Origin of the sequence: Variovorax sp. J22R115, assembly GCF_030317005.1 — a bacterium.
Taxonomy (GTDB): Bacteria; Pseudomonadota; Gammaproteobacteria; order Burkholderiales; family Burkholderiaceae_C; genus Variovorax.
This window is the reverse complement of sequence record NZ_JASZYM010000003.1, coordinates 453,715-497,142: the sequence shown is the minus strand read 5'-3', so window position 1 is coordinate 497,142 and position 43,428 is coordinate 453,715. Positions and strand designations below refer to the sequence as shown.

The window sequence follows — 43,428 nt, the reverse complement described above, 5'->3', positions numbered from 1 at the left end:
GCCCAACTCCGACAACCACTCTGACATCACGTTCCCATGTTGCTGTACATGGGAACGTAGCTTCATGGTCCATGGCGGCCGCCGCAAGGACGTGGTTTATTGAGCGCTTACATTCTGTGGACATCTGCGACCGTGAATGTCTCTTTGCCTGCCTGCAGGGCGCGCCACTGCACCACGTAGAACAGCTTGAGGATGAAGTCCGGGATGCCGAAGGTGTAGTAGTGGAAGACGTTGCGGAACGCCACGCTGTACTCAGGCGGCTGTCGCAGCAACATGTAGCGCCAAAGTGCGTTCATGTACAGGTCGTAGTCTGAAGGTTGGCCATCGACGACGAGAACATCCAGCGGGTCCCAGTGCGGAAGGCCATTGCCGAATTGCCTTCGCAATGTGGCCAGGCGCCGCCCGAGGGCGACCTCGATGTCGGAGGTCGCCACGAGCAACAGCGGCACGCTCATGTCGGTGGAGGCCTCGAAGAGGATGCCTGCAGCCCACTTCTCAGTACCTTTGCTGGGTTTGCTGACCCCGATCTGCCCGCCGTCATAGTCTTCGATGGGCGGAGCGCCGGACTTTTGCGCCTCATCGACAATGAGAATGCCGACTCTGTGGCACTCTAGGAGGCGCTTGGCCACGCCGACCAGCGCCAGCTCGGAGTAGCCTCCCTCCAAATAGAGCTTTACGTAGTCTCCCGGGGGATACAGGCGCGCTATGGCCGCAATGATGGCTCGCGCCAGGTTCTCGCCGGTGTTGTTCTTGTACGGCGTCTGAACGAACAGGAGGGGGATTTGCCACAGGTTGAATTCCTCGTGGTAAATGATGGGTGGAAAGAGCCTGGCAATTTGGCGGATGGCAAATGTCTTTCCTGCGCCGGGAATCCCAATGAGAGCTGAGCACAAGTTATGCGCGAGGCCCCCATCAGAGGTTGTCCTCTCCACACGGCCCCTCAAGTACTCCGACTGCATGCGGCGATTGGCAGCGGGGGAGTTCGGCTCCCTGCCTACGTAGCCCTCGCAAATTTCCGAGTAGATGAACTCAGCGAGTTCACAGACGTTGGGCAGGGCAAGGAAGAACCGCGACAAGGCCCGCAGCCTCAGGCGCCTTTCGTGCGCGCTAAGCTTGCGCGTCGCAACCGAGAACTTGGGAAGAACCTGCAGGCGCTGTTTCAGCGCCTCCGGTTTGGGCAGCGGTGGCAATGCGCGCACAAGGACGTTGTTGGCAAATCGGCCTCGCAGCTTGCGCAGCTTCGCCACAACGAAGGCAAACTTCTGCGCCACGTGGTTGATGATTTGTGCCATGGCTAGTGCCCCTTGCTGCGCAGTGCCCTGAGTGGGTCTTTGATGATGATGTGATCCAGGTTTTCCTCGCTGGCATCACCGATGTGAGCAGCCACAACAGCGGGTGCTGGGGGCTGCTGCGGCTGCTCCTGCTCGTGGGCCTTATTGGTTTTGTCGCTATCCTTGGCGCCAGTTAGAGCCTGCTGCCGCTTCTCGGCGAGGGCCACGGAGCGCTCCCGCGTTTCCTCCTCACGAATCTCGACACCGCCAGAGGTGCGTGAGATGCCTAGGTTCTTGGCACGGTTGATGGCCTCCATCGCCAGCTTGTGCGAGCGCTCGATGCGCTGACGCCTGTCGAACTCAAGCTGAATCTCGAGCTGGAGGTTGTACCTCTCGGCTTGCGCAGCCTGCTCCTTGACGATGCGCAACACGCGCTGTGCTTCAGCAAAGGAGCGCCTGCCGTACATCTCGTAGGCAGGTGTGAGCGTGGCAGTGAAGAAGGTGCCGGGGATTTGAGGATTGAGGATGAAGATGCGGTCCGTCAGGCGTCGGTCGTACTTGACCTCCACCCGGAATCGCCTGATTCCTGCCTTCACCAGCCAGTCCCGCTGCTCAATTTCAGGGCAGCTGAAGTGCAGGCCGTGCAGAACCACGCCGGCGTTGGTGACAACAGCACGCTTGTTGGCCAGAAGCTCCCAATAGACGTCGACCGGGTCCAGAGCCGTGCACATCGTCCCGGACTCTTGCGCGTCCCTAGTGAAGACTTCCACAGGGATGAGGCGATAGCCGTCTTCAATTGCATGCGGGCGCATCCGCAGCTTCTCGTGCATCTTTAGGTTATGGAGGTACACGAACTCCATAACCTGCGCGCGGAACTCGTCAAGTGTCCACTCCGCATCGTGTTGGTAGTCGGCGCCGACTCGTTTCAGCGCCTCTGCGGGCGGCTGATAGCCCGGTGCCACGTCGCGCAGCGTGACGTGGTTCTGCATGAAGAGGCACTCCACCTGTCCCTTGCTGCTGCACATGTGGGCAGGCAGGTTCACAACGGAAACTCGGATGCCCTTGGTGAGGTGGTCGCTCATCACCCCCACGTACTCACTGCCGCGGTCCGCAATCAGCTCGCAAGGAGCAAGCGCAACCGCGGGGTGCGCGGCGCGTCCGCGGAACTTGACGCCCAGTTCCTTGGCCAAGTCTTCCGGGTCCTCAAAGATGGACAGGAATGCCTCGCACGCGCCGTGCCAAGACGGTGCGTCCAGCGTGGCATGCCACCCCACGACCAGCTTGCTGAAGCGGTCGATGATGAAGTACAGAGTGGGCTTCCCGATGATCTTGTTGGTGTTCTTCTCCGCTACGAGATAGATGTCTGCTTGCGTTGAGTCCACTTCGTACTGGTGACCTGCGCAGACAGCCTCCTGGAGCGCGGATCCGGTCCTACCCGCCAAGTTGTTGAAGACGTGCCCCGGCCCCGCCTGTCTGAAAAGCATGTAATAGAGCGGCAGGTTCTTGCGTAGCAGCCTGTAGAACTGCTGAAAGCTAGGCATTTGCCCAACGGGTAGCAGCTGTACGCTGCCCTCGGCGTCGACCGTACTCCAGTGGGTCTTGCAGCACTCCTTGTAGGCCCGCCTAACTGTCACTCGCTTGTCAGCGTCGAGCAGCTTGACTGCTTCCAGGATGTGTTTTTTCGAGATGGCGCTGAGGCGAAACGTAGGCTGCCCGTCATCCCTTACACGACCCGGTGCCTTGCGGGCGAGCACTGCGTCCTCCAGCAACTGCTGAAGGTCCTCCCCGCGGCAGTCGAAGTCGGGCCGCAGCGCGTCGCGGTTCATACCTCCCCGCCAATAGCGCACGAGCCAGCCCATGAGGGTTTTGGCGGTGATTTCAAGTGCATTCTGGTATGTCAGAGCAAGCTTCTTGCGCCCTTGCTTGTAGAGAAAGCGGGCATCGTCGACCATGCAGCGGCCCGCGAGTTCGGGGCACTCGTCGGCGGTGAAAATCCTGGTCAGGGCCTTCCATCTGCGGGCGATCTCTGCGGAAGCCTTGTCTGACGTCTTTTTGCGCTGTGGCAGTTCTCCGGGCGAGAGAGCCGGGGCGAGCTTTTGCCAGTCGTTCTGCAATCGTGCGAAGAGTTCGAGGCGAGGTATTGCGTACGGCAGGCAGTGCCGAGAACGCGGGCCCAAGTCGATGAGGAATGCGAGCACCTCACTGCGGTTTCCTGGGCTTTCCCGCTCGAGGAAAACGAGCCGGCGTTTGGCTCCATGGCGGTCAATGTAGACGTCGTTGCGTGCTGGAATGAAGGGGAGAGTGGTGACTGGAGCGAAGTCCGCGTGGGATTGTGATTCGGGCTTCGCAGGTGAGTCGGTCTGAGAGAGTTCAAGCCTGCTCATATTCGACCTCCGGCAATTCAAAGGGTTCAGGGGCGTGCGTGCTGAGGGCGCTGACTGGCCCGCGCAAAATGAGATGGAAGTAGACGGTCGTGTCGAAGCTGAGGTGGTGAAACCACATCAGCCGGCGCATGGCGAAGACGCTCAGTCCCGGCGCGTAGCCGCGCCTGGTGTCGTGTTCGCTGAGGAACTCCCTTAGCGGCTGGCGGGAGCTACCTTCAATGGCGTTCTCAAGCTCGTTGAACAGCCGCGTGCAGCAGACCTCAATTTCATACTCGGGAGTGCGCATGTAGTTGCGCTGCAGCACGCTCATGCGAATCCACTGGAGGTTGTGAATCAGCTGCCACGGGTAGCTCGCGTCTGTGACGTGCCTGATGGAGAAGCCTTTGCGAAGGGCGTACTCATGCCGCAAGGCGTAGTGCTCTTTGACGCGCCGCGTCTCTTCTGTCATTGAGTGCTTGCAGTCAATGAGCTGAGGCGGCTTGCCGGACGTGAACAGCAGACCGTCGTTGGTTAGTACGGCGACAATCTTGGTGCCCCAGTAGCGGGGATGCGACATCCGGAGCTTGCGGGCGACATCCAGGGTGATTTCGCGCTCCATCGGGACTTGTTCGAGGTAGTCCTCGAAGTCAGGCCTGAATTCCGCTACTAAGAAGGCGCACTTCTCGACATTCGAGAAAAAGGTGTGCATGCGCTCGGTCTTCGGCGACCACATCCTGGTAGTCACTCCCTTGGAGGAGATGTCGCCTAGATGCAGCCAAGGTTTGTAGGCCTTGCCGCGCCCTTGTCCGTACCCCTGCGCGATGCGCTCGTCCAGCTTCTTTTGGGTCCATTTGGGAACTCGGCGGCCCATGAACTACCTCCTCGGGCAATTCAGTTTGTGTGCCGCGCGACTGAGCTGATTTTCATCAGTGTGGTGGAAGGGGCTCATGCGTGGATGGTTCGCGATGGTTGTGGGCCTGTCGGGCAGCCTGATGAGGGCGCTTGAGCGAGCGCGGGAACGGGGCATGGCGAATCTCCTGTTGAGTGATCAGCACGCTCGGAAGTCGGCGGCCGGGGAGACGGTTTTCACTTTCCGAAACTCAAATGGAAATGAGGGTTTGCTCCAAGTCGCTGTTACATCAGCTTCCGGGAAATGAAACAGGCTTGGATGTGCCAGTTGCGAAAGGCCATCTGGCGGTTGGGACGCGTGATTGCTCGCCTATGACGCGCAGAAAAAAAGTGACAAGAAACGAGGCAATGCGACGGGTCATCAGGGAACTTTTTCGCTGAGAGTCGAGCGACTTGTTACATCGAGTTGCCAAGCCGGTGGCAAAGTGCATGGTGACTTTGGGGGAATCGCGTGGATCTACACGAGGAAATGACCGTGTTCGTCGAAGTCGCTCGGCAGGGCAGCTTTGTTGCTGCGGCACGCGAGCTCGGCAAATCGCCGCCAACCGTCACCCGGCGGATGAAGGAGTTCCAGGCACGCTACGCCGTCGAGCTGATCAGTCGTACAGCCACTGGTTGTACTCTCACTGCGGAGGGGGAGGCATGCTTCAGACGAGCAGCGCTGATTCTTCAGGACATTCGCGAGCTCCTGTCTGCTGGCGCAGAACCTGCCGGACTCATTGATGCTCCGCTGACCGTGCGATGTCCGGCGGGGATGCAGTCGGGATTGCTAGAGCCTTGGATCAGTGAATCCAACAGCGCCGTCAGCGGCTTAGATATCCAGTTTTTGACCGAGGATTCGGGGGCGCGCCCCGGCGATGACGCGGCGGATGTGACCATTGGATTCTCGAATCCGCCCTCGGGTATTGTGCGCATGTTGGGCGTCGAGAAAACCGTGTTCGTGGCGTCTGAGGAACTCGCCTCAACCCTGACGCAACCCTCGGACTTCCAGGCTCTAAGGGATCAAAGATACCTTTGGCTGCCCGGGCAGATGAGTGATGGTGGGTCGTTTGTCTCCCGACGCTCAGACCATTGGGAGCCCATCGACCTCAAACCGCTCGGCTCAGTCGAGTCATCGAAATTTGCTCTGGACGTGGTGCTCAAGGGTCTGGCCATAGGCCTCCTGCCGACCTGGCTCGTTCAGTCCAGGCTGCGGACCGGAGATTTGGTACGCGTCTATCCGAAATGGAGCATCAAGCCGCCTGCGCCACGGGTTCTGCGAGCGTTTACGCAAGTACCGGCGAAGCCGGGGTCGCCCGCGAGGCGATTCCTTGATTTCGTCAAGACATGCTGCGACCGAGCCGAAGAACTCGCCGTCGATGCAAGGGAGCAAGCGAGGATTTCGGAGCGTGACCGAAAGCGCAGATCTGCCGCGTGAAGGGACGCGCGCCCTCAAACAGGCGAGAGCCGAGCTACAGCGTAGTGCCGCATGGTCGACAGGGCTTCAGATGGGAGGTGCAGGGCCCGCGAGAAGTCCCTCCGAGCAGGCGCGTGCCGGGCTGACGTTCTTCATGGTCACTTACTACCCACTCGGAACGCATAGGAGGGATTTGCTTCTTGTGCGGAGCGACATTAGAACGTGAAGCGAGGCGCGCTTGGAACGTGAAGCAAGACCCCAAAGATTGTGAAGCGCCCCTCTGAGACGCAGTCTTAGCGTGATGCACCAGGGTTGGATTCGCAAGGCGTGCTTGAGCCCCCTGAGTTCGCGCCTGTTTTTTGTAACCGATCGGTGTCGTGGTTGGCGAGGACAAGGCGGCCACGGTCCGTCCAGAGCCCAATGACTAGGCACTTCGCCGCGGGCTCCAGAGTGTTCCCCGTCGACGCTCGATCCGGCAGCGAAGCGAGTGGAGAGTTCGAACGAATTTGTCTGGCCATCCTGGTGACGAGGGTCTAGGGCGACATCAACTCCAGAAGGAAGCACACCATGACCGTGGGCTATGAAAGACGCAGGGCCTTGGAATGGGCGGGAGAACTGCTAAGGGACCTCAAGTCCCCGAGCGAAAGGCATGAGCAGCTCTGGGGTGGGTCGGTCCCGCCAGAGCTAAAGATGCTGGCTCATCGCATCCTCAGGCACTACCCCGAACCTTGGCAACTGGATGCGGCGGTCGAGAGCGATGACCCCGTGTGTTCGTGGATCAGCAAGGAACCGCTGCGCTAGCTCGCGGAGTTCACGATCCAACGCTGCCGACCTGCAACGGTACGTCTGAGCGGGCTCAAAGGTCGGCTGATCGGCGCTCAGCAGTCGCGAGATGGGACCATCCGATTCTTCGGCAAAGTGCCCGATGCAGACATCTGCGTGAGCTTGTCGCACTAGAGCCCTCGGCCAGGACCAGACACTCGGCGCAGACGTTCAACGAGGCAAATGAAGACCTTCGATAGCTGCCATTGACGGATACCAGCGATTCATCTCGCCATACAAGGACTTCGGATGCGCACATCGAGTGCGGACGGGCAGAGCTTCCTGTTCGCGGTTCGCAAAGCGAGCGATTGCTCGCTTGGGGATGGTGGCCGGCCCGGCCATCGGCCACTCAGCAGACCTTCGGCATCGGCGGTTGTGAACGAAAGCAGAGAGTCGAGCAGCGCGACAGTACGCGCCATCGTGAGCGGCGTGCTGGGGTTCCGGAAGGGCCATCGCTGAGTGGTCGGAGCGAGTCGACCAGCGACGAACGCTAGCGCGCAGTGCTGGCCCAGAACGCTGATAGCAGGCGCACCAGTTCTTCGGGCTGTTCCTCGGGGATGAAGTGCCCGCAGTTCGCAACCACGCCGCCCTGGACGTTCTCGACCACGGTCGTCAGCAACTCGCGCGTCTTGTCGCCGAAGCTCGCATCGCCGCCCAGTGCGAGCACCGGCACGCGCACCTTGTCGCGCATGAAGCGCTCGGTTTGCGCCTGCGTTTCGAAGATCGCACGGTAGACGCCCAGCACGCCGCTCACGCCGCCCGGTGCGGCAAAAGTGCGCATGGTTTCGTCGAAGGCCGCCTGCCCGATCGCGGCAGGGTTGGCGCTGTAGTTCTCGTAGAACCAGGTCAGCACCTCGCGCTCGTGATCGGCGAACAGCGTCTCCGCGAGCCCAGGTGCGAAGGCCAGCGGCCACCACCACAGGCCGCCCCGTACGGTGCCTTCGGGCGTGAACTGCATCAGCCGCGCGAGGCATTCGCCGGTGATGATGGGCTCGTCCAGGTAGGCCAGCGTGCGGACCTCGTCGGGATGATGGCCGGCCCAGACCAGCGCCGCCGGCGCGCCCATGTCGTGGGCCACGATGTGCAGCGGCCCGATGCCCAGATGGCGCAAGAGCTCGCGGAAGTCCGCGACCAGCGTGTGTGCGTCATAGCCTCGCGCCGGCTTGTCCGAATCGCCGAAGCCGCGCATGTCGGGCACGATCACCGTGTGCGTCCGGGCCAGCAGGGGCAGGACCTTGTGCCAGGACTGCGAGGTGCCCGGAAAGCCATGCCAGAGCAGCACGGGATCGCCTTGGCCGGCAACGGTGTAGTTCAGACTCACGCCGTTGACGCGTGCGGTTTCTCGAGTGGGGTTCATGGAAGGAGGGTGTTACGGCTTGAAGATGGAAGTTGCTGGTCGAACGCTGACGCAGCGACGTCGATGCTATGGAGGCGAATCGCCAGCCGGTAGATGGCCAGGGAGCATCACGCTGGTGCTACTTAGACACCAACGAAGCGAGGATTCGAATGTCCATTCTTCTCGCCGCGGTTGCCGGCAGAGACTGCGATTGGTGCCGCCGCGACAACAGCATGAGTCATCGCGCGGACCTACCCTCTCGCATGTGGCGAACCTACGTGAATCACGCCTCAGCCTCTTGCCCACCGCATGCGAACAGTGGGCCGGCTTTACTCTCGGTGATGAATTCCGCTCCCCGGCTTCCCCATCACCCCAACGTCCGCCTTCGCGTCACCACTACGTCGGCTTCGGAGAATTGCGAACTTCGGCTTTGGGGCCAATTCTGTTGAAAAACTCGATTTTGGCGTGGCGACCCACTCGACTTTTACGTATAGGGCATCGAAGGTGCACTCGACGTACCGCGCGACCAACCGCAGCACGAAACTCGCCTGAGTGCCTCTACGCAGCTCTGATGAGCATCGATGCAAGTCGCGCGCTCTGTGGTTGACGTTTGGGCGTCCGCAAGCTTTGTCGCCCAGTCGAGTTTTTCAACAGAATTGGGCCCACTGCGGACTGTCGACTTTGAGGAGTGAACTACCGCTTCGCACCAGGAAGCGGCTCTTCAGCGCCCCGAAGCAGTTTCATCGAAAAACACAGACGCGCGATGCGTCGCGACCGCCTCGACAATCTAAAGGCCAGCGGCGCGCCGGTCGACTGCGGGATCGGCTTCGGCTTCGTCGTGCTTGAACCGCAGCGCATCAGCCTGCGCTTCGATCTCGCATTCGGTGCAGCTCGAACTCCGTTTATCTTTTTGCCACCGAGGCTTTCTGAGCCCGAGGATCACGGGGCCATTGCGATTTCACTCGGGCGCCAGGTCTTATTGATCCATGGCTCCGTCGGCCCGTACATGCGCAGGATCACGAACCAGCTCTTGCCCGGAACCGTCTGCAGCCAGTTGCCTTCCTTGCCCTTTGGCGCGTTCGGCGCGAAATAGATGTCATAGGAGCCATCCGAGTTCTTCTCGATCCCCTCGGTCTGGCTTCCGACGGTAGGGAACTTCTGGCTGGTCTGGAGCTGAGAGCGCGTCTGCGTGTCATACATCGTGAGGGCCCAGAAGTCGTTCACCGGCACATTCGGAGGCAAGTGAAGCTTGTAGGTCTTGGAACCGTTGAACGCCTGTTGCTTCGAGTCCAGATAGGCCAGCGCGTAGTCGGACCCCGCCCCAGGAACGGTTAACGCCATGGCAGGCGTCACGCCGCCCGCATTGAAATAGAACAGAACAGCAGCGTCGAAGTTCTTGGCCCCGTTCGCCTCGAACGAGGTGTTCTTGTTGGCGAACGCGGTCGACCAGGCACTGTTGGTATCGGGGTAGATGAACACCCCATCGATGCGGGGGTGGTAAGTGATGACGCGGCTGGTCGCATTGCCCATCGTTGCGGCCTCGATCAGCAGCTTCTTCATCCGGTCGTTGGGTGCGAAGTGTTTGCCCTTGATGATGCCGATCGCTTCGATCGCGCCGCGCTGTGCCGGTTCGATCGCATCGATCGGTTCTTCCTGAATGATGCTGTTCAGGCGCTCGAAGTAGCCCAGGTCATTGGGAAACAATGTGCTGAACGGCTTGCCGGACATATCGACAAACTGAGTCGGCGCCGGCCTGGCTACGTCCTTCAGCGGGTACACACGCAGGCCGGACGTGATGTTGTCGACAGCGGGCTTGAGTCCGTCCTTGATGGAGCCGCGCAGGAAGAGGAAATTCTTATTCGTCCGCGGCTTGAGCAGGAAATAGCCATCTGGCACGGTGCCGGTGTAGCCCGGTGGCAGCACGAGGTACTTGCCGCCCTTGCCCTTGTCGGGCCCCGTGACGCCGATGTCGCCGACGTATCGTTGCCAGGCATCGTCGAGAAAGCCGAGCATTCCCGGCGGCACCTCGATCACCGTCGGCCCATCCTTTGCCAGATCGGTGCCGGAGTACGCGTACAGAGTGGACGTGTTGGCCGTCACGACCAACGTCTGGGAATCCATCAACTGCGGGAACAAGGCAATCTTGTTCGGTGCACTGGCGCCTTGCTCGGCCAGCCCCGCAAGAACGCTGTAGATCGACACGGCACCGACATTGTCGAGATAGACCCCGAGCCCACGCGTGCGATCGAGATTGTCATAGACCTTCTCGACGGTGGCGCCCGTGGGCACACCGTCGAAGAAGTCCAGCGTGCCGATCGGTGTCTTGACCTTGTCGTCGATCGAGATCGACTTGAGGGTCTGAGAAGATACCTGTGCCCGTGCCGCCCCCGAGCCGGGCAAGGCTTGCACCACAGCGATTCCCGGCACGGCCAGTCGCCACAACGTCTTTTTCATGATGTTCTCCTTTGATCGAAAACCGAGCGGCGATCCGGTTCAGCGAACCAGTTCGACCTCGCTCGGCCGCCAGGCTTTGGTGAAGAAGCTTTCTTCTGGGCTGTAGAAGCGCAGGATCGTGAACCAGCCTTTGCCGGGGGTTGTCTGGATCCAGTTGCCATCCTTTGCCGCTGCTGGCTTGGAGGGTCCGAAATAAACCGTCGTCGAGCCGTCCGGATTCGCAACGGCAGCCGGCGACGGGTATGTCTGGCTTCCGGCGCGCGGGAAACGCTGCGGCGTCTGCAGCATGGAGCGCGACTGATTGTCGTAGACGGTGAACGACCAGAACCTGGCCGCCGGAATCTTCGGTGGCAGGGTCACCTTGTAGGTCTTGCCGCCATCGAACGCGTTCTTGTCGGCGTCCGTGAAGCCCATCAGGTACTGCGATCCGACGTTGGGCACGTTCATGATCATGCCCGGCGAGTCCATCGTGTAGCCGTAGTAGAACGCGGCTCGCGAGTCGAGAGTCCGCGCGCCGGTCGGCGGCGCGGGCTTGAAGCTGCCGTTGGCAAACGCGGGCGGCGGCGTCTCGAATGTGAAACCACCTTGCCACAGCATGCTGGCCCACATCGAGCCGGGGTAGTACGCCCAGCCGGGATACTCGGCGCTGCGCCAGTTCAGTGATCGTCCGGCGGCATTGCCCACGGCAGCGGCGTCGGTCAGGATGGCCCGCATCCTGGCGTCCGGTTTGAAGGGCTTGCCCTTGACGATCCCGATGGCCGCCAATTGGCCCAACACCTCGGGATCGAACGAGGTGGCCGGCTCCAGTTGAACCAGCTTGTCGATCATCTCGAAGTATGAGTAGTCGCTTGGCGGGATCGTGTTGAAAGACTTTCCGCTTGCCTCGAAGAACTTCGTGGGCGGGACGGGCGCGTTGGCCGCGAGCCGGATCTTCCCTTCCATCGCCGTGGCAATGCTGGTGCCGTATCCGCCTGGTGTGTAGGGATAGATCTTCAGGCCGTTCTTGATGTTGGCGACGGAAGGTTTGGGATCGCTGTTTTCCATGAACGCGCGCACCGCATAGAGGGCGTGCGTGGTTTTCGAGCGCCCCACGAAGAATCCGTTGTCCGGAAGCGGTCCCTCGTAACCCGGCGGGACGATCAGGTACTTTCCACCAAGGCCTCGATCGGGACCGGGAGCGCCAATGTCAATGACCCATCTGAACCACAAGTCGTTGACAGTTCCGAGTTGCTGTGGTGGCACCTCGACGACCAACGGCCCCTTTGTCAGATCGAGGACCGCGATGGTGTAGATGGTGTCGGCATTGGCAGTGAGAAAGAGCGAGTTCGAGTCCATGAGATCAGGGAAGATGACAACCGTGTTGTCCTCGGCTCCGATACTCTTGAAGCCTTCGCGCATCGCGTACGCCGATGCCCCCGAGAAGGTGTTCATGAACGCGCTGATGCCGCGAGCAAAGTCGACGCTGTCGTACGCCTTCCGCGTGGTTTCCGCGCTGGGCGCGCCGTCCTTGAATTCCAGTGTCCCGATGCGCGTCTCGACCCTGTCGGGCGTGCTGATGGCTGCGGGAACAGGGGTCGTCTGCCCGAATGAGAAGCAAGGCAAAGCCAGGGCGGCGAATGCCGCGAGAGATGACATGGGCGAGGTTCGTACTTTCATTTCCACTCTCCTTTGGGTTGGTGATCGATCGAAGAAGCGATAGGCGATGGAGGTCTCACTTCGGAAACATCAGCTGCGCTTGCAGCCGTAGAGACCAACGCGGCGAGTTGTCGGGGCGCTCGACGTTGTAGTAGGCCGAAGCCTGAAGGTTCACCGGCAGCTTGCCGAAGCGCACGATCTTGCCGACACCGCCGCCGAGCGGCACCGTCCACTTCTGCCCGCTGTCTGCTTCCCAGTTCGCCGTGATCAAGGGCGAGGAGGTCAGATAGAAGCCACCCGGGAAGTTGTAGTTGAGGAAGGGCTGCAGCGTCATCAGGTTGTACTTCGGGTCGGTGCTGGACCCGCTGACCGACCAGATGTTGTTGATGAGCGCGCCAAAGACCCAAGGGCTCCCCTTCTCGAGGTGCAGCACGACGGCCGTGGGCCCCAGGCCCCAGCGGTCATTGCCGAGGACGCTATTGGTGTTCGTGGGCAGTTGCGCCACCGCGCCGACACCCCAGATCCACTCGCCGGAATTTTTGGGCGACAGGAAGCCGTTGACCTGGATGTCACCGAGACCGAATGTCGATCCCTGTCCAGGCACCGATTCCGGCTGCCAGATCAGCGGCAAGATGGTCCGCGAGATCAGGTTCCAGTCCGAGTTGATACTGAACGGCACCACGGGCTGAATGTTCAACACGTTCTGTGTCTTCTCCATGGGCCCGGTGTCGAAGTTGGTGTTCAGCTGAAAGGGCACGCTGATCAGGCTGGCCAGCGGGTTCTGCGCCGCCCTGGCGAGTTCCTCGTTGCTTTGCTGCGAGTGTGCTGGGACTGCCAGCAGGCCAGAGAGCAAGGCGCCTAGGGTCCAGTGGCATCGACGATGCATGCGATGCGTGAGCCGTTGTGTGCCCATGGAACCTCCGCCATCAAGTTGAAGCGCGCAAGGCGGTGAATCTGTGTGCGAAGGCCTCGGACCACTTGTTGAAAGCATCACGCGCATAGCTCCAGCTGGTGAACGAACTCACGTAGCCGTTCCTCCACTTCACACCGGGTTGCAGCCAGCACAGAATGCCTTCGTCGCCGGGCGTCGGCTTGAGCCTGCCGGGATCGGTCAGGAATCCGACCTTCCTGATCTTGGCCTCTGCGTTGTTGGAAGCCGCGATGCCGGTGCTGCCTGTATTGGGTGTGGAGCATCCCGGGACGAGGAGAACAGCCGCAATCGCCCCGAAGAACAAAACGATGAAACCGAATCGGATCACTGCATGCTCCAGACATCAAAGGGATGTGGCCGGAAGGATATGGACAAAAGCGCTCACGCGCACCTTCCCTAATGGGCAGTAGACAGCGATCGCAAGGGCGCAGAGAGTGCCGGGGAAGCCCATGAGCACCACCATGCCCATCTATGTCGCAGTGGTCGACGACGATGAAAGCCTTTGCCGTTCGCTGGGCCGGCTGCTGCGCGCTTCGGGAATGCAGCCGATCGCCTACGACTCCGCGGAGGCTTTCCTGGCCGACACCAAGCGTCCCCGCTTCGACTGCTTGATCCTCGACGTCCAACTCGGAGGCATGTCGGGCATCGAACTGGCCCGGCGCCTGGTCGCCGAAGGGGCTCAAACGCCTTTCATCTTCATCACCGCGCACGATGACCTGGAAACCCGCGCCGCAGCGCAAGAAACTGGCTGCGCAGCCTACTTTCGTAAGAACGATCCCGGCGCCGATGTCCTCGACGCCATCCGGCGGGTCGTCCCGTGAGTGTCTTCTAAACCAACCGGCATCTTGGCGTAGACATACATTTCGCGACGATTCATGACAACGCACACGCTGATCCCGATCCGCAGCCTCCTCGGCGCGGCGTTGTCCTTGACCGCAGTCCTCGCGCAAGCCGACGAGGGCGGCGTGCCATTCTGGTTCTCGGGGCAGTACTCGAGCCTTTCGGCCACGCCGGCCACGCCCGGCTGGTCGTTCACGATGATGGGCTATGGCTACAGCGGAAGCGCCTCTGCCAGTAAGTCGCTGATCCGGGGCAACACCGTGGCGGCCGGGGTGAGTTCAGATGTGGCGCTGCTGCTCGCACAGCCGAGCTACGCGCCCGATACAAAGTGGCTGGGCGGCCAGGCCTCGATGGGCGTGGGGTTCGGCTACGGAAGAAACAGAACGAAGGCGGACATCTCCACGTCCGCTGCCTTCGGCACGCAGTTGAATCGCAGCGATACGATCAACGGATTTACCGACCTGTACCCGGTGGTGAGCATTGCGTGGACGGAGGGCCTGAACAACTGGATGACCTACGCGACCGGCGACATCCCTGTGGGTGCCTACGATAGCAAGCGGCTGGCGAACATCGGCATCGGGCATGCGGCCTTCGATGCCGGTGGGGGCTATACCTACCTAGACGCGCAGACCGGACGCGAGTTCTCGATCGTGGGCGGCTTCACCTACAACTGGGAAAACTCGGACACGAAGTACAAGAACGGCATCGACTCGCACGTGGACTGGGCGGCGTCGCAGTTCCTCTCGGCCAACTGGCAGGTCGGGGTTGCCGGCTACGTGTATTACCAACTAACCGGAGACAGTGGGTCGGGAGCAAAGTTGGGGCCGTTCAAGTCACGCATCGCCGCCATCGGCCCGGAGGTCGGTTACGTGTTCAAGGTTGGCGGCTTGCCCGCGTACGCGAACGTGCGCGCCTACTACGAGTTCTGGGCGCAGAACCGCGTTTCGGGCTATGCGGTGTTCGCCACGGTGGTGCTTCCGCTTGGGAAGTGAGTTTCCTGGCTTGCCATGAGAAGAAGTCTTGCCACTTCGCTGTTGCTGGCCCTGTGCGCGTGTGGTTCGTACGCCCGCAGACATGGACATCCGCGTCACCGGGCCGGGTGGTCGACAAGGGGCTTCCTTCCGGCTCCTGGATGACCTGAAGGCCGGCATGTACTTCGTGGTCGGGGACGATTCCCCCCAATCTGCTCACGCTGAACCCCCGCGCCGCTAAGCTGATCGCGGCCGGTACGCCCTCTCCTCGATGCACCTCAATGGCAAATCATCGGCATGCCAGAGTAGATCCAGAACGCGACTGCGGGCGTGCCGATCACCCAGGCAAGCGCTCGCCAAAGTCCACCTTGCCAGAACCGTTCCATCATCACCCGTGCTCGTGATGATCGGACGGTTCCGACAATGGCCCGCTGTTCCCTCGGACTACCCTCGCGCACGACAGGGTGGGATGTGTGAGTCATCGAGTCTGAACCGATGCCCTACGGACCCCGGCCACCGCATAGAACAGGCCGATCACGAAGATGGCGATGCTGATCCCCTGCAAGGCCAGCCATGTGTTTTTTCCGGCCTGGACGGGCTCGAAGAAGAAGTTCGGCCAGAAGTAGTTGAAGATCGCATAGCCCGCCCCCGCCGCCACCAGTTCGGCGATCAGGCCATACGAGCAGAGCGCGGGCGCAATGCGCTCGTGCTTGGAAATTTCCGTCGCCGAGCCCTGCCGTGACGCGGCCAGGTAGCACAGGCCGATGACCGCCATGCCAAGGCCACCTGTCTTGAGCGTTAGCTCGGCGAGGATCGCCGGACACCCCCACCACAACGTCATGTTCTTCAAGAAGACCGGACCCACGTCTCCAGCCAGCGCGCCGTGCATGTAGTGCGCGATCGGGATGAATCCAGTGATGAAGCCGGTGACAAAGAGCCCCAGACCCCAGTGAATGAATTTCCATCCCAACCCTGTGTGCGTCACGGGAACGTCGTCGTTCATTGCAATTGCCGCGTTGCTCATGTGATGCCTCCTATCGTTCATTTCTGCTCTCACGTGGATCCGCGAGGCAGCATATGCCCAACGAAGTCAAGACGCACCTTCCCTTTCGGGCAGTAGACGAGCGGCAATTGCCCCACTCTCCAGCGCCACATCTACGCATTCACGGATTTCCGTGAATTCTCCGTGGACGGAGATTGGTGGCTTTCCGTGATTGAGCGCGGGACGGCCCGACGGGACACTTGCTTCCCATCTGCACAGCCGTGCCCACCGAGAACATTGGAGACAAGACATGATCAACCTGCACGACAACGTGAAGCTGCCCGCCGCCGGCATGACCGGGTTCGAGACCCCGCTGACAGAGGAAGAGGCTGCGATCCAGCAGAGCGTGCATCGCTTCGCGCGCGACGTGATGCGGCCGATCTCGCAGGAACTCGATCGCATGACGGCGGAGCAGGTCGTCGCTCCTACCTCGCCTTACTGGACCGTCTTCTCCGAGTTCGCCAAGCTCGACCTCGACCCCGCGCTGATCGCGCAGTTCCCGCCGGAGACTGCGGTGCGCATCGAGTCGCTTATCGGCGAAGAACTCGGCTGGGGCGACTCGGGCCTCGCCGTTTCGCTCGGTGCGGCCGGCTTTCCGCTGCAGATGGCCCAAGCCGTCGGCAACGAGGAACTGGTGGAACTTTCGATGGGAAAGATCGGCTGCTGGATCGTCACGCAGCCTGACAAGGGAAGCGACATTACGACTCTCTATCCCAAGCAGGACGGTGCGCCGGGCGTGCCTTTCAATCGTGGCAACCTGCTCGCCAAGGTTGGCGCCGACGAGATCGTGATCAACGGGCAGTGTTCGTCGTGGGTGTCCAACGGCGCGTCGGCGCAAGTTGCGCTGGTCTACATGAACGCCGACTACGGCGACGGCGAGCTGTATGACGACGAGGGCCGTCCGCACGGTGTCGCCATGGTAGTGCCGCTCGACCTGCCCGGTGTCTCACGCGGCAAGCCGCTCGACAAGATCGGACAACGCGCATTGCCGCAAGGCGAAATCTACTTCGACAACGTCAAGGTGCCCAAGCGCTTCGCGGTCGCGTTGAAGGATGACTACTACGGCAACTTCGCCTCGGCGTGGTCTTTTGCCGGCACGCACATGTCGCAAGTCTTCACGGGCGTCGCGCGCGCGGCCTTCGAACACGCACTTGCCTACTGCCATGACCGCAAGCAGAGCGGTGCGCGACTGATCGATCATCAGCTCACGCGCTTCCGGCTCGGCGACATGCTGCGGCGCGTGGAACTCGCGCGCTCGGTGGCGCGCCGCTCGCTCGCCTATGCGCGGTTGTCGCCGTGCTCGCATCCGTATGTCACCGCCTCGGCGAAGGTCACGGTCACGGAAGAAGCGATGAAGGTCACGAGCGAGGCCCTGCAACTCTTCGGCGGCTTCGGCACGTCGCGCGAATACCCGATCGAGAAGCTGTTCCGCGATGCGCGTGCGGCCCTGATCGAGGACGGCGAGAACAACGTCCTGACCATGCGTCTGGGCTTGCTGGCGCACCGCCTGTTCGACGAAGAAGGCTGGACTCAGAACTGAGGCTCCGATCGGGTGGAACCTCAGGCTTGAGAGTCGTCCGCGTTGGTCGCGTCGCTCATCTCGATGCCTGCCTCCAGCGCCAGTCTGGAGAGTTCGACGGTCGAATGCACGCCGCATTTGCTCATGATCGCCGCCCGGTGCAGCTTGACGGTACGTTCGTTGATGCCGAGGTCGCCCGCGATCTGCTTGTTGAGTCGGCCGCGCAGGACGTGGGAGAGGACTTCGCGCTCCCGCACCGAGAGTGCGGCGAAGCGCTTCCGCAACCGATCCTGGTGCGCTCTCGCATCGCGTTCGTGCTCGCCGCGGAGCAGGGCGCGCCTCACGGCGTCCAACAATTCCTCCTTGGGCGCGCGCTTTTCCAGGAAGTCCTCGGCGCCGCCGCGCATGGCCCGCACGCTGGAGGCGATGTCGCCATGGCCGGTGAGAAAGACCAGGGGCATCGGGTTGCACGTGCGCGAAAGCGCTCGCTGCAGTTCCAGGCCGTCCACGCCGGGCATCTGCAGATCGGCCACCACGCAGCCCGGCGTCGCGTCTTCGCATTGCGTGAGGAAGTCGCCCGCGGAACTGAAAGTCTTGACCGCGAAGCCGCTTGCCAGTAGCAGTCGCGATGTGGCGGTCAGGAACGATGGATCGTCATCGACGATGTACACCGTGGGTCGTGCTTCGCTCATGTCGTTGCGCTTGCCACGGGCAGCGTGAAGCGAAGGCTTGCCCCACCCCCGTCGCGGTTCTCGGCCCACAGGCGGCCGCCGTGCGTCTCGATGAGGGTGCGCGAGATCGACAGGCCCATGCCCATTCCGGTCGCCTTGGTGGTGAAGAACGACCCGAACACTTCTTCGAGCCGGTCGTGTGGAATGCCTGGGCCGCTGTCGCTGACTGCAATCTCGACGGTCTGGGTGCCGACGAGCGCCGCGCTCACGACGATAAGGCGCGCCTTGCGGCCTGCCTCGTCGATCGCGTCCATGCCGTTGGAGATGAGGTTGAGCAGCACCTGTTGAAGGTGCACGCGGTCACCCAGCACCGGCGGGACGTCGTCCGCGATTTCCACCACCACCTTGACCTGACGCACGGCTGCGTCCGGCCGCACCAGGGCGGCGACATCGCCCACGAGTTCGCTCACGGGGAGCGGCTGCACTTCGAGGTCGTGGCGCCTGAGCATGGCGCGCATGCGGTCGATGACCGCACCCGCGCGCTGGTCGTCGGCAAGGATGTCGTCGACGATCGAGCGAATCTCATCGAGGTCCGGTGGGGCCGTCTGCAGGAGCAGCGATGCTGCTTCCGCATTCCGCAGGATCGCGCCGAGCGGCTGGTTGATTTCGTGGGCGAGGGCCGAGGCGAGCTGGCCCATCACCGACACGCGTCCTGCATGGGCGATTTCCTGACGCAGGCGAACCATTTCCTGCTCGGCCTGCTTGCGCACTGTGATGTCGCTGCAGGCACCGCGCGTGCGAATCGGGCGGTGTGAGGTGTCGAAGTCCACGCGGCCCTGGGCGAGAATCCACCGGATGCCACCGTCGGAGGAGGTCGTACGGAATTCCGTGTGGTACTCGCCGACGCCCTCGGCCTCTTCCGAGAGGGCTTGGCGGACGGCATCGCGATCGTCTCCATGCACCTTGACCAGCAAGCGGTCGAGGTCCAGCGGCTCCGTTGGAGAGACGCCGAATAACTCGCGCGTGCGGGGGCTGGCCCAGAACGTGCCGCGCGCGATGTCGCGAACCCAGATGCCCAGCTTCGCAGCTTCGGCCGCGAGGGCCATGCGCTCTTCGCTTTCCCGCAACTCCTGGACGAGCTGCGAGGCGCGCAGCACGTTCCTGCTCAGCTCGTAAGCCATCGTCAGCACGAGGGCCAATGAAAACAGGCTGATTGTGATCGGCGCCTGCATGACGCCCCAGAACACCAGGATGGACTGCGCGATGCCAGCGAGTGCGAAGAAGGTGGCGCTGCCACCGACCGTCAAGGCCGCAACCCGGTTGCCGCGCCGCCAGGCCATGATGCTCGCGTCCGCCACAAAGACCACGAGCAGGCACGTGGCCAACTGCCCGACCAGCATCCAGGGATTGGGTGTGCCGAGCGCGGCGGAGACATCCTCGCCAAGAAAAGGAACGCGCACCACCGTCGTGATCTCGCGATAGTTGAGACCCTGGCCCGTCGTGAAGTTGGGCAGAAGCGAGGCGGTGCGCAATCCGATGACGCTCCATCCAAGCCATGATCGGCCCGCCCTCAGGTATGTTCGCACGAAGGCGACGAGAGACAGGTTGATGAGCCAGATTGGAATGTGCGCCCAACGGATGGCCGTCGCGTAGTCCGCCGGGGTCTGCGCATGCAGCATCGCGGACTCGCAAATCGCAAAGATCGCGGTCGCCAGGGCCAGCAGCGAGAAGAAGAAGCTCGGCCACGCCGTCCGGTCCCTGAGCCAGACCGGCAGATGGACGCCTGCGAGCGTCAGGCAGGCCGCCGAGATCATGGACCAGACGACGGTGACCCAACTCATGGCGACGCCATCGCTAGACCAGGCCCCATTCGCGCGCGCGCGTCACCGCCTGCGTGCGGTTCTTCGCGCCCAACTTGCCGTTGATGCGCCGCAGATGGCTCTCGACGGTGTTTTCGCTGATGAACAGCTTGCGGCTCAGCTCCTTGTTCGAGAGGCCGTCGGCGAGCAGGCGCAGCACCTGGCGCTCGCGCTGACTAAGCAGTCCCTCGGCGGCGCTGTGGGTCGGCGCTGAAGGCTTGGCGGCGAGGCTGGGATGCAGGGCGTCGTTGACGGCGGCCAGATGCAAGGGCCGCACGCCGTCACGCGTCGCCATCGCGTCCAGCAGTGGTTGAAGATGCCAGGGTTCATCGGCCAGCACCCGCACCAGACCCTTGGTGCTGGCAATGTCCAGTGCCTGCTCCAGCACCTCCAGCGCCTGCGGGCGCTTGAGCGCCGCCTCGTAAGCTTGCGCGAGCAGGCATCGCAGGCGCACGGCGCGACGCGTGTGGTTCACCGCCTCAGCCTGCGCGACCGCTTCCTGGATGCGCGGGATCATCGACGGCGCAGCCCCCGAGCGCATGGATAGGCGCACGGATGCGATGAAGGCATCGTCGAGATCTTCCGCATAGGGAAACTGGCCGGGCTCGGATTTCCAGCCGCCACTGTGCTCGATCAGCGTCATGAGGTGGCGCGCGCCCGCCAGGTCGCCGGCTAGCAGCGCGAGCCTCAGTTTTTCCTGCCGGGCCGCTGAAGCGATGCGAGGAATGCCCCAGGCGTCGCCCAGGTCGAGCATTTCGGCCAGTGTCTGTTGAACGAGCTCTGTGCGCCCGCGCAATGCATGGGTGCGCGCCGCGAAGCGATAGGCCGCAATCACGTGGTCGGGCACGCAGGCGTCGCGGATGACCGGGAGGTATTCCTCCAGCAACAGTTCGACGGCCTGGAGGTCGTTCATCTCGTAGAGCGCTTCGGCCAGGTGGCCGGCCGCGACGCCCGAGGCGTCCGTGAACCGATAGCCCGCCTCGATGACCTTGTCCAGCGTGGCCTCGAAGCGCAGGCGAGCCTCGTGCACGTTGCCCTGGTGCAGATCGATCGCACCTTCCAGGCACATCGTGTGGTTCACCCCGTGGATCTCGCCGACATAGATGCGCTTGGCCGTGGCGAGATAGCGCAGGGCCTGTGCGTAGTCGCCGCGGCTGATGCAGTCGAAGGCGGCGACGTTGTGGATCAGTCCCAGCATCCGCGGCGGGGCGGTATCGAAGCCGTCCATGCAGGCGAGGGCGAGGGCGGCGGCTTGCGGGAGGTCGTCTCCCCACATGAATACGGCCAGCTTCGCGCCCACCAGCTCGTGGGCAACCTGCGATCCCGGCTCGGCGATGCGCCCGACGATGTCGATCAGGCGCGACGCTGCCGGTCGCCGGCGCTGGATAGCCATGGCGTAGGCGCCCGAGATGGCCAATTCGGGGTGGGTTTCCAGCAACTGATCGGGCGTCGCGTCGATCCATCGGCGCAAGGTGTCCATCTGGCCGGTGTTGACCATCTCGGCGGCGCGAAGCGCCATCCATTCGGCCGCGAGATCCTGTTGCCCGCCGGCGACCGCGTGATGAATCGCGAGCATGAGCCGGCCTTCCGCCGCCAACCATCTCGCCGCCTTGACGTGCAACTGCGCCGCCGTATCCCGCGTGGGAAAGCCGGGCTGGCTGCGAAGAAAGGCCAAGAACAGCGGGTGGTACCGATACCACTCGCCATCGGCTTCCATCGCCAGCAGGAAGAGGTTGTCCCGTTCGGTCTTTTGCAGGAGGGCAGCGCTGTCGTCGCGTTCCAGCACGGCGTCGCACATGGCGGCGCAGAGGCTTTCGAAGAGGGCGGTCTGCAGCAGGAATTCCAATTGGCGTGCCGGCAATCGCGCCAGCACGTCCTCGACCAGATAAGTCGCCATGTCGCGGGAGAAGTCGCCCTTGTTGCGCAGGACGGCGTCGATGCCGGAGGATCCGCTGAGCGCCGTCGCGAGTTGCAAGGCCGCGGGCCAGCCGTCGGTGCGCTGCTGCAACCGGGCCAGGTCGGCTTCGTCGAGGGCGGACGGCAGGCGCGAGTCGAGATAGTCGCGTGTTTCGTCGACCGAGAAGCGCAGTGCGTTCTGGTCGACTTCCAACAACATGCCGCGCGCCCGCAGACGCCCCAGCGGCAGCGGCGGCTTGGTGCGCGAGCCCAAGACGATGCGCTGGTTCGAGCCAAGCGTATCGATGACGCGGCCGAGCGTGGCAAGCACCTCGGCGCTGTCGATGTGCTCCAGATCATCGACGAACAGGGCAAAGCCCGATTCGATCTGTGCCAGCGCTTCTAGCAGCTGATAGGCGTGGCTGCCGGCCGTCGTCTCCGGCTCGACGCGCTGTGCGAGTTCTTGGGTTTGCGACGACTCGGCCAGCACACGTGCCAGGGCCGATTGCAGATGGAAGACGAAGCGCCCCGGATCGTTGTCTTCCACATCCACGGTGAGCCATGCCACCGGGATGTCCTGCGCGCGTAGGGCGCGCAGCCACTGCGCCATCGCGGTGGACTTGCCATAACCCGCCGGCGCGCTGATCAGCACCACGTTGGCGGTGGTTTGGGCAAGAACGGCGGCGATGGCGCTGCGCTCGATCTCCCGCAATGCCGGACGCGGTGCGCATAGCTTCAGGGAAAGAGGCCGGGGACCAAGGGACGACATCGGGCACTCACCAGCGGCGGGACCGGTGATTTCGGGAGGGATCTCGATTTTGGCACTCCGGTATTGCGCGATGGCCTGGGTGTAAATCCGTAGGCCGTTTGGCCGGGAGTCACGGATTTCCGTGAACGCCCACCCGTGCAAATTGCCCGGCTTTCCGTGATTGAGCAAGCCCCCTCGAAAAAAGACACTGACTGCATCCCAAACACACCTATTCAGGAGACTCTCAGTGGCAAAGCATCCCGTCGTTGTCTATGGCGCCAGTGGTTACACCGGCATGCTGATCATGGACGCGCTCATCGACCAGAACATCCCGTTCACCGCGATCTCGCGCAGCGCTGAACGCACCCGCGAAATGATGGCCCAGCGCGTCGTTCGCCTGGAGTCCGCGACCTACGAAATCATCGAGTGCGACCACAGCGTCGAATCGCTCACCCGCGCCTTCGCGGGCGCCAAGGTCGTTTGCAACACGGTCGGGCCGTTCGTGAACTTCGGCCTGACCGCCGTCGAAGCCGCCCTGAAGGCTGGTTGCCACTACCTCGACACGACAGGCGAACAAGGCTACATCCGCCAAGCGCGCGACCAGTTCGGCGACCTGTACCGCCAGGTCGGGCTGCTGCTGGCACCGTCCACCGCCTACATGTACACCTTCGCCGAGATCGCCGCAGAGCTTGCGCTCGAAACGCCCGGCGTGGATGCGCTCGAAACCGCCTCGCTGGCGCGCGGACCGCGCGGCGTGGGCGCAGGCGTGACGATCGGCTCGACCGCCTCGATCTTCGAGCTGTTCCGCCAGGAGCAGTGCTACCTGTGGGAGAAGAAGCTCGTCCCGCACGCGCCTGCCGCCAGCTTCAACCTCGTGACGCCCGAGATCGCCCAGCCGGTGTTCGGCCTGCCTTGGGGCGGCACCTCGCTGCCCGTGTTTTTCGAGAACGATGCCCGCGTCCGTTCGTGCATCTCGGCCGTCGGCTTCTATGACAACGACGTGATGAAGCTGGTGCATTCGATCGGCCAGAAATGGGACACCGAGTACAAGCACATGGCCAAGGCCGAGCAGGACGCCGTGATCAACCAGCTCGTGGCCTCCACCACGCCGGTGATGCCGCCCCGCGAGCGCACCACGATCCAGCGCACGGTGGACTTCGCCATCGGTCGCGGCCAGCTCGCCGCGGTGCGCGCCACCGTGCACGGCGTCACGCCTTACCTCGCCACCGGCGTGCTGCAGGCTGCCGCTGCGATGAAGCTGATCGACAACGAGACCCACAAGGTCGGCTTCGCGTCCGCAGGCAAGGCTTTCGGCCACCGCTACCTGCTGGGCTTCCTGGAGCAGCGCGGCCTCGCGCGCGCCACCGTCACGCAACTCTGAGGAGGCCTCGTGGCCATCATCGACTTCTTCGACCGCGGCTGGCGCATCAATCCGACCGGCATCGCCTACATCCAGAATGAGCGCAAGCACAGCTTCGACGAGGTCGGAACCCTGTCCTGCCGCATTGCCAACGCGCTGCTGGCGGACGGCTTCGGCATGGGCACGCGCGGCGCCGTCTGGGCCGGCAACGACGTGACCGCGTGGGTGTGCACCCTCGGCCTGTGGCGTGCGAACATGGCGTGGATTCCCGTCAATGCGCGCAATGCAGCCGAGGAGAACCACCACATCCTCGACACCTTCGATTGCGAGGTCGTGTTCTTCCAGGGGGCCTTCGCCTCGCAGATCGACGGCCTGCGCGAGCGCCTGCCCAAGGTCAAGCGCTGGATCTGCATCGACGACAATGCCGCTGGCGCGGTCTCCCTCGACGGCTGGGTCGCGACGGCACCCAGCAGCCGGCCCGACGTGGCCTGCGACATGGACGACACGATCATGCTGTCGCCCACCGGCGGCACCACCGGCATGCCCAAGGGCGTCGAGAACACGCACCGCAGCGTGCAGACCTTCGTCACGCACTTCATGACGAGCATCGGCTACCTTGCTGACGAGCCGGCCGTCAATCTGGCTGCTGCGCCGATGACCCACACGGCCGGTGTCTTGTCGGTGCCCTGCACGGCGCGAGGCGGCACGGTGGTCGTACTGACCAAGCCGGATCCTGCGCTGCTGCTGGATGCCATCGCGCGCCACAAGGTGACCGAGATCTTCCTGCCGCCGACAGTGATCTACAAGCTGCTGGACATCCCCGGCATCGAGAAGGTGGACTTCGGATCGCTGCGCTACTTCCTCTATGGCGCCGCACCGATGTCGGTGGAAAAGCTCAAGCGTGCGATCGAGGTCTTCGGTCCGGTGATGACTGGCGGCTATGGGCAGACCGAGTGCCCGGCCTCGATCTCCTTCCTCACGCCGGCCGAGCACTTCGTGGCCGGGCGCATTGCAGGCGACGAGCGCCTGTCGTCGGTAGGGCGGCCCAACCCTCTGGTGCGTGTCGAGGTCATGAATGACGCGGGCGAGATCCTCTCGCAAGGGCAGACCGGCGAGATCTGTGTGCGCGGCGACCTGGTCATGAAGGGCTACTACAAGGCCCCGGACAAGACAGCGGAGACCATCGTCGACGGCTGGCTGCACACCGGCGATATCGGGCACCTCGACGCCGAGGGCTATCTGCACATCACGGACCGCAAGAAGGACATGATCATCAGCGGTGGCTTCAACGTCTATCCGAGCGAAGTCGAACAGGTGATCTGGTCGCACCCGGCGGTGCAGGACTGCGCCGTCATCGGCGTGCCCGACGACAAGTGGGGCGAGGCGGTCAAGGCTGTGGTCGAACTGAGCCCCGGCCAGCAGGCCGGCGCTGAAGAGTTGCTGGCCCTGTGTCGCGACAAGCTGGGGCCCGTGAAGTCGCCGAAGACGGTGGACTTCATTCCCGCCCTGCCACGCAGCGCCGCCGGCAAGGTGCTCAAGAAGGACTTGCGCGCGCCTTACTGGGCCCAAAGCGAGCGAACGATATGAGCGCGACACCCATCTCCACCAACCCCACGCGGCGTCAGTCGTCCGCGAGATCCTCCATGACCACCACCCAGACCAAGGCTCTTTTCTACTGCGGCGCTCTCTTCAACTGGGGCGGCGTGCTGATCCTGTCGCTGCTGGCGGGTCCTCTAGGCCTGCAGCCGCCGCACCTGAACCTGTTCGGCCAGATCGCGCTGCTCGCCATCTTCGCCTTCGGCTGTGGCTACTGGATGGTCGGAAGCAATCCGAGGGCGAACCGCGGCATCGTCGTGCTGGGCATCTTCTCCAAGCTCGGCGTGGTCGCGATCGTATGGGCGCACTGGTTGGCCGGCAACGCGACCACCCAGATGGCGGCGCTTGTGATGGGCGATGTGCTCTTCGCGCTGCTGTTCGCGATGTACCTCAAGCGCAGCGCCGCCTGACGCCATGAGCAACATCTACGTCGCCGGCGTCGGCATGACCGTGTTCGGCCGCCACATCGAGCGCACGCTCAACGACATGGCACGCGAAGCACTGACCGTCGCGCTGCTCGATGCGGGTTGCAGCGCGGCCAATCTCGGCGCAGCCTTCTACGCCGGCATGACCAACGGGCCGCTGCAGGGGCAGGTCGCGATTCCGGGACAGGTCGTGCTGGGCAAGCTCGGCATCGAAGGCATTCCGATCTTCAACGTCGAGAACGCCTGTGCCTCAGGCAGCACCGCGCTGCACCTGGCGATCCAGCACCTCAAGGCCGGCGCATGCGACGTCGCGCTGGCCATCGGCGCCGAGAAGATGAACATAGCCGACAAGCCGAAGGCCTTCGCGCTCTTCGAGGCCGGCTGGGACGTCTCGCGCGCTCAGGAGAACTACGAGACGCTGATTCAGATGGGCGCGGGCATCGATCCGCCGCCAGGTTCCGAATCAGACAAGCCGTACAGCCGCTTCATGGCGATCTATGCAGCGCTCTGCCGCCATCACATGAAGACGCACGGCACGACGCAGCGGCAGATCGCCGCCGTGTCTGCCAAGAACCACCAGCACTCGGTGCACAACCCACTGTCGCAGATCCGCAGGTCTTTCACCATCGACGAGATTCTGGCGGCGCCGCCGATCACCTATCCGCTGACCTTGCCGATGTGCGCACCGCTGTCCGACGGCGCGGCGGCGGTCATCGTATGCAATGACGCGGGCTTGCGCTGCATCGGCGCCTCGCGTTCGCGCTGCGTCAAGGTGGCCGCGAGTGTGATGCGCAGCTTCACGGTGCGCAGACTCGACCAGCCCCAGCAGAACATCGGCCGCCTCGCGGCGCAGCAGGCCTACGAGCAGGCCGGGCTAGGTGCGCAAGACATGCACGTGGCAGAGGTGCACGACGCGTCGGCGATGGGCGAGATCATCCAGGCCGAGAACCTCGGGCTGGTCGATCTGGGGCAGGGCGGGCCCGCGGCCGAGCGCGGCGATTTCACGATCGGCGGCCGCATCCCTATCAACCCGTCGGGCGGCCTCGAATCGAAGGGCCATCCCCTCGGTGCCACCGGCCTCGGCCAGATCCACGAACTCGTCACGCAATTGCGGGGCGAAGCCGGCGCGCGGCAAGTCCACGGTGCGCGCCACGCCATCCAGGAAAACGGCGGCGGCCTGCAAGGCATCGAAGAGGCCGCCCTCGCCATCCACATCCTCACCAACAATTAAGGAGACTTTTCATGCAATCCCACTTCAGAGGCAAAGTTGCCGTCATCACCGGCGCGAGCTCCGGCATTGGCCGCGCGCTGGCGCTGCAAATGGGCGGCGCTGGTGCCCGCCTTGCGCTGTCGGACATCGACGCCGCGGGCCTGGCCCAGACGATGGCCCTGTTGCCCTCGGGCACCGAGGCACGCGCCTACAAGCTCGACGTGTCCTCGCGCGAGGCGGTGTTCGCCCATGCGGACGATGTGAAGCGCGATTTTGGCGCTGCGCACTTCGTGTTCAACAACGCCGGCACGACGATGGTCGGCACCTTCGAGAACCTGGAAATCGACGAGATCGAGTGGCAGCTCGGCATCAACCTCTGGGGTGTGATCTACGGCAGCAAGGCTTTCCTGCCGATGATGCTGGCGCAGCGCGAAGGCTGCATCGTCAACATCTCGAGCATCTTCGGGCTGATCGGTTTTCCGACCCAAAGCGCGTACAACATCTCCAAGTTCGGCGTGCGCGGCCTCACCGAGTGCCTGTGGCGCGAACTCGAAGGCACGGGCGTGCGCGCGCTGTGCGTGCATCCGGGTGGCATCAAGACCAACATCGAGCGCGACGGCCGCCGCTGCCGCAACGCCGGCCAAGAAGAGGCCCGCTTGCAGGCGCTGGGCGCCAAGCTGCTCGTTACGCCGCCTGAAACCTGCGCCAACGACATCCTCCGCGCCGTTCGCAGCGGGAAAAAGCGGCTGATGACCGGCAACAAGTCCAGCACGCTCTTCTGGCTGACGCGGCTGATGCCCAACAGCTACCACAGCCTCGTCAAGCTAGTCGCCTGAGTTGGCCAGATGGCCCGCTGACCCTTTCCTGCCCACCGAGCGGGCACCCAAGTCCCGCCGTCATACCAAACCTCGAGGAGACAGTTTTCGTGCCCCACCGTGTTTTTCGTGCGCCCGCCAGCATCCATCGTCTCAGTGCGGTGACCACCGCCGCACTGGCCCTTTTCGCCATCGCCCCGGCTTCCCATGCCATGGAGATCGACACCGGCAATCCCGACGTCGTCCTGCGCTGGGACAACACCCTGCGCTACAACCTCGGCCAGCGCACGCAGAGCCAGGACAAGGCGATCCTCGGCAATCCGAACTTCGATGACGGCGACCGCAACTTCGACAACCACTCGCTGATCGCGAACCGTCTGGACCTGCTCAGCGAGATGGACCTGGTGGTCGACAAGAAGTACGGTTTTCGCGTGAGCGGCACGGCCTGGGCCGACCCGGCCTACAACAACCTCGACAACCGCAACAACGCCACTGCCAACACCTTGTCCTTCGGCGTGCCCACGGCCGGCATCCTGTCGCCCTACACCAGCCGCTACGCGAAGGGCCCCTCGGGCGAGCTGCTCGATGCCTTCGTCTTCGGCAACACCGACATCGGCGACACCAACGTGGGCCTGCGCCTGGGCAAGCACACGGTGTACTGGGGCGAGAGCCTGCTGGGTGGCGGTGCCGTCAACGGCATCTCCTACGGCCAGTATTCGCTGGACCTGTGGAAGGCGCTGGCCACGCCCGGCATCGAGGCCAAGGAGCTCTACCGGCCGCGCAACTCCGCCACCTTGCAGGTGCAGCCCACGGCCGAACTGTCGCTGTCCGCGCAGACCTTCTTCGACTGGGAGAGCGCGCGCTACCCGGAGTCGGGCAGCTACCTGACGGTGAACGATGCCCTGCTGCACGGCGGCGAATCGCTCATCGCCGGACCCGGTCAGCGCCTGCTGCAAGCCACCAATTCCGAGCCCAACAAGACCGGCGACTTCGGCCTGGCGGCACGCTGGAGTCCGGAGTGGCTCGACGGCACCGCGGGCCTCTATGGCCGCCGCACCGCTGACATCCAGCCGCAGCTGGCCCTCCTGCCGGCCGTTGCCGCGGGCGTGCCCGCTGCAGCCTGCTCGCGCGCCGGCCTGCGTCCGGTCGGACCCAGCACTTGCTACATCAATCCGGTCGCGGCCACGCTGCCGATGATCCAGGCCGGCTATGTCGGCCAGTACCAGGCCTTCTACGGCCGTGACATCGACATCTACGGCGTGAGCCTCGCGAAGAACGTCGCGGGCCTCAGCCTCGGTGCCGAACTGAGCTACCGCCGCAACATGCCGCTGCAGAGCGTGCCGGTGCAGGTGCTGCCGACTCCGCTGGTCAATCCGGCCACGGGCGCGATCTCGCTGGCGCAACTCAGCCAGCTCGGCGGCGACACGCCCGGCGCACGCGGCGACACGATGCACGGCGTGTTCAACCTGCTGGGCACCGTCGCCAAGACGCCGCTGTTCGACAGCGCGACGTGGAACGCCGAACTGGTGTGGAGCCACTGGCTCAGCGTCTCGCAGAACCCCGGCGCCTTCAAGGGCAGCGACGCCTACCGCGCCAACCCGGCCAACGTCGATGCGGTCAGCAAGAACTTCTTCGGCCTCGGCCTGAACTTCACGCCGACCTGGTACCAGGTGTACCCGGGCGTCGACCTGTCGATGCCGCTGAGCTGGTCGGGTGGCATCTCCGGCAACTCGGCCGTGCTGACCGGCGGCAACAAGAACGCCGGCTCCTACGGCATCGGCATCGCCGCCGACGTCCAGTCCAAATACAACTTCGCGCTGCGCTACGTGGGCTTCTACGGCGACTACAGCACGACGCCGGCCGGGGCCATGAACGTCCCGAACGGCACCTACGCCAGCCTGGCGGACCGCGGCCATGTGCTGCTCACCTTCAAGACGACCTTCTGAGTCGTCCTCACCTCAACCTCACGGAGACATTCAATGAAGACAACACGCCCCCTGTGGGCCGGCGCGCTGATCGCGCTCGCCACCCAAGCCTCGCTGGCCGCCGTCGGCGCCGATGAAGCCAAGAAGCTCGGCACCACCCTCACGCAGACCGGCGCAGAACGCGCAGGCAACGCCGACAAGAGCATCCCCGAGTACACCGGCGGCCTCACCACCCCTCCGGCGGGCTACGAGAAGGGCTCGGGCATCCGTCCCGACCCCTTCGCCGCCGAGAAGCCGCTCTATGCCATCACCGCGCAGAACATGGCGCAGTACGAAGGCAAGCTGACCGCCGGCACCAAGGAGCTGCTGAAGAAGTACCCCACCATGCGCGTGGACGTCTACCCCTCGCACCGCTCGATGGCCTTCCCGAAGTACGTGCTGGACAACACGGTGAAGAACGCCACCGCCGTGAAGACCACCGATGACGGCCTGGGCCTCGAAGGCACCTTCGCGGGCATCCCGTTCCCGATCCCCAAGACCGGCAACGAGGTGATGTGGAACCACCTGCTGCGCTACACGGGCCAGAGCTACTACACGCAGTACGACTCCATCAACGTCGACTCGTCGGGCAAGGCGGTGCTCGCCACCACGGGCCAGATCTACATGGACTACCCGTACTACGACCCGAAGCGCACGAGTGCCTCGACGGACAACGACATCTACTTCCGCACCAAGATCGCCTACACCGCACCGGCGCGCCGCGCGGGCGAGGCTCTGCTCGCGCAGGACTACATCAACCCGATGAAGAACGGTCGTCGCGCCTGGCAGTACCTGCCCGGCCAGCGCCGCGTGAAGCTCGCACCGGACATCGCCTACGACACGCCCAACCCCGGCACCGCGGGTGCATCGACGTATGACGACGCCTGGGTCTTCAACGGCGCGATGGACCGCTATGACTTCAAGCTCGTGGGCAAGCAGGAGATGCTGGTCCCCTACAACGCGTTCAAGCTGGTCTACGCGAAGGACCCATATGCAGCGACGACGCCGAATCACCTGAATCCGGACTTCGTGCGCTGGGAAGCCCACCGCGTGTGGGTGGTGGAGGCGACGCTGAAGGCCGACAAGCGCCACATCTACGCCAAGCGCACCTTCTACGTGGATGAGGACAGCTGGATCGCCGTGGCGTCGGACCAGTACGACGCGCGCGGGCAGCTCTATCGCGCGGGCTTCGTCTACACCAACCCCTCTTACGAAGTGCCCGCACCTTCCAGCATGGGCCAGTCGGTCGTTGACTTCACCACGGGCGGCTACAACGTCATCGGTTTGATGGGTGCCTATAGCGTGGGCCTGAAGTACACCGATCCGATGTCGGCCACTGCCTGGTCGGCCGATGCGCTGGCCGGCTCCGGCGTGCGTTGACCGGAGTTCACGTGCAACGCAGAAGCATGCTGCTGGCGGCGCTCGGCTCGCTGGCGGGCTCACGCGCAGGGGCAGGAGCAGGCGCAGGAGCAGGCGCAGGAGCAGCAGTCAGCGAGGTGCTGGACCGCCCCGCGCGAATGAGTCCGTTGGCTGCCGAGCGGCTCATTACGGGCATCGCGCGGGCCGGCGAGCGCTTGGTCGCCGTCGGCCAGCGCGGCCACGTCGTGCATTCCGAAGACGGCGGCCGCGTGTGGGCGCAAGCCCTGGTGCCCGTGAGCTCGGACCTCACGGCCGTGAGCTTCGTCGACGCGAAGGTGGGCTATGCGACCGGCCACGACGGCGTCGTGCTCGGCACGCGCGATGGCGGCCATGGCTGGACACGGCTGCTCGAAGGGCGCCAGGTCAATCAGCTGGTGCTCGAGCACATGCAGCGCCGCGTCGCCGCATCCGACGCCGGCGAGCAGGACAAGAAGCTGCTGGCCGAGGCCCTGCGCAATGCCGAGGCGGGCCCCGACAAGCCCTTCCTCGACCTGTGCTTCACCAGCGTCAGCGAAGGCTTTGTGGTCGGCGCCTACGGCCTGATCCTGCGCACCGCCGACGGCGGCAAGACATGGGAGCCGTGGTTCGATCGCGCGGACAACCCGGGCCTGCTCAATCTCTACGCGATCCGCGCCCATCTCGGGTCGATCTACATCGCGGGGGAGGGAGGGCTATTGCTCAAGCTCGACCGCGACATGCAGCGATTCCGGGAACTGACCTCGCCCTACAAGGGCAGCTACTTCGGGCTGGCCGCCACCAAGGCGGGCGTGCTGGCCTACGGCATGCGCGGCAACGCCTTCCTGAGCGTCGACGATGGCGCCTCTTGGGAGCCGGCGAACACCGGCCTCACGGCCAGCATCATCGGCAACGCCGTCGGCGCTGACGGAACGCTGGCGCTGGTCGACCAGGGTGGCGCCATCGCCGTCAGCGGCGACGGTGGCCGCAACTTCGCGACTCCGTCGCTGCGCTCGCCAATGCCGCTTGCCGCTGTCGCCTTCAGCAGCAAGACCGAACTCGTGGTGGGTGGCCTGCGTGGCTTGCGCATCGTCGAGCTGATTTCCAAGGACAAGTAATGGCTATCTCTTCCGGTCTCGACCGCATGCCGGTCGTGCGCGAGCTTGCCGATTTCCCGCGTGACTCGGGCAACTGGCTCGAGCGCGCGGTCTTCAATCACCGCCTGCTCGTCACGCTGGCCTGCCTGGTCGCCACCCTGGTGCTCGGCTTCTTCGCCACCCGCGTCTCGCTCAACGCCAGCTTCGAGAAGATGATCCCCGTGGGTCATCCTTACATCCAGAACTACCTGCAGAACCGCAGCGAACTGCGCGGCATGGGCAACACCCTGCGCGTGGTGGTGGAGAACGAGAACGGCGACATCTTCGACGCCCGCTATCTCGAAGCCTTGAAGCACATCAACGACGACCTGTTCCTCACGCAGGGCGTGGACCGCGCCTGGGTCAAGTCGCTGTGGACCCCGGCCACGCGCTGGACCGAGGTGACGGAGGAGGGCTTCCAGGGCGGGCCCGTCATGCCCGACAACTTCGACGGCAAGAGCGCCAGTGTCGAGAAGCTGCGCACGAACGTGGCGCGCGCGGGTCTGGTCGGCAGCATCGTGGCGAACGACTTCAAGTCCAGCGCCATCGTCGCGCCGCTGCTCGACGGCGGCAAGGACGGACGGCTCGACTACTGGCGGCTCTCGCGCGAGATCGAGACCCAGATCCGCGACAAGTACGAGAAGGGCGTCGCTCCCGACGGCAAGCCCTGGGGCGTGAAGGTGCACGTGATCGGCTTCGCCAAGATCATCGGCGACCTGCTCGATGGCCTCTTGCAGGTGATGATGTACTTCGGCGCGGCCACCGTGATCGCCGGGCTGCTGCTGTACGGCTACACGCGCTGCGTGCGCAGCACGGCGATGGTGCTCGCGTGCTCGCTGGTGGCGGTGCTCTGGCAGGTGGGGCTGGTCAGGCTGGTCGGGCTGGAGCTGGACCCGTACTCGATGCTGGTGCCCTTCCTGGTCTTCGCCATCGGCGTGAGCCATGGGGCGCAGAAGATGAACGGGATCATGCAGGACATCGGCCGCGGCACGCACCGGCTGGTGGCGGCGCGCTACACCTTCCGGCGGCTCTTCCTGGCCGGCGTCACGGCGCTCATGGCCGATGCGGTCGGCTTCGCGGTGCTGATGCTGATCCCGATCCCGGTGATCCGTGAACTTGCGCTCACCGCGAGCATCGGTGTGGCGGTGCTGATCTTCACGAACCTGCTGTTGTTGCCGGTGCTGCTGTCGTACGTGGGCGTGAGTCCCGAGGCGGCTGCACGCAGCCTGAAGGTGGAGCAGGAGCAGGCGGCAGGTCGGGGAGGGCGCTTCTGGAGCTTGCTCGACAACTTCGCTGCGAAGCGCAGTTGGGCGCTCGCTGCCGTGCTGGGTTCGCTGGCACTTGCCGTCGGTGGTTTTGCGGTGAGCCTGAAGCTGCAGGTCGGCGATCTCGACCCCGGCGCACCGGAGCTTCGGCCCGACTCGCGCTACAACCGCGACAACGCCTTCGTCACGAAGAACTATTCGCTGTCCAGCGATCTCTTCGCCGTGATCGTGAAGACGCCGAAGGAAGGCTGCCTGAAGTACGACACCCTGGCGCACGTCGACCGGCTCGCGTGGGAGCTGCAGCAGTTGCCCGAGGTGCGTGCGACGCAGGGCCTGCAGGACGTGGTGCGCCAGATCACCGCCGGCTCCTTCGAAGGCAACCCCAAGTGGCTGACCATCAGCCGCAACCAGGACGTGCTGAACTACGGCGCGCAGCAGGCCACCGTGAACAACCCGGAGCTGTTCAACACCGAGTGCTCGGTGATGCCGCTGGTGGCCTACCTGTCGGACCACAAGGCCGAGACGCTGCAGAAGGTGCTCGCGGTGGTGGAGAACTTCGTCAAGGACCATCCGACCGATCCGGCCGTTGTGCAGATCCTGCCGGCTGCAGGCTCGGCGGGCATCGAGGCGGCGACCAACATCGTGGTGCATCAGGCCAATCGCACGATGCTGTTGTACGTCTACGCCGCGGTGATCGCGCTGTGCTTCCTGACGTTTCGCTCATGGAGAGCGGTGCTGGTGGCGGTGATCCCGCTGGTGGTCACCTCCATCCTCTGTGAAGCGCTGATGGTGTGGCTGGGCATCGGCGTGAAGGTCGCCACGCTGCCGGTGATCGCGCTCGGGGTGGGCATCGGCGTGGACTATGCGCTGTACCTGCTGTCCGTGCAGCTCGCGGGGCAGCGGCGAGGCCTGACCTTGGCGCGCGCCTACGGAGACGCGGTGATGTTCACCGGACGCGTCGTCGCGCTCGTCGGCGTCACGCTGGCCGCCGGGGTCATCACCTGGGCCTTCTCGCCCATCAAGTTCCAGGCCGACATGGGCATCCTGCTGACCTTCATGTTCGTCTGGAACATGGTCGGCGCGCTCGTGCTGATCCCCGCGCTGTCGCACTTCCTGTTGAACGACAGGCATTTCAAAAAGCCGGTACCGGCGTTTGCCGCTGTGCCGGCCTGACATGGAAGCCTTCAAGTCTCACACCCTTGCCCACTGCCTAAATTTCCAAATGAAGTCTATTTTTCTCTCGTCGTTGAAAGCGGTCGTGGCGACCGCTGTCCTATTCGAAGGCCTGTCGCTGGCCAATGCGCAGACCTCGCTGCCGTTCCCGCGTCCGCCGAGCGCCAGCGTGGCCGGCCCGTCGCTGGCGGAATCGAAGCATGCATGGCGCACGGCGCCGGCGCGCCTCTCTGCGGATGCGCCCAACGTGCTTATCGTGATGCTCGACGATGCCGGCTTCGCGCAAGCCGACACGGTCGGCGGCCCCATCCACACGCCGACTTTCTCACGCGTTGCGAAGACCGGCGTGACCTACAACGCTTTCCATACCGCGGCGATCTGCTCGGCTTCGCGTGCAGCCATGCTCACCGGGCGCAACCAGCATCGGGTCGGCAACGGCGTGATCGCCGAGCTCGCCACAGATTGGGACGGGTACACGGGCGAGATCCCGAAGAGCTCCGCCACCATTGCCGAGGTGCTGCGTGAGTATGGGTACACGACCGCGGCCTTCGGCAAATGGCACAACACGCCGCCTACCCAGACCACGGCGATGGGGCCTTTCGACCGCTGGCCCACGGGGCATGGCTTCGATAGCTTCTACGGATTCATCGGAGGTGAGACCTCGCAATACGAACCGCGGCTGTACCGCAACACCACGCCGATCGAGCCGCCGCACGATCCGAAGTACCACCTGACCGAGGACCTGGCGCAGCAGGCGATCGGATGGCTGCAGCAACGACGCGCCAGCGCGCCGGACCGTCCTTTCTTCATGTACTGGGCGCCCGGTGCGGTGCATGGGCCGCACCACGTCTTCAAGGAGTGGTCCGACAAGTACAAGGGGCAGTTCGACGGCGGTTGGGACGTCTACCGCGAGCGTGCCTTCGAGCGGCAGAAGCAGCTCGGATGGATCCCGAAGGATGCGCAACTCACGCCGCGCCCGGCCTCGCTGCCGGCATGGGACAGCCTCGATCCGAAGGAGAAGCAGTTCCAGGCGCGCCTGATGGAGGTGTATGCGGGATTCCTGGAGCACACCGACACGCAGGTGGGCAAGCTCGTCGACGAACTGGAGCGGCAGGGGCAGCGCGACAACACGCTGATCTTCTACGTCTTCTCGGACAACGGCGCATCGGCCGAAGGCATGCAGGGCTCGATCGCGGAACTCAACTCGCAGAACGGCATTGCGGCCGGCGCGCAGCAGCACATGGGGGTACTGGAGCGCGACTACGGAGGGCTCGACGCACTGGGCGGCCCGAGGCTCGACAGCATGTACCACGCGGCCTGGGCGTGGGCGGGCATGACGCCGTTCCAGGGCACGAAGCTGGTGGCGGGCTACTTCGGCGGCACGCGCACGCCGCTCGCGGTGTCCTGGCCGAAGCGCATCAAGCCGGACACCACGGTTCGCACCCAGTTCCATCACGTGAACGACATCGCTCCGACGATCTACGAGATCGCAGGCATCACGCCGCCCACGTCCGTCAACGGCGTGGCGCAAGACCCGATCGATGGGGTGAGCATGGCCGCCACCTTTGCGGATGCGAAGGCACCGGCGCGCAAGCCGGCCCAGTATTTTGAGAACCTCGGCAGCCGTGGCCTCTACAAGGACGGGTGGATGGCCTCCGTGTGGGGACCGCGCACGCCGTGGATTGCGGGCTTCGCCCAGTTCACGGGCTGGAAACCGAACAACGACACCTGGTCGCTCTACAAGCTCGACGGCGACTACTCGCAGGCGGTCGATGTGTCGGCCGCGAATCCGTCGCGGCTCGATGAGATGAAGCGCGAGTTCGATGTGCAGGCCAGGGCCAACAAGGTCTATCCGCTGGGGGCCGGGCTTTACCCGTTCCTCGACCCGGAGGCACACGTCGAAGTTCCGTACTCGCAGTGGGACTTCACTGATCGCATCACCCGTCTTCCCGAATTCGCCGCGCCGAACCTGCGGTCGCGCAACAGCGTGGTCACCGTCGATGCAGTGCTCCCGGCCGATGCGCAGGGCGTGCTCTACGCGATGGGCGGCGTGGCTGGCGGAGTGACCCTCTATCTCGATCGCGGCCAACTGGTCTATGAGTACAACGCGCTGGCGCTCAAGCGCAGCGTCGCACGCTCGACGGCGGCATTGCCCGCTGGCCGGGTCCGCATCGAGGTTGAGACGGTGGTGGCGTCACCCAAGCCCGGCTCTGCGGCCCAGATCGTCATGCGGGTCGATGGCGCCGAGGTCGGCCGCACCAGCGTGCCTTACACGCTTCCGCTGGCGTTCACTGCTACGGAGACTTTCGACGTCGGCACGGACCTCGGATCACCGGTCGCGCTCGACTACTACAGCCGTGCCCCCTTCAGGTTCAACGGAAGCATCGACAAGGTCCATGTCGCCTACAAGCCCTGAAGTCTCAGACTGCAACCACCAATCAAAGGAACATCATGATTCACGGCAACCCCAACCTAGACGTACGCCAGACCAACCGAGCCATCGACGAACTGATGAAAGTGACGACCAATCCGCGTCACCGCTTCATGCTGGAAGCCTACTACCGCCATCGCTTCCTTGAAATCGCGGGGCGCTACGAAGAGATATTCACGCCGGATATGACCGTCGAGCATCCGGTGTACCACTTAGAAGTGGGCGGCAATCACGCCACGCTTCAAGGCGAAGAATCTGTTAGAGCCTTCTATGCGGTTTGGGCACAGACGAATCAGTCGATCTTCTATACAGAGAACGAACAGATTGCCATCGCGGATAACTTCATCGCCTCGGTGTCAACGATGTATCAGCAGACTTACGGCAAGACCCTCATTGCCAATGGCATCCCGGTTGATGACGAGAATGCGTACTACCTGGTTCGCATTCCCGGCATGCAGATGTTCTGGCCTTATGACGATCGGGGTCGCCTGCTGGGCGAGGATGTTTGGGAACCGAATCCGGCGGAGCGTACTGTGACCAAACTTGAAACTTCCGAAGTTGTGACCAGCGAAAAATCCGGCAAGCTGCTAGCCCCGTTCATCAAGCCGTTGCGTTCGTTCGATGAGGCCATGAGTCTGCAAGCCGCTTGACGCGTTCTGCGGGAGCGTCAGGCGACATCTGCTGAAGGAACGTATATCCTGGCATGTCGAACAAGTTTGTGGCAAGACCTTCAAAGCGCGCATTCATGGTCGCCCGCTGGGTCTTGGTAGTCGGTCGCAGTCAACGACCGCTTCACCTTTGAGCAGACGTTGCCGGCCATCGAGTGAACTTCCGCTCGTGTTTAGGGTTGTGATATACCTGCCCGGGGACTGGCGCAGTGCATTGCTCGACGCGGTCCGCGCACACGGCCTCGGCCGCCGTCACCGCAGCCAGAATCCGAACGTGAAGAAGACGCCGACGGCTCGTACGACGTTTACTTTGCCCCGAAACCCCCGGCGGGGCACGAGGGCAACTGGGTGCAGGCCGTTCCAGGCAAGGCGTGGTGGGTGATCCTGGGGCTCTACGGCCCGCTACAGCCGTGGTTCGACAAGACTTGTCTACCTGGGAAATCGAACCGATGAAATGAGTACTCGGCTCGATTGGCGCAGACGTCGGGCTCTCGGCTCCGCACATTTCTACGATCTGCGAGCCTTCAGCCGCGGGCATACCGATTCCGTGGTCGCCCCAACCCGCGAAGGTCTCCTGTCAAAGGCATGGGAGATCTTTAAAGACGGCAACGGGCTAACCGGAAAGTGAAGGCAAGGTCTCAGCAGGCGAACGGCCACTAGCGGGCGTTCATCCCGAAGTCCTGAACGCTCGCTTTCGAGGCGAGCGGACTTTGGTATCGCCGGCAAGTTCCTGTGGCGGGCAAGGCATGTTCCGAGTACGCTCACTGCGTCCGCCTGAACGAGGACGGACCAAAGGGGCGGGCACTTCCGTGATGTGAACTCGCTCCATCGATTCAATCGAGGAGAAAGTCGTGAGCAATCCAGCCAAGCCCAAGGGCCAAGATTCGGGTGACGGGAAGATTCGTACGCATCTCCCGATGCGCAACACCTCGAGGCCCGGCCTCATCACCTACGACGCGCGGGACCCTGACACCCAGTTTCCGCCGATCGACCAGTTGCGCCCGCCCAAGGGAGCGCCCAACGTGTTGATCGTCCTCATCGACGATGCCGGCTTTGGTTCGGCCAGTGCCTTCGGCGGCCCTTGCCAGACCCCGAACGCGGAGAAGCTGGCAGCGGGCGGCCTGAAGTTCAACCGCTTTCATACCACCGCTCTTTGCTCGCCAACGCGCCAGGCGCTGTTGACCGGCCGCAACCACCACTCCTGCGGCATGGGCGGCATCACCGAGATTGCCACGGGGGCTCCGGGCTACAGCTCGGTGCTTCCCAACTCCATGTCACCACTGGCGCAGACCCTGAAGCTCAACGGCTACTCCACCGCGCAATTCGGCAAGTGCCATGAGGTGCCGGTGTGGGAAACGAGTTCGGTCGGCCCTTTCGACGCGTGGCCGACGGGCGGCGGCGGCTTCGAGTATTTCTACGGCTTCATCGGGGGCGAGGCCAACCAGTGGTATCCGAGCCTGTATGAAGGCACCAACCCGGTAGAGCCGAAGAAGACGCCCGAGGAGGGCTATCACCTGATGGAGGACATGACCGACAAGGCCATGTCCTGGATCGGGCAGCAGAAGGCCCTCGCTCCCGACAAGCCGTTCTTCGCGTACTTCGCGCCCGGCGCGACCCACGCTCCCCACCACGTGCCCAAGGAGTGGGCCGACAAGTACAAGGGCAAGTTCGACCAGGGTTGGGACAAGCTGCGAGAGGAAACCATTGCCCGGCAGAAGGCGCTGGGTGTGATTCCGCCGGATTGCGAACTCACCGCCCGTCACGAGGAGATTCCAGCATGGGACGCCATGCCGGAAGCGCTCAAGCCGATCTTGCGCCGGCAGATGGAGGTCTATGCAGGCTTCATGGAATTCACCGACCATCACGTGGGTCGCCTGCTCGACAGCCTGGAGAAGCTCGGCATCCTCGACGACACGCTCGTCTACTACATCGTTGGCGACAACGGCGCCTCCGCCGAAGGCACGCTGAACGGTGCCTACAACGAAATGGCCAATTTCAACGGCCTGGCCGCACTCGAAACGCCCGAGTTTCTGATGGCACGCTACGACAAGCTCGGCGGCCCGGAGTCGTACAACCACTACGCCGTGGGCTGGGCGCACGCCATGAACACCCCCTACCAATGGACCAAGCAGGTGGCCTCCCACTGGGGCGGGACACGCAACGGCACGATCGTCCATTGGCCGAACGGGATCGCCGCCAAGGGCGAGATGCGTTCGCAGTTTCATCACGTGATCGACATCGCGCCGACGATTCTCGAGGCGGCGGGCCTGCCCGAGCCTGTAGAGGTCAACGGCGTGGCGCAGGACCCGCTCGAGGGCGTCAGCATGCTGTACACCTTCAACGACGCGAGCGCGGCGGAGCGGCACGAGACCCAGTACTTCGAGATGTTCGGCAACCGCGGCATCTATCACAAGGGGTGGACCGCTGTCACCAAGCATGGAACACCGTGGATCCTCGTGGGACGCAAGACCGTGGCACTCGACGACGATGTCTGGGAGCTTTACGACACGACCAAGGACTGGAGCCAGGCCCGTGACCTGTCGAAGCAGTTGCCCGAGAAGCTGCACGAATTGCAGCGCCTGTGGCTGATCGAGGCCACACGCTACAAGGTGCTGCCCATCGACGACCGGGTGGTCGAAAAGATGAACCCCGATACCGCGGGCCGGCCCGTCCTGATCAGGGGAAAGACGCAACTGCTGTTCGGCGGCATGGGTCGCTTGTCGGAGAACTGCGTCCTGAGCATCAAGAACAAGTCCCACGCGGTGACCGCCGAGATCGAGGTGCCGCCCGCGGGTGCTCAGGGCGTGATCATCGCGCAAGGTGCGAACATCGGTGGCTGGAGCCTCTACGCGAACAAGGGCAAGCTCAAATACTGCTACAACGTCGCGGGCGTGAATCACTACTTCGTCGAGTCGGCGGACCCGCTGCCCGCCGGCGAGCACCAGGTGCGCATGGAGTTCGCCTATGCGGGAGGGGGCCTCGGCAAGGGCGGCCAGGTGACGCTCTTCGTCGATGGCAAGAAGGTCGGCGAAGGCTCGGTGCCGATGACCCAGGCCATGGTCTTCTCCGCCGATGACGGCTGCGATGTTGGCGCGGACAGCGGTGCGCCCGTGTCACCTGACTACGGCCCGCAGGACAACGCCTTCAACGGGCGCGTCAAAGGGGTGCAACTTGCCATTGCCGACGCTGCCGAGAGCGTGGACCACCTGGTCTCGCCCGAGGACGCCTTGCGGATCGCGATGGCAAGGCAGTAGGCGCATGCCCTTGGGACGATGGCAGGGCCAAGCAACGGCCTGACTGCGCCAGAGCCGCCTACGACAACTGGGCGCGTTCCATGCGCTAAACGCGGAATGAGGAGTACCTGTCATGTCATTCGTAGAGAAGCACGAGTTCGCCGGCGGGCGGACAGAGCAAGCCATGCTGAAGGTCGCATGGGATTTCGAGATCTTCGGTGTAGGAATGTTTGAAGCCCTGGCCGAGATGCATCCCCAACATGCCAAGGTGTTGACGGCCATCGCGACGATGGAGTGGTTCAACGTCCACTACTGCGAGGAATTCGCCCATGACGCCGGCCTCGGCCTCAGCGTGGAGCAGGTCGAGAAGCTGGGACGGGAGGGAGCTGAATTCTCGCGGCTCCTCGGTAGCTTCGAGAACGCGGCGAGGGTCATGATGGTGGAGACAGCGGAGGCAGTGCTGCTCTACAAGCTGATCAGCAAGGGCGCCCGCACTCCCGAGCTGAAAGCGCTGGGGGAGGACCTGCAGGCGCACGAGCCTGCGATCCGGGACTGGTTCAAGTCCGAGTTGGACGGCAAGTCCAACGGCGGCGAGCAGATATTCGCGTACCTCGAACGTCACGGGATCACGAGGGAAGAGGCTGTGATCCCGCGGAAGCGCAGAGAGGATATGGGCGGAGACAAGCAGCAGCTCGTCCTCGCATTCTTCGCCAACGAGGCGGCCGCCGACCAAGCAGCCGAGGCGCTGAAGAAGTGGGACAAGGCCACCGAGTACATGAAGCTCGACGCGATCGGCGTCCTCGCAAAGGACCAGGAGGGAAAGGTCAAGCAGCACAAGCTCGGGACGCGGGCCGGGAAGAAAGGCATGGGGATTGGCATAGCTCTGGGCCTGATCGCTGCGATCCCCACAAGCGGTCTGTCCCTGGCGGGAGGCACGCTCGCCGGCGCTGTCGGAGGCGGGCTCATCGGCCAGTTCTTCCACAAGGGCCCCAAGATGTCTGACGAGGACGTGGCGCGCATCGGCCGCGAACTTGACGCAGGGCGCGCGGCCCTCGGTGTGCTCACCTGGGACTTCGAGACCGAGGCCGTGGCGCAAAAGCTCAGAGAGCTTGGCGGAACGCCCCAGGCCCACGAAGTGGCCAAGGTGGCGGCGGAGGCTCACTAGCGCGCGGCCACGGAACCAACAATCCAACGGAGGCGTGAAGCGCTCAACGGTCTGCAGGCGGGCGTCGCGCGCCAGCTTTCGCAGGTTGCTCGGGGGCAACGTTGCGCATGTTGGCAGATCGCTCTGTGCACCGTGATCGGCGCAGCGCCCGTAGGCACCTCGCCCGGCTCGTTCTCAAGCTCGTGCAGGACGAAAGCGTCCGGGTGAGCGCACTGGTCAAGCCGCGCAACATAGATTGAGGACTCTGGACGGGCGCTCTTGCCGGCGTCGAGCAAGGCGTGGGCTACTGGCGTGACGGAACGTCTGCTCCCCGCACCATTGCAGTGATTCGGACGGCAAACTCGACGGACAGCAACGGGCCGAGGGTGTGTGGAAACATCTCAGATGGTCGCCTATATTGAGCCAACCCGTCTGAACGAGGTGGTGGCCCATGAAGCGATTCATCGAAGGCGAGGACCGTCAGCAGGTCACGTTGCTGCCAGAGTGCCTTGACGACTACATCGGCGAAGACAACCCCGTGCGCGTCGTCGATGCTTTCGTCGAAGCATTGGATCTCTATTCACTGGGGTTCGAAGGCGTCGAGCCCGCCGCCACTGGGCGCCCCTCATATCACCCCTCGGTCCTGCTGAAGCTCTACATCTATGGCTACCTGAACCGCATCCAGTCCAGCCGTCGCCTGGAACGTGAAGCGCAGCGAAACGTCGAGTTGATGTGGCTCACCGGCCGGTTGGCACCGGACTTCAAGACGATTGCCGACTTCCGCCACGACAACGGTCAGGGCATTCGCAACGTCTGCCGCCGCTTCGTCATCCTGTGCCGTGAACTCAAGCTATTCACCCACGCTATCGTGGCCATCGACGGCAGCAAGTTCAAGGCAGTCAACAGCCGCGACCGCAACTTCACCCCCGGCAAGATCGACGGTCGTCAGAAGCAGATCGAGCAGAGCATCC

At 63.7% G+C, this 43,428-nt stretch carries 33 protein-coding genes (1 of these 33 only partly in view); 21 read left to right on the top strand and 12 right to left on the bottom strand.

The features are described from left to right. Positions 1-107: 107 nt before the first annotated feature. Genes QTI04_RS07635 through QTI04_RS07625 form a run of 3 tightly spaced genes read right to left on the bottom strand, consistent with a single transcriptional unit; the run spans position 108 to position 4,505 of the window. Entirely contained in the window at positions 108-1,292 is a 1,185-nt protein-coding gene (locus tag QTI04_RS07635; RefSeq protein ID WP_286614843.1) for an AAA family ATPase, read from the bottom strand. A 2-nt stretch (positions 1,293-1,294) separates the two neighbouring features. Next, positions 1,295-3,655: a hypothetical protein gene (locus QTI04_RS07630; RefSeq protein WP_286614842.1), complete on the bottom strand. Its 2,361-nt coding sequence runs from the start codon at positions 3,653-3,655 to the stop codon at positions 1,295-1,297. Next, positions 3,642-4,505, bottom strand: coding sequence for a TnsA endonuclease C-terminal domain-containing protein (locus QTI04_RS07625; RefSeq protein WP_286614841.1), 864 nt, complete (start codon positions 4,503-4,505; stop codon positions 3,642-3,644). Before QTI04_RS07625 ends, QTI04_RS07630 begins: the two co-directional genes overlap by 14 nt. 507 nt (positions 4,506-5,012) lie before the next feature. Here QTI04_RS07625 and QTI04_RS07620 point away from each other — a divergent pair. The 3 genes from QTI04_RS07620 to yidD all read left to right on the top strand — a co-directional run bounded on the left by QTI04_RS07620 (position 5,013) and on the right by yidD (position 7,140). Beyond that, on the top strand, positions 5,013-5,960 hold the full coding sequence (locus QTI04_RS07620) for a LysR family transcriptional regulator (protein ID WP_286614840.1): 948 nt from the start codon (positions 5,013-5,015) through the stop codon (positions 5,958-5,960). 546 nt (positions 5,961-6,506) lie between these two features. Then, positions 6,507-6,740 carry a BPSL0761 family protein gene (locus tag QTI04_RS07615; RefSeq protein WP_286614839.1) on the top strand — a complete coding sequence of 78 codons (234 nt, stop codon included), beginning with the start codon at positions 6,507-6,509 and terminating at the stop codon, positions 6,738-6,740. Between the two features lie 217 nt (positions 6,741-6,957). Next, complete coding sequence (gene yidD, locus QTI04_RS34275; protein ID WP_369292796.1) at positions 6,958-7,140, top strand: membrane protein insertion efficiency factor YidD; 183 nt, start codon at positions 6,958-6,960, stop codon at positions 7,138-7,140. Between the two features lie 111 nt (positions 7,141-7,251). Here yidD and QTI04_RS07610 read toward each other — a convergent pair whose 3' ends face one another. The 5 genes from QTI04_RS07610 to QTI04_RS07590 all read right to left on the bottom strand — a co-directional run bounded on the left by QTI04_RS07610 (position 7,252) and on the right by QTI04_RS07590 (position 13,445). Next, positions 7,252-8,118 (bottom strand): alpha/beta fold hydrolase, encoded by an 867-nt coding sequence (locus tag QTI04_RS07610; RefSeq protein WP_286614838.1) that lies wholly within the window; start codon positions 8,116-8,118, stop codon positions 7,252-7,254. 918 nt (positions 8,119-9,036) lie between these two features. Next, positions 9,037-10,551, bottom strand: coding sequence for a DUF1254 domain-containing protein (locus QTI04_RS07605; RefSeq protein WP_286614836.1), 1,515 nt, complete (start codon positions 10,549-10,551; stop codon positions 9,037-9,039). Between the two features lie 39 nt (positions 10,552-10,590). Continuing rightward, positions 10,591-12,207: a DUF1254 domain-containing protein gene (locus tag QTI04_RS07600; protein WP_286614834.1), complete on the bottom strand. Its 1,617-nt coding sequence runs from the start codon at positions 12,205-12,207 to the stop codon at positions 10,591-10,593. A 55-nt stretch (positions 12,208-12,262) separates the two neighbouring features. After that, entirely contained in the window at positions 12,263-13,099 is an 837-nt protein-coding gene (locus tag QTI04_RS07595; RefSeq protein WP_286614833.1) for a transporter, read from the bottom strand. A gap of 13 nt (positions 13,100-13,112) precedes the next feature. After that, positions 13,113-13,445 (bottom strand): hypothetical protein, encoded by a 333-nt coding sequence (locus QTI04_RS07590; RefSeq protein WP_286614831.1) that lies wholly within the window; start codon positions 13,443-13,445, stop codon positions 13,113-13,115. A gap of 121 nt (positions 13,446-13,566) precedes the next feature. Here QTI04_RS07590 and QTI04_RS07585 point away from each other — a divergent pair, with 121 nt between their 5' ends. Together QTI04_RS07585 and QTI04_RS07580 are read left to right on the top strand one after the other, a co-directional pair. Beyond that, a complete protein-coding gene (locus QTI04_RS07585) occupies positions 13,567-13,938 on the top strand; it encodes a response regulator transcription factor (protein ID WP_286614829.1) in 372 nt (123 codons plus the stop codon). 54 nt (positions 13,939-13,992) lie between these two features. Next, entirely contained in the window at positions 13,993-14,949 is a 957-nt protein-coding gene (locus tag QTI04_RS07580; RefSeq protein WP_286614828.1) for a transporter, read from the top strand. Positions 14,950-15,406: 457 nt separating this feature from the next. Here QTI04_RS07580 and QTI04_RS07575 read toward each other — a convergent pair whose 3' ends face one another. Next, entirely contained in the window at positions 15,407-15,952 is a 546-nt protein-coding gene (locus tag QTI04_RS07575) for a hypothetical protein (protein ID WP_286614827.1), read from the bottom strand. Positions 15,953-16,220: 268 nt separating this feature from the next. Between QTI04_RS07575 and QTI04_RS07570 the strand changes: the two genes are divergently transcribed. Beyond that, complete coding sequence (locus QTI04_RS07570) at positions 16,221-17,510, top strand: acyl-CoA dehydrogenase family protein (protein WP_286614825.1); 1,290 nt, start codon at positions 16,221-16,223, stop codon at positions 17,508-17,510. Between the two features lie 20 nt (positions 17,511-17,530). On the opposite strand, the gene QTI04_RS07565 is transcribed toward QTI04_RS07570, so the two are convergent. From QTI04_RS07565 to QTI04_RS07555, 3 genes are read right to left on the bottom strand one after another with little or no spacing between them, the layout of a single operon-like run. Beyond that, positions 17,531-18,181: a response regulator transcription factor gene (locus QTI04_RS07565; RefSeq protein WP_286614824.1), complete on the bottom strand. Its 651-nt coding sequence runs from the start codon at positions 18,179-18,181 to the stop codon at positions 17,531-17,533. Beyond that, positions 18,178-20,001: an ATP-binding protein gene (locus QTI04_RS07560; protein ID WP_286614823.1), complete on the bottom strand. Its 1,824-nt coding sequence runs from the start codon at positions 19,999-20,001 to the stop codon at positions 18,178-18,180. The genes QTI04_RS07565 and QTI04_RS07560 overlap by 4 nt, the downstream gene beginning before the upstream one ends. 13 nt (positions 20,002-20,014) lie before the next feature. Continuing rightward, positions 20,015-22,684, bottom strand: a complete 2,670-nt coding sequence (locus QTI04_RS07555; RefSeq protein ID WP_286614822.1) for a LuxR C-terminal-related transcriptional regulator — start codon at positions 22,682-22,684, stop codon at positions 20,015-20,017. Between the two features lie 226 nt (positions 22,685-22,910). On the opposite strand from QTI04_RS07555, the gene QTI04_RS07550 reads away from it, so the two are divergent. From QTI04_RS07550 to QTI04_RS07480, 15 genes are all read left to right on the top strand, one after another. Continuing rightward, positions 22,911-24,044, top strand: a complete 1,134-nt coding sequence (locus QTI04_RS07550; protein WP_286614821.1) for a trans-acting enoyl reductase family protein — start codon at positions 22,911-22,913, stop codon at positions 24,042-24,044. 9 nt (positions 24,045-24,053) lie between these two features. Beyond that, positions 24,054-25,610 carry a class I adenylate-forming enzyme family protein gene (locus tag QTI04_RS07545; RefSeq protein WP_286614820.1) on the top strand — a complete coding sequence of 519 codons (1,557 nt, stop codon included), beginning with the start codon at positions 24,054-24,056 and terminating at the stop codon, positions 25,608-25,610. Between the two features lie 56 nt (positions 25,611-25,666). Beyond that, a complete protein-coding gene (locus tag QTI04_RS07540; RefSeq protein WP_286614818.1) occupies positions 25,667-26,029 on the top strand; it encodes a hypothetical protein in 363 nt (120 codons plus the stop codon). Positions 26,030-26,033: 4 nt separating this feature from the next. Further along, entirely contained in the window at positions 26,034-27,275 is a 1,242-nt protein-coding gene (locus QTI04_RS07535) for a thiolase family protein (protein WP_286614816.1), read from the top strand. A gap of 11 nt (positions 27,276-27,286) precedes the next feature. Further along, entirely contained in the window at positions 27,287-28,090 is an 804-nt protein-coding gene (locus QTI04_RS07530; RefSeq protein ID WP_286614815.1) for an SDR family oxidoreductase, read from the top strand. Between the two features lie 89 nt (positions 28,091-28,179). Further along, a complete protein-coding gene (locus QTI04_RS07525) occupies positions 28,180-30,015 on the top strand; it encodes a DUF1302 domain-containing protein (protein WP_286614814.1) in 1,836 nt (611 codons plus the stop codon). A gap of 33 nt (positions 30,016-30,048) precedes the next feature. Further along, the gene (locus QTI04_RS07520) at positions 30,049-31,413 is read left to right on the top strand and encodes a DUF1329 domain-containing protein (RefSeq protein ID WP_286614811.1); all 1,365 of its coding nucleotides are present in this window, start codon (positions 30,049-30,051) and stop codon (positions 31,411-31,413) included. 11 nt (positions 31,414-31,424) lie between these two features. Next, positions 31,425-32,525 carry a YCF48-related protein gene (locus QTI04_RS07515; RefSeq protein ID WP_286614810.1) on the top strand — a complete coding sequence of 367 codons (1,101 nt, stop codon included), beginning with the start codon at positions 31,425-31,427 and terminating at the stop codon, positions 32,523-32,525. After that, the gene (locus QTI04_RS07510; RefSeq protein WP_286614808.1) at positions 32,525-34,981 is read left to right on the top strand and encodes an RND family transporter; all 2,457 of its coding nucleotides are present in this window, start codon (positions 32,525-32,527) and stop codon (positions 34,979-34,981) included. Before QTI04_RS07515 ends, QTI04_RS07510 begins: the two co-directional genes overlap by 1 nt. Positions 34,982-35,030: 49 nt before the next feature. Continuing rightward, on the top strand, positions 35,031-37,397 hold the full coding sequence (locus QTI04_RS07505) for an arylsulfatase (RefSeq protein ID WP_286614806.1): 2,367 nt from the start codon (positions 35,031-35,033) through the stop codon (positions 37,395-37,397). Positions 37,398-37,432: 35 nt separating this feature from the next. Continuing rightward, positions 37,433-38,062, top strand: coding sequence for a hypothetical protein (locus tag QTI04_RS07500; RefSeq protein ID WP_286614804.1), 630 nt, complete (start codon positions 37,433-37,435; stop codon positions 38,060-38,062). 204 nt (positions 38,063-38,266) lie between these two features. Further along, on the top strand, positions 38,267-38,533 hold the full coding sequence (locus QTI04_RS07495) for a DUF1214 domain-containing protein (RefSeq protein ID WP_336621874.1): 267 nt from the start codon (positions 38,267-38,269) through the stop codon (positions 38,531-38,533). 398 nt (positions 38,534-38,931) lie between these two features. Continuing rightward, on the top strand, positions 38,932-41,334 hold the full coding sequence (locus QTI04_RS07490; protein WP_286614801.1) for an arylsulfatase: 2,403 nt from the start codon (positions 38,932-38,934) through the stop codon (positions 41,332-41,334). Between the two features lie 112 nt (positions 41,335-41,446). After that, on the top strand, positions 41,447-42,478 hold the full coding sequence (locus QTI04_RS07485) for a DUF1269 domain-containing protein (protein WP_286614799.1): 1,032 nt from the start codon (positions 41,447-41,449) through the stop codon (positions 42,476-42,478). 430 nt (positions 42,479-42,908) lie between these two features. Next, positions 42,909-43,428 carry the 5' portion of an IS1182 family transposase gene (locus QTI04_RS07480; protein WP_286614797.1) on the top strand. The gene runs 929 nt beyond the window's last position, so 520 of the gene's 1,449 nt are visible here — the first part of the coding sequence; it begins with the start codon at positions 42,909-42,911; the stop codon falls past the right edge of the window.

What these genes read in the sequence shown, in the direction of transcription:
- QTI04_RS07635 (WP_286614843.1), bottom strand. Translation starts at nt 1,292, where the DNA reads ATGGCACAAATCATCAACCACGTGGCGCAGAAGTTTGCCTTCGTTGTG.
- QTI04_RS07630 (WP_286614842.1), bottom strand. Translation starts at nt 3,655, where the DNA reads ATGAGCAGGCTTGAACTCTCTCAGACCGACTCACCTGCGAAGCCCGAA.
- QTI04_RS07625 (WP_286614841.1), bottom strand. Translation starts at nt 4,505, where the DNA reads ATGGGCCGCCGAGTTCCCAAATGGACCCAAAAGAAGCTGGACGAGCGC.
- QTI04_RS07620 (WP_286614840.1), top strand. Translation starts at nt 5,013, where the DNA reads ATGACCGTGTTCGTCGAAGTCGCTCGGCAGGGCAGCTTTGTTGCTGCG.
- QTI04_RS07615 (WP_286614839.1), top strand. Translation starts at nt 6,507, where the DNA reads ATGACCGTGGGCTATGAAAGACGCAGGGCCTTGGAATGGGCGGGAGAA.
- QTI04_RS07610 (WP_286614838.1), bottom strand. Translation starts at nt 8,118, where the DNA reads ATGAACCCCACTCGAGAAACCGCACGCGTCAACGGCGTGAGTCTGAAC.
- QTI04_RS07605 (WP_286614836.1), bottom strand. Translation starts at nt 10,551, where the DNA reads ATGAAAAAGACGTTGTGGCGACTGGCCGTGCCGGGAATCGCTGTGGTG.
- QTI04_RS07600 (WP_286614834.1), bottom strand. Translation starts at nt 12,207, where the DNA reads ATGAAAGTACGAACCTCGCCCATGTCATCTCTCGCGGCATTCGCCGCC.
- QTI04_RS07595 (WP_286614833.1), bottom strand. Translation starts at nt 13,099, where the DNA reads ATGGGCACACAACGGCTCACGCATCGCATGCATCGTCGATGCCACTGG.
- QTI04_RS07585 (WP_286614829.1), top strand. Translation starts at nt 13,567, where the DNA reads ATGAGCACCACCATGCCCATCTATGTCGCAGTGGTCGACGACGATGAA.
- QTI04_RS07580 (WP_286614828.1), top strand. Translation starts at nt 13,993, where the DNA reads ATGACAACGCACACGCTGATCCCGATCCGCAGCCTCCTCGGCGCGGCG.
- QTI04_RS07575 (WP_286614827.1), bottom strand. Translation starts at nt 15,952, where the DNA reads ATGAGCAACGCGGCAATTGCAATGAACGACGACGTTCCCGTGACGCAC.
- QTI04_RS07570 (WP_286614825.1), top strand. Translation starts at nt 16,221, where the DNA reads ATGATCAACCTGCACGACAACGTGAAGCTGCCCGCCGCCGGCATGACC.
- QTI04_RS07565 (WP_286614824.1), bottom strand. Translation starts at nt 18,181, where the DNA reads ATGAGCGAAGCACGACCCACGGTGTACATCGTCGATGACGATCCATCG.
- QTI04_RS07560 (WP_286614823.1), bottom strand. Translation starts at nt 20,001, where the DNA reads ATGAGTTGGGTCACCGTCGTCTGGTCCATGATCTCGGCGGCCTGCCTG.
- QTI04_RS07555 (WP_286614822.1), bottom strand. Translation starts at nt 22,684, where the DNA reads ATGTCGTCCCTTGGTCCCCGGCCTCTTTCCCTGAAGCTATGCGCACCG.
- QTI04_RS07540 (WP_286614818.1), top strand. Translation starts at nt 25,667, where the DNA reads ATGACCACCACCCAGACCAAGGCTCTTTTCTACTGCGGCGCTCTCTTC.
- QTI04_RS07535 (WP_286614816.1), top strand. Translation starts at nt 26,034, where the DNA reads ATGAGCAACATCTACGTCGCCGGCGTCGGCATGACCGTGTTCGGCCGC.
- QTI04_RS07530 (WP_286614815.1), top strand. Translation starts at nt 27,287, where the DNA reads ATGCAATCCCACTTCAGAGGCAAAGTTGCCGTCATCACCGGCGCGAGC.
- QTI04_RS07520 (WP_286614811.1), top strand. Translation starts at nt 30,049, where the DNA reads ATGAAGACAACACGCCCCCTGTGGGCCGGCGCGCTGATCGCGCTCGCC.
- QTI04_RS07510 (WP_286614808.1), top strand. Translation starts at nt 32,525, where the DNA reads ATGGCTATCTCTTCCGGTCTCGACCGCATGCCGGTCGTGCGCGAGCTT.
- QTI04_RS07505 (WP_286614806.1), top strand. Translation starts at nt 35,031, where the DNA reads ATGAAGTCTATTTTTCTCTCGTCGTTGAAAGCGGTCGTGGCGACCGCT.
- QTI04_RS07500 (WP_286614804.1), top strand. Translation starts at nt 37,433, where the DNA reads ATGATTCACGGCAACCCCAACCTAGACGTACGCCAGACCAACCGAGCC.
- QTI04_RS07485 (WP_286614799.1), top strand. Translation starts at nt 41,447, where the DNA reads ATGTCATTCGTAGAGAAGCACGAGTTCGCCGGCGGGCGGACAGAGCAA.